Source organism: Paenibacillus sp. EB106-05-06-XG162, assembly GCF_058791655.1.
Window position 1 is genome coordinate 173015 of the sequence record NZ_JBYTDT010000009.1, and the last position, 57671, is coordinate 230685.

Annotated in this window: 62 protein-coding genes (2 of these 62 running past the window's edge); 49 read left to right on the top strand and 13 right to left on the bottom strand. The window is 45.0% G+C overall.

Annotated elements, in window-relative coordinates; all coding sequences use genetic code 11:
• The 8 genes from AC3WU2_RS19370 to AC3WU2_RS19405 all read left to right on the top strand — a co-directional run.
• A protein-coding gene (locus AC3WU2_RS19370) for a glycosyltransferase family 4 protein (protein WP_492456711.1) crosses the window boundary here: on the top strand, positions 1-957 show its 3' portion. Its footprint begins 75 nt before the window's first position; the window shows 957 of its 1032 coding nt (coding positions 76-1032); the start codon falls outside the window, past its left edge; it ends in the stop codon at positions 955-957.
• 3 nt (positions 958-960) lie between these two features.
• Complete coding sequence (locus AC3WU2_RS19375) at positions 961-1866, top strand: glycosyltransferase (protein WP_492456712.1); 906 nt, start codon at positions 961-963, stop codon at positions 1864-1866.
• A 9-nt stretch (positions 1867-1875) separates the two neighbouring features.
• Positions 1876-3228 carry an oligosaccharide flippase family protein gene (locus tag AC3WU2_RS19380; protein WP_492456780.1) on the top strand — a complete coding sequence of 451 codons (1353 nt, stop codon included), beginning with the start codon at positions 1876-1878 and terminating at the stop codon, positions 3226-3228.
• Between the two features lies 1 nt (position 3229).
• A complete protein-coding gene (locus AC3WU2_RS19385) occupies positions 3230-4240 on the top strand; it encodes a polysaccharide pyruvyl transferase family protein (protein ID WP_492456713.1) in 1011 nt (336 codons plus the stop codon).
• 75 nt (positions 4241-4315) lie between these two features.
• Positions 4316-5683, top strand: a complete 1368-nt coding sequence (locus AC3WU2_RS19390) for a sugar phosphate nucleotidyltransferase (RefSeq protein WP_492456781.1) — start codon at positions 4316-4318, stop codon at positions 5681-5683.
• Between the two features lie 34 nt (positions 5684-5717).
• Complete coding sequence (locus tag AC3WU2_RS19395) at positions 5718-7052, top strand: UDP-glucose dehydrogenase family protein (RefSeq protein ID WP_492456714.1); 1335 nt, start codon at positions 5718-5720, stop codon at positions 7050-7052.
• A gap of 29 nt (positions 7053-7081) precedes the next feature.
• The gene (locus AC3WU2_RS19400; protein ID WP_492456715.1) at positions 7082-9376 is read left to right on the top strand and encodes a hypothetical protein; all 2295 of its coding nucleotides are present in this window, start codon (positions 7082-7084) and stop codon (positions 9374-9376) included.
• 243 nt (positions 9377-9619) lie between these two features.
• Entirely contained in the window at positions 9620-10291 is a 672-nt protein-coding gene (locus AC3WU2_RS19405) for a hypothetical protein (protein WP_492456716.1), read from the top strand.
• Here AC3WU2_RS19405 and AC3WU2_RS19410 read toward each other — a convergent pair.
• Complete coding sequence (locus AC3WU2_RS19410; protein WP_492456717.1) at positions 10288-10647, bottom strand: helix-turn-helix domain-containing protein; 360 nt, start codon at positions 10645-10647, stop codon at positions 10288-10290. The genes AC3WU2_RS19405 and AC3WU2_RS19410 overlap by 4 nt on opposite strands.
• Before the next feature lie 247 nt (positions 10648-10894).
• Between AC3WU2_RS19410 and AC3WU2_RS19415 the strand changes: the two genes are divergently transcribed.
• Positions 10895-11896, top strand: coding sequence for an LLM class flavin-dependent oxidoreductase (locus AC3WU2_RS19415; RefSeq protein WP_492456718.1), 1002 nt, complete (start codon positions 10895-10897; stop codon positions 11894-11896).
• Between the two features lie 23 nt (positions 11897-11919).
• A complete protein-coding gene (locus AC3WU2_RS19420; RefSeq protein WP_492456719.1) occupies positions 11920-12939 on the top strand; it encodes a phosphotransferase in 1020 nt (339 codons plus the stop codon).
• Positions 12940-12994: 55 nt separating this feature from the next.
• Here AC3WU2_RS19420 and AC3WU2_RS19425 read toward each other — a convergent pair whose 3' ends face one another.
• Both AC3WU2_RS19425 and AC3WU2_RS19430 read right to left on the bottom strand, forming a co-directional pair.
• The gene (locus AC3WU2_RS19425; protein WP_492456720.1) at positions 12995-13540 is read right to left on the bottom strand and encodes a glutathione peroxidase; all 546 of its coding nucleotides are present in this window, start codon (positions 13538-13540) and stop codon (positions 12995-12997) included.
• A 33-nt stretch (positions 13541-13573) separates the two neighbouring features.
• Positions 13574-14059: a PCYCGC motif-containing (lipo)protein gene (locus tag AC3WU2_RS19430; RefSeq protein WP_492456721.1), complete on the bottom strand. Its 486-nt coding sequence runs from the start codon at positions 14057-14059 to the stop codon at positions 13574-13576.
• Positions 14060-14236: 177 nt separating this feature from the next.
• Here AC3WU2_RS19430 and AC3WU2_RS19435 point away from each other — a divergent pair, with 177 nt between their 5' ends.
• The 11 genes from AC3WU2_RS19435 to AC3WU2_RS19485 all read left to right on the top strand — a co-directional run bounded on the left by AC3WU2_RS19435 (position 14237) and on the right by AC3WU2_RS19485 (position 33386).
• Positions 14237-15997 carry an ABC transporter ATP-binding protein gene (locus AC3WU2_RS19435; RefSeq protein ID WP_492456722.1) on the top strand — a complete coding sequence of 587 codons (1761 nt, stop codon included), beginning with the start codon at positions 14237-14239 and terminating at the stop codon, positions 15995-15997.
• A 134-nt stretch (positions 15998-16131) separates the two neighbouring features.
• Positions 16132-17682 carry a response regulator transcription factor gene (locus tag AC3WU2_RS19440; protein ID WP_492456723.1) on the top strand — a complete coding sequence of 517 codons (1551 nt, stop codon included), beginning with the start codon at positions 16132-16134 and terminating at the stop codon, positions 17680-17682.
• On the top strand, positions 17679-19346 hold the full coding sequence (locus AC3WU2_RS19445; protein WP_492456724.1) for a sensor histidine kinase: 1668 nt from the start codon (positions 17679-17681) through the stop codon (positions 19344-19346). Before AC3WU2_RS19440 ends, AC3WU2_RS19445 begins: the two co-directional genes overlap by 4 nt.
• A 99-nt stretch (positions 19347-19445) precedes the next feature.
• Entirely contained in the window at positions 19446-20417 is a 972-nt protein-coding gene (locus AC3WU2_RS19450) for an ABC transporter permease (RefSeq protein WP_492456725.1), read from the top strand.
• Positions 20411-21283: a carbohydrate ABC transporter permease gene (locus AC3WU2_RS19455; RefSeq protein WP_492456726.1), complete on the top strand. Its 873-nt coding sequence runs from the start codon at positions 20411-20413 to the stop codon at positions 21281-21283. Before AC3WU2_RS19450 ends, AC3WU2_RS19455 begins: the two co-directional genes overlap by 7 nt.
• A gap of 57 nt (positions 21284-21340) precedes the next feature.
• Positions 21341-22963, top strand: coding sequence for an extracellular solute-binding protein (locus tag AC3WU2_RS19460; RefSeq protein WP_492456727.1), 1623 nt, complete (start codon positions 21341-21343; stop codon positions 22961-22963).
• Between the two features lie 152 nt (positions 22964-23115).
• Complete coding sequence (locus AC3WU2_RS19465) at positions 23116-25047, top strand: alpha-galactosidase (RefSeq protein WP_492456728.1); 1932 nt, start codon at positions 23116-23118, stop codon at positions 25045-25047.
• A gap of 36 nt (positions 25048-25083) precedes the next feature.
• Complete coding sequence (locus AC3WU2_RS19470; protein ID WP_492456729.1) at positions 25084-27507, top strand: hypothetical protein; 2424 nt, start codon at positions 25084-25086, stop codon at positions 27505-27507.
• A complete protein-coding gene (locus tag AC3WU2_RS19475) occupies positions 27504-29759 on the top strand; it encodes a hypothetical protein (RefSeq protein WP_492456730.1) in 2256 nt (751 codons plus the stop codon). Before AC3WU2_RS19470 ends, AC3WU2_RS19475 begins: the two co-directional genes overlap by 4 nt.
• 51 nt (positions 29760-29810) lie before the next feature.
• The gene (gene galA / locus AC3WU2_RS19480) at positions 29811-32216 is read left to right on the top strand and encodes a beta-galactosidase GalA (protein WP_492456731.1); all 2406 of its coding nucleotides are present in this window, start codon (positions 29811-29813) and stop codon (positions 32214-32216) included.
• Between the two features lie 423 nt (positions 32217-32639).
• The gene (locus tag AC3WU2_RS19485) at positions 32640-33386 is read left to right on the top strand and encodes a class I SAM-dependent DNA methyltransferase (protein ID WP_492456732.1); all 747 of its coding nucleotides are present in this window, start codon (positions 32640-32642) and stop codon (positions 33384-33386) included.
• A gap of 70 nt (positions 33387-33456) precedes the next feature.
• Here the strand turns inward: AC3WU2_RS19485 and AC3WU2_RS19490 are convergent, their stop codons facing one another.
• The 3 genes from AC3WU2_RS19490 to AC3WU2_RS19500 all read right to left on the bottom strand — a co-directional run bounded on the left by AC3WU2_RS19490 (position 33457) and on the right by AC3WU2_RS19500 (position 35783).
• Positions 33457-33972: a DUF2179 domain-containing protein gene (locus tag AC3WU2_RS19490; protein ID WP_018755718.1), complete on the bottom strand. Its 516-nt coding sequence runs from the start codon at positions 33970-33972 to the stop codon at positions 33457-33459.
• Between the two features lie 126 nt (positions 33973-34098).
• Positions 34099-34827: a DUF6081 family protein gene (locus AC3WU2_RS19495; RefSeq protein ID WP_492456733.1), complete on the bottom strand. Its 729-nt coding sequence runs from the start codon at positions 34825-34827 to the stop codon at positions 34099-34101.
• A gap of 26 nt (positions 34828-34853) precedes the next feature.
• A complete protein-coding gene (locus tag AC3WU2_RS19500; protein WP_492456734.1) occupies positions 34854-35783 on the bottom strand; it encodes a prenyltransferase in 930 nt (309 codons plus the stop codon).
• 215 nt (positions 35784-35998) lie between these two features.
• On the opposite strand from AC3WU2_RS19500, the gene AC3WU2_RS19505 reads away from it, so the two are divergent.
• From AC3WU2_RS19505 to AC3WU2_RS19630, 26 genes are all read left to right on the top strand, one after another.
• A complete protein-coding gene (locus AC3WU2_RS19505; RefSeq protein ID WP_018755723.1) occupies positions 35999-36340 on the top strand; it encodes a metal-sensitive transcriptional regulator in 342 nt (113 codons plus the stop codon).
• Between the two features lie 154 nt (positions 36341-36494).
• The gene (locus AC3WU2_RS19510; RefSeq protein ID WP_018755725.1) at positions 36495-36695 is read left to right on the top strand and encodes a copper ion binding protein; all 201 of its coding nucleotides are present in this window, start codon (positions 36495-36497) and stop codon (positions 36693-36695) included.
• 191 nt (positions 36696-36886) lie between these two features.
• Positions 36887-37012: a hypothetical protein gene (locus tag AC3WU2_RS19515; RefSeq protein WP_492456735.1), complete on the top strand. Its 126-nt coding sequence runs from the start codon at positions 36887-36889 to the stop codon at positions 37010-37012.
• A 47-nt stretch (positions 37013-37059) separates the two neighbouring features.
• Entirely contained in the window at positions 37060-37338 is a 279-nt protein-coding gene (locus AC3WU2_RS19520) for a hypothetical protein (RefSeq protein WP_492456736.1), read from the top strand.
• A gap of 173 nt (positions 37339-37511) precedes the next feature.
• Entirely contained in the window at positions 37512-38228 is a 717-nt protein-coding gene (locus AC3WU2_RS19525) for a YebC/PmpR family DNA-binding transcriptional regulator (protein WP_018755726.1), read from the top strand.
• A 134-nt stretch (positions 38229-38362) separates the two neighbouring features.
• The gene (locus AC3WU2_RS19530; protein ID WP_492456737.1) at positions 38363-38560 is read left to right on the top strand and encodes a hypothetical protein; all 198 of its coding nucleotides are present in this window, start codon (positions 38363-38365) and stop codon (positions 38558-38560) included.
• Between the two features lie 41 nt (positions 38561-38601).
• Positions 38602-39096: a GNAT family N-acetyltransferase gene (locus AC3WU2_RS19535; protein WP_492456738.1), complete on the top strand. Its 495-nt coding sequence runs from the start codon at positions 38602-38604 to the stop codon at positions 39094-39096.
• Between the two features lie 111 nt (positions 39097-39207).
• The gene (locus AC3WU2_RS19540; RefSeq protein WP_492456739.1) at positions 39208-39582 is read left to right on the top strand and encodes an NUDIX hydrolase; all 375 of its coding nucleotides are present in this window, start codon (positions 39208-39210) and stop codon (positions 39580-39582) included.
• A gap of 55 nt (positions 39583-39637) precedes the next feature.
• Positions 39638-40132, top strand: coding sequence for an HIT family protein (locus AC3WU2_RS19545; protein WP_492456740.1), 495 nt, complete (start codon positions 39638-39640; stop codon positions 40130-40132).
• Between the two features lie 78 nt (positions 40133-40210).
• Positions 40211-40684, top strand: coding sequence for an NUDIX hydrolase (locus AC3WU2_RS19550; protein WP_492456741.1), 474 nt, complete (start codon positions 40211-40213; stop codon positions 40682-40684).
• Between the two features lie 23 nt (positions 40685-40707).
• Positions 40708-41133 (top strand): NUDIX hydrolase, encoded by a 426-nt coding sequence (locus tag AC3WU2_RS19555; protein ID WP_492456742.1) that lies wholly within the window; start codon positions 40708-40710, stop codon positions 41131-41133.
• Positions 41134-41159: 26 nt separating this feature from the next.
• Positions 41160-41705 (top strand): HAD-IIIA family hydrolase, encoded by a 546-nt coding sequence (locus tag AC3WU2_RS19560; RefSeq protein WP_492456743.1) that lies wholly within the window; start codon positions 41160-41162, stop codon positions 41703-41705.
• A gap of 142 nt (positions 41706-41847) precedes the next feature.
• The gene (locus tag AC3WU2_RS19565; protein ID WP_492456744.1) at positions 41848-42210 is read left to right on the top strand and encodes a VOC family protein; all 363 of its coding nucleotides are present in this window, start codon (positions 41848-41850) and stop codon (positions 42208-42210) included.
• A 125-nt stretch (positions 42211-42335) separates the two neighbouring features.
• Positions 42336-42806: a GNAT family N-acetyltransferase gene (locus tag AC3WU2_RS19570; RefSeq protein ID WP_492456745.1), complete on the top strand. Its 471-nt coding sequence runs from the start codon at positions 42336-42338 to the stop codon at positions 42804-42806.
• A 25-nt stretch (positions 42807-42831) separates the two neighbouring features.
• The gene (locus tag AC3WU2_RS19575) at positions 42832-43257 is read left to right on the top strand and encodes a VOC family protein (protein WP_492456746.1); all 426 of its coding nucleotides are present in this window, start codon (positions 42832-42834) and stop codon (positions 43255-43257) included.
• The gene (locus tag AC3WU2_RS19580) at positions 43254-43781 is read left to right on the top strand and encodes a DinB family protein (RefSeq protein ID WP_492456747.1); all 528 of its coding nucleotides are present in this window, start codon (positions 43254-43256) and stop codon (positions 43779-43781) included. The genes AC3WU2_RS19575 and AC3WU2_RS19580 overlap by 4 nt, the downstream gene beginning before the upstream one ends.
• A gap of 27 nt (positions 43782-43808) precedes the next feature.
• Entirely contained in the window at positions 43809-44225 is a 417-nt protein-coding gene (locus AC3WU2_RS19585) for a GNAT family N-acetyltransferase (RefSeq protein WP_492456748.1), read from the top strand.
• 47 nt (positions 44226-44272) lie between these two features.
• On the top strand, positions 44273-44755 hold the full coding sequence (locus AC3WU2_RS19590) for an NUDIX hydrolase (RefSeq protein WP_492456782.1): 483 nt from the start codon (positions 44273-44275) through the stop codon (positions 44753-44755).
• A 23-nt stretch (positions 44756-44778) separates the two neighbouring features.
• Entirely contained in the window at positions 44779-45240 is a 462-nt protein-coding gene (locus tag AC3WU2_RS19595; RefSeq protein ID WP_492456749.1) for an NUDIX hydrolase, read from the top strand.
• Positions 45241-45270: 30 nt separating this feature from the next.
• Positions 45271-46227, top strand: coding sequence for a hypothetical protein (locus tag AC3WU2_RS19600; protein ID WP_492456750.1), 957 nt, complete (start codon positions 45271-45273; stop codon positions 46225-46227).
• A gap of 37 nt (positions 46228-46264) precedes the next feature.
• Positions 46265-47068, top strand: a complete 804-nt coding sequence (locus tag AC3WU2_RS19605; RefSeq protein ID WP_492456751.1) for a phosphotransferase family protein — start codon at positions 46265-46267, stop codon at positions 47066-47068.
• 159 nt (positions 47069-47227) lie between these two features.
• A complete protein-coding gene (locus tag AC3WU2_RS19610) occupies positions 47228-47671 on the top strand; it encodes a GNAT family N-acetyltransferase (protein WP_492456752.1) in 444 nt (147 codons plus the stop codon).
• A gap of 103 nt (positions 47672-47774) precedes the next feature.
• Positions 47775-48209 carry an NUDIX hydrolase gene (locus AC3WU2_RS19615; RefSeq protein WP_492456753.1) on the top strand — a complete coding sequence of 145 codons (435 nt, stop codon included), beginning with the start codon at positions 47775-47777 and terminating at the stop codon, positions 48207-48209.
• A 19-nt stretch (positions 48210-48228) separates the two neighbouring features.
• Complete coding sequence (locus AC3WU2_RS19620; RefSeq protein ID WP_492456754.1) at positions 48229-49059, top strand: class I SAM-dependent methyltransferase; 831 nt, start codon at positions 48229-48231, stop codon at positions 49057-49059.
• Positions 49056-49580 (top strand): P-loop NTPase family protein, encoded by a 525-nt coding sequence (locus tag AC3WU2_RS19625; RefSeq protein WP_492456755.1) that lies wholly within the window; start codon positions 49056-49058, stop codon positions 49578-49580. Before AC3WU2_RS19620 ends, AC3WU2_RS19625 begins: the two co-directional genes overlap by 4 nt.
• A gap of 176 nt (positions 49581-49756) precedes the next feature.
• Positions 49757-50554 (top strand): stalk domain-containing protein, encoded by a 798-nt coding sequence (locus AC3WU2_RS19630; RefSeq protein ID WP_492456756.1) that lies wholly within the window; start codon positions 49757-49759, stop codon positions 50552-50554.
• A gap of 91 nt (positions 50555-50645) precedes the next feature.
• On the opposite strand, the gene AC3WU2_RS19635 is transcribed toward AC3WU2_RS19630, so the two are convergent.
• From AC3WU2_RS19635 to AC3WU2_RS19660, 6 genes are all read right to left on the bottom strand, one after another.
• Positions 50646-51790, bottom strand: a protein-coding gene (locus tag AC3WU2_RS19635; RefSeq protein ID WP_492456757.1) for an IS3 family transposase whose coding sequence is annotated in 2 segments (ribosomal slippage) — positions 50646-51526 and positions 51526-51790 — 1146 coding nt in all. Because the reading frame shifts where the segments join, the coding sequence is not laid out codon by codon here.
• A 137-nt stretch (positions 51791-51927) separates the two neighbouring features.
• On the bottom strand, positions 51928-52293 hold the full coding sequence (locus tag AC3WU2_RS19640) for an antibiotic biosynthesis monooxygenase (protein WP_492456758.1): 366 nt from the start codon (positions 52291-52293) through the stop codon (positions 51928-51930).
• 26 nt (positions 52294-52319) lie between these two features.
• Positions 52320-52733: an ankyrin repeat domain-containing protein gene (locus AC3WU2_RS19645; protein ID WP_379347492.1), complete on the bottom strand. Its 414-nt coding sequence runs from the start codon at positions 52731-52733 to the stop codon at positions 52320-52322.
• Between the two features lie 35 nt (positions 52734-52768).
• Entirely contained in the window at positions 52769-53569 is an 801-nt protein-coding gene (locus AC3WU2_RS19650; RefSeq protein WP_492456759.1) for an ABC transporter ATP-binding protein, read from the bottom strand.
• Complete coding sequence (locus AC3WU2_RS19655) at positions 53556-54542, bottom strand: FecCD family ABC transporter permease (RefSeq protein ID WP_492456783.1); 987 nt, start codon at positions 54540-54542, stop codon at positions 53556-53558. The genes AC3WU2_RS19650 and AC3WU2_RS19655 overlap by 14 nt, the downstream gene beginning before the upstream one ends.
• An 80-nt stretch (positions 54543-54622) precedes the next feature.
• Positions 54623-55600 (bottom strand): ABC transporter substrate-binding protein, encoded by a 978-nt coding sequence (locus tag AC3WU2_RS19660; protein WP_492456760.1) that lies wholly within the window; start codon positions 55598-55600, stop codon positions 54623-54625.
• A 306-nt stretch (positions 55601-55906) separates the two neighbouring features.
• On the opposite strand from AC3WU2_RS19660, the gene AC3WU2_RS19665 reads away from it, so the two are divergent.
• A complete protein-coding gene (locus AC3WU2_RS19665; RefSeq protein WP_492456761.1) occupies positions 55907-56845 on the top strand; it encodes a phosphotransferase in 939 nt (312 codons plus the stop codon).
• Between the two features lie 81 nt (positions 56846-56926).
• Positions 56927-57397 carry a GNAT family N-acetyltransferase gene (locus AC3WU2_RS19670; RefSeq protein ID WP_492456762.1) on the top strand — a complete coding sequence of 157 codons (471 nt, stop codon included), beginning with the start codon at positions 56927-56929 and terminating at the stop codon, positions 57395-57397.
• Here AC3WU2_RS19670 and AC3WU2_RS19675 read toward each other — a convergent pair.
• Positions 57354-57671, bottom strand: the final stretch of a protein-coding gene (locus tag AC3WU2_RS19675) for a LysR family transcriptional regulator (protein WP_492456763.1). 573 nt of this gene lie beyond the right edge of the window; the window shows 318 of its 891 coding nt (coding positions 574-891); the start codon falls outside the window, past its right edge — the gene reads right to left on this strand; the stop codon is at positions 57354-57356. The genes AC3WU2_RS19670 and AC3WU2_RS19675 overlap by 44 nt on opposite strands.

Below are 57671 nucleotides of genomic sequence, written 5' to 3' on the forward strand. Positions count from 1 at the left end.
GCAGGAGTAGACATTAGGGATTTGAAGCATGGCAAGCTGTTCTTAAAGGTTGGCCAGGCGAAACCAGGTGACATTGTCCATATTCACTGGATGCACCATGCTTACCAAAATCGAAATCCGCTGTTGTTTATTGTGAAATCGTTCCTATTTATGATGACGTTGATTTATTTGAAGCTGCGAAATATACAGTTGATCTGGACGATTCATAATCTGTACCCACATAACGCGAAGCATCACAGAATGGAGCGTTTCATGCGCGGATTGATCTGCCGTTTCTGCAGCAAATTGATTGTAGCTTCGGAGTCGATCAAGCGAAAAGTGATTGCCGAATTTGATGTTCCAGCGAAGAAGCTGTTCGTGGTGAAACATGGCCATTATTTGGGCGTATATAAGCGGAATGGCCTGGACTTCAGGGAAAAATACGATATTCCTGAGGTTGCCGATGTCTACTTATTTCTCGGTGCCATTCAAGCCTATAAGGGTGTCGAGGATCTCATTGAAGCTTTTAATGCCGTGAAGTCGAAGAACAGTTACCTTATCATCGCAGGCAAAGCTGATCAAGAAATGAAAACGTATCTGAAGCGTGTTCAAGATATGGATCATATCATTTTGGATTTACGTTTCATTCCAAATGAATCCATCGCTGATCTGATCAGTGCGGTTGATGTGATGGTCATGCCTTACAAAGAGATTACGACTTCGGGCTCCGCCATCCTTGGTCTGTCGTTTAAGAAGCTGATCGTCATGCCTAACAATGACTTCATTGATGAATATTTCAAGGAAGACATGGTTGTTCGATATGACCCAGCAGAGGATAACGGGCTGAAAAACGCGATGAAAGTGGCTTTGAATGTGAAAAATAAGGACATATCACCAAATTACGATGAAGTACTAGAGGAATTAGAATGGAGCACCATTGCGAAGCAGATCAAAAACGTGTATCAAGGAAGTGGATGATCGATGAAGATCACAGTAACGGTAGCCATTTGCACGCATAATCGAGCAAAGGATACTGGAGAAGCGATTGAGAGTGTCTTGCGTCAAAATTATGCTAGCGAGGAAATTGAAATTGTCGTGGTCGATAATCGATCGACAGATGATACGGCCAAGGTGGTTAATGATTTAAGGAAACAGCACGGTTCAAGGATACGATATATATTTGAAGATAAACTTGGATTATCGGTTGCGCGGAATCGAGCTATTCGTGAGGCAAGGGGTAAATACATACTCTTTCTGGATGATGATGCGCTGGCTTCGAGTGACTGGGTACGAAACATCGTCGAAGTATTTGAAAGTGATCCGACGATTGGATGTGTCGGAGGTAGAATCGATCCGATCTGGGAAGCTAAGGAGCCAGACTGGATTCCGGAGGAACATCGATCGGTATTCACGATTCTCGATTATTCGAGTGAAGTGAAGGAGATGCCGGCTCCGTCCATCCCATATGGTGCGAATGTTGCTTTTCGATTGAGCGTCTTCCTTCATTTCAAGCTATTTCGTGAGGACTTGGGACGTGTCGGAACCAATCTCTTATCCAGCGAAGAAAGCGAGCTGATTGCTAGATTACGTACGGGGTACAAGGTGTACTATACACCATTCGCACCGGTACAACACAAAATCGCTAAAGAACGAACGACGAAGAAATGGTTCTTGAAACGGATTTTCTGGCAGGGTGTCAGTGATGCGGTGAAACGAAACGATACAAGCTTCATCGCTGTCCTGAAGCATACGGTTCGTATGTTCCAAGCGATTCTATCCTCGCTATTCTCGATCTTTCATTTCAAGACTTTTATAAGGCAAGTAGTTAAAATATGTTACCGCAACGGATCACTCGTAGGTATTTTGCGATATAACGGTAGGGGTTGAAGTTAAGTGATGTCAGAGCTCACCATGCATAAAACATCGAAGGGTAGCGGACTCTTTCAAACGATACTTCGTACGAGTGCAACGAATCTTCTGGTGATGATCATCAGTACGCTGACGTCCATTGTAACGGCTCGTATGTTCGGGGTCGTGGGCAAAGGAGAGTTTTCGGCTATTCTGTTCTGGCCGACGCTGCTCGCAGGACTTGTCGGATTTGGTCTTCCAACGTCTCTCATCTATAACCTGAAGCAAAATAAAGGTAACGGTGCTGATTTCGTAAGGGCTGGATTCCTGTTTCAGATCCCAGTCAGCATCATTGTTGGTATCGTCGCTTGGATCTGGCTGCCGGCATGGCTTGGAAATTATCCGGAGGCTGTTATTCAGACGGCCAGGTGGTACACGGTACTCATGCTTCCTATATTGCTAGCGGTCAATTTGATTTCTGCACTAGCACAGAGCACAGGGAAATTTAACGTATACAACGGTATTCGATTATTTTTCCCATTAATGAATCTGGCAGGACTTATGGCGCTCTGGTCGATGAATAATTTAAGCCTACATTCCGCTGCACTGGTATTTCTTGTAACCAGTGTTTTTGTTATATTGTGGGCTTTATACAGTGTACGAGACGAGCTTCGAATTAAGTGGTTTAAGGGATTAGGAAATTTGCAGGCTGCTAAGACATTGTTCGGCTACGGTAGCAAAGTATTTGGCGTAGAGCTGCTGGGGACGCTGTATTCTCAATTTGATAAAATTATCATTCTTTCCTTGTTAACAGCAAGAGACTTAGGACTATACACCGTTGTCTATGCGCTATCACGTGTATTCAACGTTGTTCAGACAGCTATCACGAACGTGATTTTCCCGAAGGTAACTGGTATGGATAAGGATGCGATTATTGCGACGGTTGGCCGGGCGTTCCGGCTTTCGATGCTCTTGATGACGATTGTGGTTGTTCCATGTATGTTCATCGGTCGATATCTCATGGGTGTATTGTTCGGTGCACCTTTTCTAGAGGCTAGTGGGGCCTTTTACATTCTATCTATTGAATGTATTCTCGGAGGTGGTTCATGGATTCTAGCCTCCTCATTTAATGCGATGGGAAGACCAGGGCTGGTATTAGTCCGTCAGCTTATTGCCCTGGCCGTAACGATCGGGTTGTTCTTCGTGTTTACGCCATTATACGGATTGAACGGCATTGCGATTGCTTTACTGATTGGTGCTATCATTCGTTTGGCGGTGACAATGGCATCGATGCGGATCGTCTTTCAAGTGAAGATAAGCGGTATGCTTTTCGACAAGAACGATTTTCGTTTTCTAATGGACCGAATCAAAGAAAAAACAAAAGGTAAAGGAGCGCGCTGATATGCAAATGAAACCGACTTTCCATCCGATGGACGCATTGAAAAAACGGCTTAGACTCATTTTGAGTGTCATCCCATCAAGATCAAGCATTTATTATATTGATTATCCTGTCTATAACAATGGCGGGGATTTGTTGATCATGAAGGGCACGGAGACGTTTTTTAGAGATCATAAGATTCACGTTCAAGCGCGCTACAGTGTGCTTGATTTTCCCGAGAAGCTAACGATTCCGAAGGATCAGATCATCGTTCTTCAGGGCGGTGGAAACTTTGGAGATTTGTATCCCGTACATCAGAAATTGCGTGAGAAAATCGTTGCTGAATATGCGGACAATCGGATTGTATTGCTGCCGCAGACGATCTTTTTTAAAGAAGAATCGGAATACGATCGGACGGCGGAGTTGTTTAATCAACATGGAGATGTACATCTCTTCGTAAGGGATACACTGACCTATGAGAAGGCAGTTCAGAAATTTCACGGGTGCAGAGTCTATTTATCCCCTGATATGGCACATCAACTGTGGCCTATTCGCCCAACAAGCAGCCCGAGTAAAGAACAACTATGCTTCTTCCGTACCGATATCGAGAAAACGAAGGATCAGTTGCAGTTCGAATCGGATGGCAAGGGAGATTTCTTAGACTGGGCTTCCTTATACAACCGCGTGGAGAGAAAATCGATCAAAATGATCGCGAGCGCAATGAAAAAAGGTAGCGGACCGTTACCGATGTATGCAATCTGGGACAAGTATAGCGATTACTTGGTGAACAAAGCTGTTAAGCGCTTTAGTGATTATCAGAACATACAGACATCAAGGCTCCATGGTCATATCCTAGCTTGCTTGATGGACAAGCCCAATATGCTGCTCGATAACTCATACGGTAAAAACTCTAACTACTATCATACGTGGACCAGCGAAATCGAAACCGCACAACTTGCCGTGCAAACCCACAAAATTGCGAGACTGCATGAGGAAGCAATGCTTAATAAAACGAAGCTGAGTCTTTCAAAGTGAATTTTTGTTCCACAAAAATAGGCATATGCTTACGAAGTGAATTTTTGTTACACAAAAATTTTAGGAGGAATCATGATGAAAATTGTTCTTCTATCCGGGGGATCAGGTAAACGCCTTTGGCCGTTATCGAATGAATCACGCTCCAAGCAATTTTTGAAGGTCCTGGGAAATGAGGATGGTGAGCGAGAATCGATGGTGCAGCGCGTATGGGGGCAGATTTCTAGAGCTGGACTTCGCGATCATGCCTATATCGCCACGAGTAAATCTCAAGTTGAAATGATTCACTGCCAACTTGGCAATGAGATCGAAGTCATCGTTGAGCCGGAGAGAAGGGATACCTTTCCTGCGATCGCTTTGGCAGCTACATATCTATACTCAGTGCAAGGCGTTAGTCTAAATGAGACCATCGTTGTTATGCCTGTTGATCCGTATGTGGAGGAGTCGTTCTTCCATAAGACGAAGGAGCTCGATCAGGTTCTTAACGAATCGGGTGCGGATTTGGCGCTCATGGGCGTGACACCAACATATCCATCAGAGAAATATGGCTATATCGTCCCAAATATCGGTACGCATGCTGAAGAGCCATACATAACCGTTCAAAGTTTTCGAGAGAAACCCCGCGAGGAAGAAGCGATAGCCATGATTGAGCAGGCTGCGCTTTGGAACTGCGGTGTTTTTGCTTTTAAGCTGGATTTCCTCATTAATATACTGATCGAGAATGGCTATCCGATCCAATACGAAGAGATGACGAAGCAGTACGGAAGGCTTCCGAAGAATAGCTTTGACTACGAAATCGTAGAGAAAGCGAATCATATCGTCGCGCTACCTTATCAGGGAGAGTGGAAGGATCTAGGTACGTGGAACACGCTGACGGAAGAGATTGAGAGCTCTCTTATCGGTAAAGGAATCCTTAGTGGAGAAATTCATAATACCCATGTCATCAATGAACTTGACATACCAATTACGCTGCTTAACGTATCCAACGTTGTCGTAGCAGCAAGTCCGGATGGCATTCTAGTCTCGGACAAGGCCGCAAGTCCAATGATTAAAGAAGTCATGAAACATTCAGATCAGCGGCCGATGTATGAAGAGCGGCGCTGGGGGCGTTACCGCGTACTTGATTATTTGAAGTATCCCGATGGAAAAGAGGTGCTGACCAAACGCATCTGTGTCTCAGCGGGCCAGAATTTAAGTTATCAATACCACTTGCTTCGGGACGAGGTATGGACGGTCATTGCAGGTTCGGGCGAGATGGTTCTCGATGGCAAGCATTTCTTGGTGAAGTCTGGCGATGTCTTAGTCATTTCCAAAGACAGTAGACATAGTCTGCGAGCAGAATCGGAAATGGAAATCATCGAGGTACAGACCGGGACGGAGCTTATCGAAGAGGATATTGTGAGGCTCGCCTTTGATTGGAATGAAATTAAACAACTGTGCACCTAGTGCGTGATACGAATCCAATGAAGGAGTGTTAAGAATGAACATTACGGTGATCGGAACCGGGTATGTAGGGCTTGTCTCAGGCGTTTGTTATGCGGAGATCGGCAATCAGGTCATCTGCGTGGATAAGGATCCACGCAAGATTGAGATGTTGAACGCAGGGGATATCCCGATTTATGAGCCGGGATTGAAGGAGTTGGCTGCAGCCAATCGCGCAGCAGAGAAGTTATCTTTTACGGGAGATTTAGCACATGCGGTTAGGCAATCGGACGTGATCATCATCGCGGTTGGAACGCCTCCGCTGCCAAGCGGCGAAGCGAACCTTGCTTTTATTGATCAAGTCGCACTTGAAATCGCAGAAGCGATGAATGGTTATAAAATCATCGCTGTGAAAAGCACGGTGCCTGTCGGAACGAATGAGAGGGTTGCAGAGTTAATACGGTCACGCTCGAGTTGCGATTTTGATAGCATCTCGCTACCAGAATTCTTGCGAGAGGGATCTGCGATTGAGGATACGCTGCACCCAGACCGGATCGTGGTAGGAGCTGATTGCCAGAGCGCTGCCGATATGATGACGCAGCTTCACAAGCCGTTGACGGAGCAAATCGTTGTAACGGATATTCGTAGTGCCGAAATGATAAAATACGCGTCCAATGCATTTCTAGCTACGAAAATATCGTTTATTAACGAAATTGCGAACATATGTGAGAAGGTCGGTGCGGACGTGACCAAGGTTGCGGAAGGGATGGGCCATGATAAACGGATCGGACCGTCGTTCTTGAAGGCAGGAATTGGGTATGGAGGATCCTGTTTCCCGAAAGATACCAGCGCGCTCATTCAAATTGCGGGTCATGTTGATTACGAGTTCAAATTGCTGCGCTCTGTTGTCGAAGTGAATCAGGATCAGCGATTTAATGTCATTCGTAAGCTTGAGACCATATTTCATGGCGAGTTGAGAGGGAAGACGGTTGCTGTATGGGGGTTAGCCTTTAAACCAAACACAGACGACGTACGCGATTCACCGGCTTTAGAAATCATTCAGCACTTGGTTGATCATGGTGTGAAGGTAAAAGCCTACGATCCAATTGCGATGGATAGCTTCCAAGCTCTATTCGGTAAGTATGGCGTTGAATGGGGGTCGCAAGCGCTAGAAACGGCTCAAGATGCGGATGCGCTGTGCTTATTAACGGAGTGGGATGAATTCGCATCGGTTGATCTGGTTCAATTGCAGAACGTATTGAAACAGCCGATTCTCATCGATGGCCGCAATGTGTTTAATGAGGAGGATTTGTTAGGGACGGATTTCATCTATTACTCCGTAGGTCGTCCTAATCTCAACCAAGGTGTTAAAGAACCAATGCCTGCATTGTAATTTCAAATATCTAGTAAGGGGTTGAAATCTTGAATAAGTTGACGTTGACGAAGAAAGTGACCGTGTCTACCATTGCTCTATCTATGCTTGCTGCTACGCTCGGAGGAATACCACTTAGTCAGAAAGGTTTCGCAGAAAAATTGAACTTGATTCAAACGGTGAATGCTGCGGATGTATCGCCTTTGTCGGCGTCCCTGTATGAGCAAATAAGAAAGTGGCAAGCTGCCCTTGCAGCTGGAGGTCCACAAGAAGTACAGGCTGTCATGAGCTTGCGGGATGAGCTGGTCCAGTTTGATTGGATAGCGAATAAGCAACTGGTAGATCCGATCTGGAAAAAAGTGATTGCTAAGCTGCCTGCTCATATCGATCAGAAGGAACTGAAAGAAAGTCTATTCCGTCTTATCCAGGCGGTCGGTTCGATACAATCGATATCAGATATCGAGGCACTTCGGACCAATCCTGAGTTTCGGGAGACGCTGAAGCTGATCGCATCCGCTGCTCATGCCGAGAACCTCAGAATGGATGATATTCTCGTTTTCCTATTCGGGGACGGTGGAAGTCGCGAGGGCTTGGAAGGAAAAGTTAGTAACACACTTGGAAAAATGTCAATAATTCAATTGATCCAATTAATAGGCAATAGTAAAGGGATAACGGAGATTGTGCTACAAGCGATGGATAGACAGCTCAATCAACCAGATGACTATAAAGTCAGTTCAGTTCTCAAGAAATTGGATATTTCATCGCAAGATATTAGAACGTTGGTAATGAACCTTCAGGCCCAACTTAAGAATGATGAAGCCGCACTGCAAGCGTTAAGCTTTGCTTATATCCGTTCATCCACACAGGCATCAGCAGAGATTAGTGAGAATGGTCGTCAGCATGTATATCGTTTGAAATTGTTTGGCGTGGATATTCCTTCTTTTGTATTGAAATGGACGAAGGTATCAGGTAGCGAGCATGTGTCGGTGTTATCTAGCGGGATCGTCAGGATACCTGAAGGGGTTCCGAGCGGATCCGCCGTAATCCAAGCGAAGCTTGTCAGTCCAAATGGAGGACCTGCCAAAGTGATCTTCGAGAAAGAAGTGACACTGACAGATACTTCCGTTTCGGAAGAAAATGTGTTCCCGGTGGAGGAATACCTGAAACGACTGGAAAAGATTCGAAATGCGCTAATCGCAGGTGGCTCTGCGGATGTGAAGAGCGTTCAGAAGCTGCTAGATGAGATGATGGGACTTGATTTAGCGAAGAACCAAGCCTTGATTGATCCGATCTGGAAACCGATAGCGAAAAAACTTCCAAATTCCGTCGATCAAGCAGCGCTGAAGAGAACTTTGCTCAAAATGATTCAAGAAGTCGGAGCACTTCCATTTGATGTCGAAGCGTCTCAGCTGGCGTCGATTCGAGCGAACCCAGAGTATCGGTCAGCGCTGAAGACGATCGGGAAAGTTGCTGGAGTTCCGACGATTAACGTCGACGATATCCTCATCATGATGTTCGGTGATGGCAAAGGTAATGGTGGCGTAGAAGCAATCGTACGTAACACGCTAGCTTCGATGAGTTCAAAAGAGTTAGCCAAGGTATTAAGCAGCAAAAATACGCTAGCCATCATTCAAAGTACAGCATTGGCCAAAGTACTCAATGATACGAAGGGGTATGCGCTAAGCAAGGCATTGACTAATCTGGGTGTCAGACCGACAGATACAGCTTCCATGATACTTGGGTGGAAGGACAAGCTTAAACATGATGAGGCAGCCATTAAAGCAATGAGTGCAGCCTTTATTCGTTCCGAGACGGAATCGACGGTTAAGATTTCTGATCGCGGACGTCAGCATCAATATGGTTTGACTGTCCAAGGCGTAGAACTGCCTTCCTCTAGTCTGAAGTGGAAGAAAGTATCAGGAAGCAAGGATGTTAAGGTAGACTCGAATGGTAAAGTAACCATTTCCAAGAAAGTTGCGACAGAAACAGCGGTTATTCAAGCATCGCTAGATAATTTCTTAGGGGGTAGCTCGCAGGTTATCTTTGAGAAAGAGATCACACTTATCAACGAAGATGCGGCGAATGATCCAAAAGTGTTGATCCAAAATATTCTGAAGTCATTCGAAAGTAAGTTAGCGGATATTAAAAAGAGATTCGACGCCGCCGCAACAGATTCGGAAAAGGTGCAATTCATTCTAGAAGTGATTCAAGCTGGAAATGATAGCTTCGAGCAGATTAACAAAGTAGAAGGTCCTAAAGGGATAAAGAACGAGGCCATCAATAAGGTGAAAAAACAGGTTAATCAGATGATTGATTTGATCATCGATCGTTTAATGAAATTCTAATTATGAGCCAACCCTCCTTGAAGAAGGAGGGTTGGCCTATTCCATATTTCATAAGAAAGTGGTGTTAACATAACGATGGGACAACAACGGATACGAAAAAAAAGACGCCGTCGCATTCAAAAACAGAATATTCCTATAGTTATTCTATCCTCTATAACGATCATATTGATATTCGTATGGGGAGGACTGTACTGGAAGGAGTCTACAAAGATAGCGCTTAATGATCCGAAGGAAGAGTACGTGATGAATTGGGATGAGCTTGACGCATTACCACCAATCGGTTCAGAGGATGGAAAGACCACACCGGTTGCGAATGGCCAAGCAGGTGAACAACAAGTATCAGACGGTGTTAAGCAGCCGGAAGCGGCCAAGCAGGAAATAAAGACGGAGCAGTCAAAAGCGGTCAAGAATGTAATCGAAACGGAGCAGCCGGGAGCAGCCAAGCTGACAAAAGGACCTGTGACGAAATCGAATGAGCCAAGTAAAGCGAAGTCAGATACACCTAAGCAGCCGTCTAACAAATCTAACAGCACGGACAAGAACTCCAATTCAAGTTCTCAGTCGGAGACAATAGCGTCTAAGGAATCTAAATATGAACAAGAATTGCTAAAGCTGAAGGCGAAATGTATGAAAGATATGGATGTCATCTTAGAAGGAGCGGAAACGAGTTTCTCGAAGCTGGATAAGACAAATCCCACCGAGGTTCAAGCATGGCAAGACAAGATAACGGTAGAAGTGTCTAATGCCCAATCTGCATGTGAAAGGAACTATCTAGATCTAATCCAATCAGCAGAAAAGGACTCTGTGTCTGCGAGTATTATTGATGAGTGGACACTAACGTATAACGCGTTAATCGTGAAACTTCAAGATGAATCGAGAGAGAAGTTGCAAAAATTAATGGTGGGGGTAAGTTAATTGTCGTCCTTTGGTAAGTTGCGATCGCGGATCACACGTTCGAGCAATATCCGAATGAGATCCAGATCGTCCTTTTCCAAAGGAATCCCATCCCAATGAAGTTGTTTGTAATTTAAATATTCTTTTGCATTATGATTTAGTTCTTCCGGTGGCTCTGGATAATCCGTAAGCCCAAGAAGGTAATCCGAAGTAGTTCGAAGTTTCCGGGATAATGTATGGATGGATTCTAACGTTGGCTGGCGATATCCCGATTCATACCCTGCATAGGTACTCTTTGCAACGCCTACGAAATCGGCTACTTCTTGCATGGTCAATTTTCTTTGTTTACGCAATTGTTTAAGTCGTTTCGCGAACATCCCCAGGCCCCCTCTTATTCATACGAATCCACTTTCGTTAAGTGAGATACTTATGTATCCCCATCAATTAGACGCAACCTCTATTATAGCATGTTCCCTAGTCGTGTGCACAATGAAGCTCGTAAAATATTTAAGTTTTTGCGAATAACGCAGCTCTCCTTGTAGTCAGGGGGAGCTGTTATGCTGCTTCCTTCATGATTTGAATCGGGTATAGAGATGAGATACACTAGATTGAGAGGTGAACATAATGATTACATTAGGGGTACTTGATCATTCACATATTGGTGAAAATCAAACAGCCGCAGATACTTTGCGAGATACAACGAGATTATCGCAAGAGGCTGAGAAATTAGGATATTCCAGGTATTGGGTATCAGAGCACCATGGTACAAGAGCGCTAGCGTCCTCCAGTCCTGAGGTACTCATTGCACATATCGCATCGGCAACTTCCAAGATTCGTGTTGGGTCTGGCGGTGTGATGTTATCACACTATAGTGCCTATAAAGTTGCTGAAAATTTTCGGTTGCTGGAAGCCCTCTATCCAGGACGGATCGATCTAGGTCTTGGAAGAGCCCCAGGCGGAATGCCTCTTGCGACACGAGCGCTGCAGAATGGCGCGTATTCTGGGATTGACGGCTATCCACAGCAGATTGCAGATTTGAACGGGTATCTTCATGATGCGATGCCGTCTGGTCATTCGTTTGAGAAGCTTATTGCCGCTCCGATCCTATCAACTGCCCCAGAACTGTGGCTCCTCGGCTCAAGTGATGGTAGTGCGAGAATTGCAGCCCAGCAAGGGTTGCCGTTCGCATACGCGCAATTCTTCGGTGTGCCAGGTGGCGAGATGGCGATGAAATTGTATCGAGACCATTTCACGCCATCCACGCTGTATGCAGAACCGAAACCGCTTGTCTGTGTTCTAGCAATTTGTGCGGAAGATGAGATGGAGGCCCAGAAACTGGCGGCAAGTACGAATTTGTTCTTCTTGCAATTGGAGAAAGGGATGGAGCTACCCGCATTCCCGTCGGTACAGACAGCGTTGAATTTCCCTTATTCAGACTATGATGTTGCACGAATTCATCAAGGGCGTCAGCGTCGAATTGTAGGGACGCCGAAACAAGTGAAGGAAGAGATTCTAGCGATTAGTGAACGATTTCAGACGCAAGATATTATGATAGCTTCACCAATTCACGATTTTGACGCGCGAGTGCGTTCTTATCAATTGATTGCGGAAGCATTCAATCTATAAACGGTTCATGGAGGAGAATGGAAATGCCATTCAACCATATTATATCGAAATATATGCCTTATGCATCGTGGCAATTGGTATCCGGGGAGAGCGGCTGGAATAATACGACACGCTTTGTCGTTACAGCAGAGGGAACCACGGTCCTACGTATTTATGAGACGCATCGAGACCTCGGTAAAATCCAATTCGAGCATGAAGTCTTATTAGCGCTTGCTGAACAGCAATTGCCCTGTGGAGTTCCACATCCGCTGCGGACAGTTGATGGTCATACCTATACCATGTTAGCAGATGGCACGGATCGATATGCATGCATGTTCCGTTACATCGACGGAGTAAGGCCAAGTCGGAAGCACCCAAAGATAGCTCATTCTATTGGCGTGGCAACGGGGATGTTGTCCCGTGCATTAGCTCGTGTTCAGGTCTCGCGTGCAACGGCATATCCGCCTTATTATGAGCTTGAAGCTGCACATCCTACGTGTACAGAGGAACGGATCGCAGCGTTCTGCTTGTCTCCGCCGGAAGCGTTTTGGCATCAATCCTGCGAGTTGGTCTTGATCTACGGAGAATTCACGATGTTCCATGCGAACCTGACGCATCTACGTAAGCTACCACATCAACTCGTGCATGGAGATATCAATCATTCTAACCTGTTAGTATCCAAGACGGATCCTGAACAAGTGGTTGCGGTGCTTGATTTCGAATTCTGCACATGGGATTTGAGAGCGATTGAACCTGCCGTAGTCTTGTCTGGTTATTTGTCAGAGTCGCCTGATTGGCCGCTCGTAGAAGATTTTATACGTGGTTATGACTCGATCGTCTCACTTACCGACGAAGAGATTGAAGCGATTCCGTTATTGATCCGTCTTCGTAAGCTGGATGTATTTATCCATTTTCTAGGAAGGTATCTGGATGGTGTTGATTCGTCTGAGATATTAAGCGAACAGATCCGAGACGTATCGAACGGTCTACGGACGCTTAGGCAGGAGGAAGAGCAGATTCTTCAAATCTACAGACAGGTGAGCAACAATCGTGTGGTTATATAATAGGAAAAAGAAGACGCATTCGAGTAAGATCGAGCGCGTCTTTTTTTTTTTTTAATTATAGTAATTTTTCAATATCTTCCTTCATACTTTGCGGCGTTTCATAAGATTCATACCGCTTGATGACATAGCCTTCACGGTCGATTAAAAATTTCGTGAAGTTCCATTTGATATCATTGGATTTTAACTCTTCAGGCATATTATTCTCGAACATCGAATGGAAGCGGGCGCCAGCCGGTTCGTCCAGATTAAATCCAGCGAACGGTGCCTCTTCCGTCAATTGTTGGAACAGCGGATGTGCGTTAGCGCCTTTCACATCGATTTTGGCAAAGAGGGGGAAGTTCACGCCGTAATTGATCTGGCAGAATGAATCCACTTCATTGTTATCTCCTGGCTCTTGTCCACCGAATTGATTGCACGGGAAACCGAGAACTTCAAGTCCTTGTGATTGGTATGCTGCATACAGGTTCTGAAGCCCTTCATATTGCGAGGTGAACCCACATTTACTCGCTGTGTTAACGATGACAAGGACTTTACCTTGGTAATCAGATAGGTTAGCTTCCTCACCTTTAATGGTCTCTAATGCATAGTTATTGATGGTCATGTACGTTAATCCTCCTTATATTTTGTGGATCGCTTAGGATGGCATCGGTGTTGGTGTTGGTGCTGCGTAACCTTCGGCATAAGTCTGATCGATGTATGCACGAATGTCCTGGTCGGAGATTCCTTTTTCCTTCAATTTAGCTGTTGTTGTCGCGATTTCAATACACACGCCGCATCTTGTGCCATGATCGTCCCAGACGACGGAACCGTCTTCCTTGACTTCGTGAATGAAGCAGTTTAGATTGCTCTTGTGATCTGCGCTGTCCGCACACCCACAGTAGCAAGGCATATATGGAAGTGTATCCTTTACTGTTGAAGCCGTTATGTATGCCGACCGGATGGTGTCTGATGCTTGATCGAGAAAGGTTGGCAGCGTGGTAAGGGAGGAAGTCGTTTCCTGCAAATCTCCATTTGCTAGTTGGTGCTGTTCATGTTCTGCGGTCTTGCTGGAGCATCCCGCGAGTAGAATCATAAGTGCAAGTGTGAGACCGGCTGTCATTCGTGTTAAGGCGGATATCAATCATTTCACTCCTTTATAAGAATCAATTCACATGGATTATATCACGATTCGCACCGAAATTTCGATCTTCATAAGACAAATATCGGTAGATGATCACTGTTTAAATTCTGTTTACATTCGTCATGTATTGTTATCACCATAGAACATAGAGGATTAGAAATGAAGGAGCTGGAACATATGGAGGACGTACGAGGGACACAGAAAAATGGGGACTGGCGGCAATTTCTCGCTTTGATTCGGCAGACTAAACCATCGGTATGGATGCTTACGGTCGCCTTGGGACTTAGTGTTATTTCAACACTCGTCGGGTTAGTCATCCCGATGTTCACGAAGACGCTGGTGGATAGCTTCTCCGTATCTTCGCTGAGCACATGGCAAATTGTGGGACTTGTTGTTGCGTTCATCGCACAGACGATCGCAGGGGGCGTATCGATTTATATGCTCAACTATGTGGGGCAACGTATTGTCGCGAATTTGCGAGATCGATTATGGAAGAAGCTGCTTGTTCTTCCGGTCTCCTATTATGATAACAACCGCACGGGCGAGACGATTAGTCGGATGACGAATGACACGGGCGTTGTCAAAGGCTTGATCGCAGAGCATCTGACAGGCTTCTTCGGCGGGATCATCTCGGTGATTGGTTCACTTGCTGTATTGATCTATCTTGATTGGCAAATGACGCTCATTATGCTGTTAATCATTCCATTATGCGTCTTGATACTCGTGCCGCTCGGCAAGCAAATGGTGAAGATCTCTCGCGGATTACAAGATGAGACAGCATCATTCACCTCGGTGCTGAGTCAGGTCTTGTCGGAGATTCGACTTGTGAAATCCTCCAATTCGGAGGCGCGTGAATATGAGACGGGAAGCCAAGGGATTACGAACCTGTTCCGTTATGGATTGAAAGAAGGCAAGGTGCAAGCCTTAATCTCACCGCTTGTCTCTTTCGTTATGATGTTATTGCTTGTCGTTATTATAGGATATGGCGGGATGCGTGTCTCATCGGGTGCCTTAACAGCAGGGGAGCTCGTTGCATTCATTCTCTATCTATTCCAAATCGTTATTCCGATGACGCAGTTGACACAATTTTTTACGCAATTCCAGAAGGCGATTGGTGCGACGGAACGTATCGTTGCTACACTTGAAGCGGATGAGGAAGACCATGCAACGGGTGAACGGCTCACGAACCCGAACCAGCCGATCACATTGAAGGATGTTGCATTTGGCTATAGTGAAGAAGAAGCGGTGCTGCGCAAAGTGAATTTCACGATCGAACCGGGTCAAGTGACAGCGATCGTGGGACCTAGTGGCGGTGGGAAGACGACCTTATTCTCACTCGTCGAACGATTCTACAAGCCATTATCGGGATCGATTACATTAGGCAATCGTGCGATTGAGAATTTTTCGCTTCAATCTTGGCGGAGGCAAATTGGTTATGTCTCGCAAGAGAGTCCGCTCATTGCAGGCACGATCCGGGATAATATCTGCTATGGGGTAGATCGCGACGTGACGGAGCAAGAGCTGAAGCATGCTGCTGCGATGGCTTACGCAGATCAGTTCATCGATGGCCTGCCGAATGGTTACGATACGGAAGTCGGCGAACGCGGCGTGAAGCTCTCCGGCGGGCAACGACAGCGGATTGCGATTGCAAGAGCCTTGCTCCGGGATCCTCAGATTTTGATGTTGGATGAAGCCACCTCAAGTTTAGACAGCAAGTCCGAGATCGTCGTACAAGAAGCGCTGAATAACTTGATGCAAGGCCGTACGACACTTGTTATCGCGCATCGTCTCTCCACCGTCGTGGATGCAGATCAGATCGTATTTATTGAGAAAGGCGCAGTCACCGGCATTGGAACACACGAGTCGTTGCTGGTGTCTCATCCGATGTACAATGAGTTTGCCACCCAGCAGCTGCGGCTTCAAGATCAAGCTGTGTAAATAGCGGGCACGCTGAAGAAGATGGTTTCTGTACTATACAGGAGTCATCTTCTTTATGTATAAAATTATAATTGATGGGTGCTGGAAATATATGCTACGATCGAACTTGATGATGCAGGAAAGGGTGGATGCCGATGTATAAAATATTAGTTGTCGACGACGACCGTTCCGAGAGGGAAGGGGTCAAATTTTTGACGAAGCAGTTTAATTGGGATCTTGAAATCTCTGAAGCGGATTGCGGGGAAGCGGCACTTGCGTACATCCGTGACGGCAACCCTATCGATATTTTGCTTACAGATATACGAATGAGAGAGCTCGACGGGCTGCAGCTTGCGCATCAAGTCAAGGCGTTGTCTCCGCACACCAAAATCATTTTTATGAGCGCCTACGGGGAGTTCGAATATGCCCAGAAAGCAATCGATTTGAAAGCGATTCATTATATACTAAAGCCCGTGGAGATCGGCGAGTTTATGCGCGTTGTGTCGAACGTGATACAGATGTGTGACGAAGATCAGCAAGAAAAAATGAAGAATGAAAGAATCCAGGAAGTTTATTGGAAAGGAATCCGCTACGAGAAACAAAAATTTCTATACGATCTCATTCAAGGAAGGGGCATGACCGCGGAAGAAGATAACGAGACTACGGGTACGGTTATCCACTTTAGTGGGTACCGTTATTTACGGATGGTGATGATACATACCGGAAGTCGTTTTTTTGACATGATCGATCTGGATGCGGAAGTTGTGCTGACGGAGTTAACCGCTGGGAAAGCCGATTTCGTGAACTTGAATGAAGTACAGAGCGTTCTATTGTACGAAGGCAAACCGGAAGAAACCGAAGCAGATATTATACAGATGGGAACGTTACTGGTTGGATTGTTCAAGGAAAATTACAGCATAGACGTCACCATTGTCACTAGTGGACTTATCGAAAATCTCGGGCAAATCAGCAGCGAATATAATCTAATGGAAACCATACTCGCAAATAAGTTTTTTATGAAACAAGGGGCGGTGCTCTACACGGGGGAAGTCATTGCGGGAGACCGGGATGTTTCACTATATACGCGTAACGTTCTTATTGAAATGATGTCATGGTTAAAGGAAATCGAGGTGGATAGCAGTAAAATCGCTTTTTTGATCGAGCTGCTTCAAGGCGGGAAAACCGTCTCGGAAAATTACGTAAAATTTGTGTGTACCGATCTATTGAAGTCGATACTTGGTCGTCAGACACCGAAAAATGTAAGCGGATACATGATGGGTCTGGAAAGGATATATCATGCTGCTTCGCTTCTTGAACTGTTGAAGGTGATGCAGTCGATCGCTCAAGATTTGGTAATGAGCGTTGAAAAGCCCCAAGAATTGCTTAGCCGAGTGATTGAAGACATCGTACAACTCATCGACCGGGAGTACAGCAGTGAAATCACGGTGGAGAGCATTGCAAGACAAGTGTATTTGAGTCCGGGTTATTTGAGTCGGTTATTCAAGAAGTATAAGGGGAAAAGCATCATAAAACATATCACATCGATCCGACTGGAAAAGGCGGGTGAACTTCTCCTGACGACGAACAAGAAAATAACGGATATTGGCAAGGAGGTCGGATATCCCAACTTTGCTTATTTCTCCTCTTTATTCAAAAATAGTTACGGGAAAACGCCATCCCAGTACAGAGAAGAACATGGCCTATGATGAAAAAACCGAATAGGATCTTCGCACGGTTCAGATTTAAGCAAAAGCTGTTTATATCGTATCTCATCGTAACGATCATTCCGATGATGGTTCTTGGCGTATATTCATACGGTCAATCGAGGGAGTTGCTTAATGATCAAGCGAAGCAGGGGATCGAGCGAAACATTAGTACGGCCGTGAACAGCATCGCGTATAAAATGGATTTATACGACAATTTGATTCACCTGATTGTCGCCAATCGCACGATACAAAAAATCGTGTCGGCTTCGAATGGCGAGGCGGCCGATTTATCCACGTTGGCCAATCAATTAAAAGAGTTTTTGGACCCCTATTTCAGTATGATGCTATCAACCTATCATGGAATCGATAAGTTAACCATATATACCGAGAGTCAGCTTCCGGAGTATGGTGATTACTTGCGTTCAGCTACAAGGGTAGCCGATCAAAGCTGGTATAACGCTGCGGTGAGCAAATTCGGCATCCGTTGGTATTATGACGAATCACTAAATGCCGCTTATGCGGTATGCAAATTTCCGGAAACCTTCACATCGGGCCACCATGTATTATTCATTCGCATGAGTATGGAAAGCTTGTTGATGGATTCTGTAAATCTGCTGAGCGATTACGGCCTTATCATTTCGGATTCCAATGGCACTCCGCTATTCACGAATGCACACGAGACCAACGGGACCCATCTGATGGGTATCCAGAAGAAAATTCCGAATACGAACTGGACGATCCATTATTATGTACCGATGAATCAAGTATCGGGAAACCCTGCGCCTATATTGTATGCAACCTTTATCGTGATCGGCATTTGTATCGGTATTATGCTGATCATCATTTCGCTGTTCGCCAATGGGATGCTGCGGCGCATCTACCAATTGAACTATTGGATGAAACGGGTGGAGAACGGCGGGCTTGAACTGAACATTCAACATTCGTCCAATGACGAAATCGGCGAGCTGATAAACCGTTTTGCCAATATGTTATCTCGCATCAAAGAGCTGATCCAGGAAGTGCGCCGGAAGGAACTGCACAGACTGCAAGCGCAGATGAACCCGCATTTTTTATACAATACCCTTTCATCCGTCAATTGGAAAGCGCTGCAGACCAGATCCTATGAAATAAGCCATATTGTAACGTCGCTGTCTAAATACTATCGTACGGCGCTCAACAAAGGAGATAACAATACGACCGTCAGGAATGAATTGGAGAATGTGAAATCGTATTTGGACATTATGCTTATTACCAATGATTATCTTTTCGATGTCATCTATGAGATCGACGACGATGTCTATCCATTGTACACGATCAACATGATTCTTCAGCCGCTTGTGGAAAATGCGATCAAACATGGCGTACATAAGAAGGCAGAAGGGAGAGGGACCATCACGATTTCGGCTTCGCTTGGACAAGGTACCGTACAGTTTTCCATCATGGATAACGGACCGGGTATGGATGAGGAGCAGGTCCGCAAAATGATGGCATTTCGCTCTGGAGGCTATGGTCTCAGAAATGTGCAAGAAAGAATCGAGCTGTTTTTCGGGACAGGTTACGGTCTAACCGTTCAGAGTCTATCGGGGATAGGAACAACGATGACGATCACCATCCCGCAAACCGAACAAGACTCAACACAGTTGGATTGGTCAGAAAATCGATAAGGAAGTCAAATAACTGATAATGATGCCAATAAACCCCAATGTTATACTTTCCATAAGAAATGAATGCGCATTCATAAAATGAAGGAAGGTGACAGAAGGGTGAGCAAAACGACAGTGTTGGGCGGGCAACCTGAATGGAATATACGGTCAAAAACCAGGGACGCCAAATCCAAACGTTATGCGTTCAAAAAATACCGGGTATTGTTAATCATGATGATTCCTGCCGTATTGTACGTTATCATTTTCAATTACGTACCGATTTACGGTCTATTGATTGCTTTTGAGGATTTTCAAATTACGAAAGGCTTCTTCGGGAGTCCATGGGTGGGCTTCGCGAACTTTGAGAAAGCGTTTCAAGATCCGTACTTCTATCAGGTGCTTAAAAACACGGTGCTGATCAGCTTGTACCGCATGCTGTGGGGATTCCCCATTCCGATCATTTTCGCGCTGCTGCTCAGCGAAATCAAAAACATGAAATTTAAGAAGTTTGTCCAGACAGCTTCATACCTGCCTCATTTTATTTCATGGATTATTTTGGGCGGCATTTTCATGAGTATCTTATCAATGGAAGGGCCGATCAACGCAATTCTTGGCCTTTTCGGCGTCGATCCTATTTTGTTTATGGCGGATACCGGATATTTTCGATCTATTCTTGTTATATCGTCAATCTTAGCAAGTTTCGGCTGGAGCTCGATCATTTATTTTGCCGCAATTTCGGGCATCGACCCACATTTGCACGAGGCTGCTGTCGTTGACGGCGCAGGTCGAATGAAGCGAATGATGTATATTACGATTCCGCTGCTCATGCCGGTCATCAGCATTATGCTCGTCTTGTCGATGTCAGGAATTCTTGATGCCGGCTTCGACCAAATATTCAACATGTACAACCCGCAAGTATATGATGTCGCCGATATTATCGACACGTATGTGTACAGAAAAGGTTTGGTCGATATGGACTATGGTTATGCCACAGCGGTAGGCTTGTTCAAATCGGCGATAGGTCTCATCTTGATGTTGACGGCGAATGGACTGGCGAGAAGGATGGGAGGCGGTGATTATACATTATGGTAAGGTATGGGGATAAAATCGCAGATATATTGCTGTATGCGTTCATGACAGGCGTAATGATCATCACGTTGTATCCGTTCTGGACGCAAGTGATCATCTCGTTGGATGGTGGAGATGCCGCCCACAGTACATTTAAACTCTTTCCAAGTTCGATTTCCTTTGACAGCTACAAGCTTGCATTTGATTTTGATGCCTTATGGGTCGGTTATAAAAATACGATCCTTCGGACCTGCCTCGGCGTGTTGATTAGCATTCTGGCAACTGCGATCACCGCTTATCCATTGTCCAAAAAAGATTTGCCGCTTAATAAATGGGTTACGCGATTTATGCTGATCCAATTTATAATCGGAGGCGGCTTAATTCCTAACTATCTATTAATCAAATATCTTGGGATGTATAACACCATATGGGCGCTTGTCGTTCCAGGTATGATCAGCACGTTCAACGTGATTATTATGCGCAACTTCTTCCGGTCGCTACCAGAAAGCTTAGAAGAATCGGCGATGGTGGATGGTGCTGGATTTTTGAGAATTTTTGTGAGAATCATTCTTCCGTTGTCCATGCCTATTATTGCCACGGAAGCGCTGTGGGTGGGAGTCGGGCATTGGAATGCCTGGTTCGACGCCTTGATCTATACGAACGATACGAATAAAGAGATGCTGCAACTAGTGCTTCGAAGAATTATTATCCAGAACAACCCCACTCAATTTACTGACATTTTAGCGAAACTGCAAGAAAAAAATCCATATTCGGGAATGCAGCTTCAGGCCACCGTCATCATGTTATCGATCCTTCCGATGCTTGTTGTCTATCCTTTTATTCAGAAATACTTCGTAAAAGGCATTATGGTGGGTGCTATTAAAGGTTGACCGAACATGTGAACCTTGTAATAGATTATAAAATGTTAAAAGGGAGAGGGTTTACAAATGACCAAAAAGAAGTTTGGGTTAACCGCACTCATCTGCTTCATGATGTTGGCTACGATGATGAGCGGATGTGGCACAAGTTCAGATTCGGATAAACCGAAGGATCAACCAACCGCCCAGTCGGCAGACGGACAAAAAGCAAGTACAGAGAAAACGAAGTTGAAATTCTGGACATATTACCCCGAACAAACCAAAATAGACGGTTATTTCATGAACTTTCTTAAGAAAAAATTCGATTTTGACGCCGAGTTTTATGTTGCTTCTTCCGATACATCCAAAGAAAAGCTGAACCTAGCGATCGCATCCGGCGACATCCCTGATTGGTGGAAGAGCCTTAGCTTCCAGGAATACGACAAGCTGATCAAACAAGACGTCGTTGCTGAAATTAAAATGGAGGATCTGGAAAAGTATGCACCTAAATACTTGGCATTCTTGCATAAAGTACTAGGAGATGATCCGTTCAAATATTTACGCAGAGACGGTAAAATTTACGGATTGCCTGGGATATGGGATTTGGCTCCTCATGGTGGCGTTGTAGGGTTCCGCGAAGATTGGCTTAAGAAAGTCGGGATCACCAAAACGCCGGAGACACTGGATGAGATGGAGGAAGCGTTGAAGAAATTCAGGAATGACGATCCGGATGGAAACAGCAAACAGGATACGTACGGAATTACGGGAACAGCCGGCACTATCGGAGATTTGTTCAGCTTCCTATTTGGGGCGTACGGCGTTTACCCTGGAGCCTTTACGGAAGATAACGGCAAGGTCGTACGCGGCGAGATTTTGCCTGGGGCGAAAGAAGCCTTAACGGTATTAAATCGTTGGTATAAAGAAGGATTGATTGATCCTGAATTTATCGTGAATAAAGGAAATAACGTACAGGATAAATTGGTTCAAGAAAAATCCGGAGCAGTCGCGACTTATTGGTTCGGGCTCGCTCAGGATGGCGTATTCTGCTGCAATGACATCTATGCGGGACTGCACAAGGTGAACCCGAATGCAAGCTTTGCCATGATTCCGGGACCGAAAGGACCGAATGGTGATTACGGTATGCAGCAGGGAAATGCGCTGTTCGGCGTCGATATCATGTTCGGCAAACAATTGGAGAAAGACCACGACAAGATGATCAAATACCTTCAGGTGTTCGAATTCACTTCCTTTGAAGTGGAATCCAAAATCGCGCTAACCTATGGCGAAGAAGGGAAAACATTCAAGAAAACAGCGGATGGGGGATTCGAATACATTAAGCCGTATGACGATCAAAAAGAACAGTGGAAATACGGCTTCGGCGGCGCTTATTCTGTTCCGGGTGGATGGAATGATGATTACAACGAGGAGTTGGCTTCATTTAATACAAAGGATAAATCCATGCTGCCGCTGCGGAGTAAGTTGATGGAATTAGGCACAGGGAAATTCGATATTCTTGGGCCGATTGATAGACCTATCTACAATGATTATAAGGAAAGACTGGATAAACTGACGATGCAAACGTTCCTCGATATGATTATTGGCAAAAAACCGATCAGCGAGTTTGACAACTACGTGGCGGAGTGGAACAAAATGGGCGGCGATAAGGTCATGGAAGAAGCCCAGCAGGCTTTTGAAAAGTTAAACCAACAATAAGGCGAACATGGATTTTAGTGAGCTCTCGAACTTGCAGAGAAAAGATCGGGCGGCCTTCATTCGAAGGCCGCAAGAGTACAGCCGATCTTTTTCTGTTTTTTGTGTTGATGTAAAAATACGGTTTAGTATCCATTTGAGAGGAGCAGCGAATTGTGAGCATATCCATTCAAGACCATAAAATTGTTATCCGGAATGATTTCATTCATCGAGAAATCGATATTTCCGCAGGTTTGGCGACAACCCTCTATCATATTCGTCCGAACGGCGAACAGAGGGGTGATTTTTGGTACCCTGTCTTTTCCTTTGAGTCGAATCTCCCTTATGAAGCGGCTGTGAGCATTGGTGGCCAAACCTATGAAGCCGGACCGTGGAAGCACCGGTTGAATTGGGACAGAGAAGGGGCTTTTTCCGTTACCAAAGTCGAGCAGGATAGAGGCAGTTTTGGTGATACGCTGCGTTTGACCTGCGCGGGGCGTCATGAGGGAATACCGCACGTTGAACTTGTTATCGAGTATGAAATTGCCGACGATCTGCCTTTGCTAACCAAAACTGTACACGTGCATAATACGTCATCGTCACCTATTGTCGTTGATAATGTAACCGTTGATATTGTTAGATTGTTCGAAGGGAAAATCGAACTGTCCGTATTCAGCGATTATTACTGGAACATTCAGAAGGAGGACGATTATTACGTTCCGTTCTCCCGATTCGAATTTCCGAAGCCGATCGGTATGGAGCTATTACCAGGACAGCACTTTGAAACGTTCAAGTGCTACGAAGCGGTTACATCGGGCAATAAAGACGAAGCTTCCATCATCCTGCATCGACTGTACAAAAAAATTGCGCCTTGGATTACAACGCCGCAAATCAAGCGGATCGTGAATTCGTGCAATTCGTACGAAGAACTGCTAGCAATGGCCGACAAGTCGGCCGAGGACGGTTTCGAATCGGTCGAGTTATTCGTAGGACAGCTGTTCACCAATACGGGAGACTACATCCCGCGGCCGGATCTATTCCCGAATGGGTATGAAGATATGAAGAAGTTGGTCGATTATTACCACAGCAAGCAATTAACAGTTCTCCCGTACTGCTCGACGACGATCGCCTGGCATTCTACCGAGGTTTGCAAGACACATCCGGATTGGCAGTATTTAGGACCCGACGGCCTTCGCTATTCACCGGAAGGGCTGGGCAATATGTGCTATCAGTCGCCATGGGGCGGGTATATTCGAGAAAAGCTGCTCCATCTGCTGGATCACATCGGATTTGATGGTCTTGCCATTGATGGTCCTTATCATGGACTTCCGTGTCTGGCGACCGATCATCATCATGCCAATCCAGAAAGTGTTGAGTTTATGAACTGGATGTGGGAAAAGCGCTTTTTCAAGGAAGTTACGGAACGCAATAAAATGATCACCGCACCGCAGGAAATGCAGTCCATGTTCCTTGGCTTGTGCCAACGGCCAGGCGGCTATCGCGAAGAAGATCAGAATGTGATGGGCGGCATGCGTCTTGTCACACAAACGCGGGCATTCGTATATGATTCGCGATACAAAGATCCGGCCTGTGCGACCTGGACGTCTTGTAATCTGGAATTGTACCACGGTCACAGCATCGAGCCGTCAGAAGAAAACCCGGCTACTTACGACCATGCGATTGGCGGGATGTTCGGGTATGGGCATAGCGGTGTATTGTACGGAAGAAATACGTATTTTGGGGGAAATACGAAGCAAATATTCGATAAATGGATTTCATTCTATAAAAAGTATCGACAAACACTGGCGGGAGAAATGGTCCATTTGGCACGGCCGAACGGTTATGAACCGGATGCGGTCATGCATGTATCGACAGAAGCGGAAATTCCCGCTGTTATAGTTGTCTTTAATCCAGTTGATGCAGAGAAAAGCATCATGCTGGAGTTGCCGCTGAAATATGCAGGATTTGCTGGCAGCGAGTCGGCACACATCGATACCATCGGAGCGATACAACTGGATTCGCGCGGCCATGGCACCGTCACGTTGACACTTCAACCCTATGAGATTGCCATTCTGGAAGTGAAAAGGGAAGATTCTTTGAGACTTTAATATTTCAAATTATAAAGTGATGGAGATGAGACTCAAATGGTAAACATTTCGGCGGGAAATCTGATGATTCAAATGAACGAACAAGGTAATCTAGTTGGTCTGACCGATACGACAACCGGCAATCGATATGAATCAGCAATGCATCTGTCAACGCTGATTCGGGTTGTCGCGCATGGTCGAACGGAGATGCCGTCGCAAGTTGAATTTGATTCGGCATCTGGTATGGTCAAGTTTAAGTTTGCTCAATGTGGTGCGACAGTAGATGTTGTGATCGAAGAAAAAGGGCTTTATGCGACATTCGAAGTGCAACGTGTTGATGGCGATATCGATACCGTCATTTGGGGTCCTTATGCCACGACGGTTGCTGGATCGATTGGAGAGTCGGTAGGTGTCGTACATAACGGAACATATGCTATCGGCATTCAGGTGTTGAATATGAAGACCATTGGCGGATGGCCTGTCGAGCTCGACAGAATGGAATACGTCCAGCCAAAGTATTCGAATGAGGGAAATCCGGATCCTGACAGCCAGCAGCCATCCGATAACAAGTTCGAATATGACGTCTGTGGGGCGTGGCCGACAATCGATGGGAGCATGCTGCAAGCTTATGCAAGAAATCGCACCCATGCAGCTAGGCGGCCGGTATGGAACTTGCCAGACGTTGATGTCGAACCGCTTACCGGCGACGACGCGCAAATCGTCGGAACCAAGATCGCCTTATTCGGCTGCGCGGTCGACCGGGTGCTTACGACGATTGAAGCGATCGAACTTGGCGAAGGACTCCCGCATCCGATGATTGAAGGGGTGTGGGGCAAAATGTCCCCGGCGGCGAATCAATCGTATTTGATCACCGACTTTACGGAAGAGACGATAACGGATGCGGTGCGGTATACGAAGATGGCCGGTTTGAGCTATGTGTACCACCCAGACCCGTTCGGACAGTGGGGTCATTTTACGCTGAAGCCGAACAGCTTTCCGAACGGCGACGAAGGGTTGAAAGCGTGCGTTGAGTTGGCAGAACGCGATGGCGTACATGTCGGCGTACATACTCTTTCCAACTTTACGACGCTGAACGATCCATATGTGATGCCGGTACCGGACGAGCGGCTGCAAATGGCCGGAAAGGCTCAATTGGTCGCGGCGATCGATATGGAGGAGCAGGAGATTGAGGTGAGCGACCCTGCGCCGTTCACGGCGAATTTGTTCCGGCGTTCGGCGAAAATGGGCAGCGAGCTGATTGAATACGAAGCTGTGACCGAAAGAGCGCCTTGGAAACTGCTCGGCGTACGGCGCGGCGCGAACGGTACGAATGTCGCTGAACATCAGGCGGGCGCGGCAATCGGCCGGTTATGGGATCACCCGTACGACGTCTTTTTCCCGAATATCGAGCTGCAGGATGACTATAGCAGACGGATCGCTGAACTGTTCCGAACGACCGGTATGAAGCAGATTTCGTTCGATGGATTGGAAGGCTTGTATGCTACAGGGCATGAGGCTTACGGTGTCAACCGGTTCGTCAAGATGTGCTACGACGGTTGGGGCGAAGAAGTGATCAATGATGCGAGCATCGTCGTCTCGAACTATTCGTGGCATGTCTTCACACGCTTCAATTGGGGAGAGCCTTGGGGCGCGGCAACGCGTGAAGGCCAACTCGAGTGGCGGCTCAGCAACCAGCGTTATTTTGCCCGCAACTTCATTCCGCCGATGCTAGGATGGTTTCTCATCCGTTCTGCTTCCGACCGGTTCGAAGCGACGGCACCGGACGAAATCGAATGGGTGCTGTCGAAGGCGGCCGGATTCGGCGCGGGCTTTGCGCTGGTCGCCGATACGGCGGTACTTAGGCGTAACGGCAATATCGAGGCGCTGCTGGCGACGGTGCGCGAATGGGAGAAGGCGCGGCGGGCCGGAGCGTTTACACCTGAGCAGCGCGAACGGCTGCGTGAACCGAAGGGCGATTGGCACTTGGAACCGGTTGACGACGGTCGTTGGAACCTGCATCCGGTTCACGTCTCGAAGCCGCTTGTCTGCAATCCAGCTGAGCTGCAGCCAGGCCAACCCGGAGGGGCCGACTGGACTTATTTCAATAAATATGCCGATCAACCGCTGAAGTTTGTCTTGCGCGTGATGCCGTCGTACGGCAACGAAGATGCTTCCGTGAAACGGCCTACAGTGTATACAAGCGGCGTCTATATGACATTCGATACGGAAATCAAGTCGAATCAATATCTTGTGTGCGATGGCGGGCGAACCGGAAAAATATATGATCAAAACTGGAATTTACTACAGACGGTGCAAGCGTCGGCGGATGCGCCTATCATCCGTAACGGAGGGCAAACGGTCTCCTTCAGTTGCAAATTTGAAGGAGATCCAAAACCGTCTGTTAGCGTGAAAATATTGGCTTGGGGAGAGCCGGAGACGGTAGAAGCAAAAAATGAAGTGGTGGGGGTTACACCTGAATGATAAACGGAATCGGCTACCCAATCGCTTTCAAGTTGACCCAATATGATGGAGCCAATCCGATCCGATCGGCGACATGTGCATGGGACGAATCCAACGATGAACAACAGCTTATGCTGGATGATTCGTTGTTGAATGTCGTTTATTCGTGGAACAGAGTTAAATCCAATGAAGATGCGATCGATTGCGAAGTAACGTTTAAGGTGATACAGGGGAGTGTAAACGAAGCGAGTGTATCGGTTGGTTTGATGCTGGACCATTGGTCGCAGGACAACTACCTGCTGATGCCTGCGGCCGCTTACAACGGCAACCGTTTTCGGGTAAGTGAGCAAGAATACCCACCCATGCTGGAGCTTGAAGATGAGATAGGTGTTGACATTCCGACCATAATCACAGATGTGCCGAGACTTAACTTGAATGAAGGACCATCGAAAATCGAATTACGAACGGGAGACTTAGCTACACCGGCTGTCGGCTGTTTTCTACATCAACAGAATAAAGGTTTACTGTTGTTGACACATCAAGGAACGGCTGTCGGTGATTCCGGCTTGACCGTAGAAGAGAGTGGCGACCGCTCGGAAGCGATGATTTCGATTTGTGCTCCTGCGGTTCGAAGCAGTAAATACAGTATGTGTAATACGAAAGAGCCATCCGATGACCGCGGATACAATTTTCATGAACAAGACGAGGTAACAATCAAGTTCAGACTTTATGTTTTCGACTGTCCTGATATTCCGTCGTTGTTCGATTATTTCTCGAAGATTCGGAAAGATTTGACCGGTCCAGCAGAGCTAAGGCATGAAATTCCATTCTCAGCCTCTTGGGATATATTAGAGGAGAAATATAACCGAGACAATTGGCAGCGTGACTTCGAGTTTTACCGGTCATCGACTTCGCCGGATCCTGTGTTTGGCGAATGGCAAACCGGATGGGTCGGAGGCGCGATCAACACGTACCCGATGCTTGGCATCGGAAACGGATTATCCAAGGAACGATCGATTAAAACTTTGAATTTCTTATTCGATACGATTCAGGCGCCTTCAGGATTTTTTTACGGTATTTTTTGCAAGGGAAATCGACTGGGCGACGCTTTCCGTCGTCATGATGAAAATTCGATTGTGCTGCTGCGCAAAAATGCGGATGTCCTGTACTTCATGGCAAAACAGCTGATGCTGTTGAATAAATTAGGCGAACCGATCACGGACAGTTGGAAAGAAGGGTTGATCCGGGCCTGCGACGCGTTTGTTCGGCTGTGGAACGAATACGGTCAATTCGGCCAGTTCGTGGATCTGGACAAGGAAGAAATTATCATCGGCGGCAGCGCTAGTGCGGGGATCGCAACTGCGGGTCTGGCATTGGCAGGACAATATTTTAACCGTCCGGATTACGCTGCTATAGCGGAGCTTGCAGGGCAATATTATTATGATCATTTCATGAAGCAAGGCGTTACGACGGGCGCGCCGGGGGAAATATGCCAATGCCCGGACAGTGAATCGGCGTTTGCGCTGTTGGAGTCTTATGTTGTGTTGTTTGAAGTAACTGGCGACCGCAAGTGGCTGGGTATGGCGGAAGAAACGGCCAAACTATGCGCGACATGGGTTGTATCGTACGATTACGAATATGCTGAAGAAACGGAATTTCGTAAGCTCGATTTGCGTTCAACTGGTGCGGTCTGGGCAAGTGTGCAGAATAAGCATGCGGCGCCGGGAATATGCACATTTTCGGGAGCATCCTTATTTAAGCTGTACCGTGCTACAGCGAATGAATTCTACCTGGAATTGCTCCAGGATATCGCGCATAACCTGCCGCAATATATGTCCAGAGAGGATCGGCCGCTCCGTATATCCTGGGGTGGCAATCGCAATGGAACGGCGTACTCGCCTCCGGGCTGGATGGGAGAACGGGTCAATCTGAGCGATTGGGAAGGAAAAGAAAATATTGGTGAGGTGGCAGGCGGTTCATGCTGGTGCGAAGTTTCCTGCATGCTTACGTATTTTGAAGTTCCAGGTGTGTACATCCAATCGGATACGGGGTACATTTGCGCGATCGATCACGTCGAAGCTGAAGTCGTTGACAACAATCCTGCAACGATGACGGTGAAGCTGATGAACCCCACAGGATTTACGGCAAAGGTCAACGTTTTCGTCGAGAGCTCATCGGATATGGAGCGGATCTTAGGTGAAAATGCAATGCTTGATCATCAAACGATTGTGATCCAGCCAGGCACGGAGTATTTGTTAACGATCAATAAATGATATAACACAGTTGGGTAGAGGATCTGGTGATAAAAAGGAGAGTTATGCTCTATGAATCAAGAGGTAAACCAGCCGCTACGAGAGCGGTTGTTGATGGATTCCGGTTGGAGATTTGCCTTGGGACACGCTTCAGACATCAAGCGCGACTTCGATTATTGGAAAGGCAAACCGTTTGCCAAACAAGCTGAAGGAAGGGGCGCTATTCATCCCGACTTTGATGATAGCGATTGGAGGGAGGTCTGTCTGCCGCATGATTGGGCGGTGGAGCTGGATTTTGAGCATTCGTCCGATAATGACATCGATTATCATGGATATAAACCGATCGGGAGACCCAACCCGGCGACTTCAATCGGATGGTACCGCAAGCGGTTTTCGGTTGCTGAAGATGATAAAGGCAAACGGCTGTCCATCGAGTTCGATGGCATATTTCGAGACAGTCAGATCTGGTTGAACGGCTATTATTTAGGACGCCATGAAAGCGGATATACCAGCTTCCGCTGCGATATTACCGATTGCGTCAGGTTCGACGGACCGAATGTGCTTGTCGTGCGTGCCGACGCAAGCCAAGTGGAGGGATGGTTTTATGAAGGGGCCGGCATTTACCGGCATGTTTGGCTGGTCAAATCAAACCCGATGCATGTCGCGCACTTGGGAACGTATGTCGTTTCGGAAGTTGCCGACGGATTCGCGGAGCTGACGCTTCACACGACAGTTGTCAATGAAGGCGATCATGATTCAGCAGGCACGTTCGAGTCTGCGATCTATGATGCTGAAGGCCGCTGCGTTGCAAAAGTGCAGTCGGAGTCAAGCCTGATCGGGGCGTGGAAGGAACATGAATTCACCCAGCATGTTCGTGTGCAGCAGCCGCAGCTATGGGACTTGAATTCGCCCCACCTCTATCGTCTTGTTACGACAGTCAAGGTGGGCGAGGCTCCAACGGATGTATATGAAACATCGTTTGGTATTCGCAGCATTCGCTTCGATCCGGATCATGGCTTTTTCCTGAACGGACGAAGGGTTGCAATCCAAGGTGTCTGCTGCCATCAGGATCATGCCGGCGTAGGGACGGCGCTGCCTGACCGCCTGCAATATTACAGGATCGAGAAGCTTAAGGAGCTCGGTGTCAACGCTTACCGGACATCGCATCATCCGCCGACGCCGGAGTTGCTCGAAGCGTGTGACCGATTGGGGATGCTGGTCATGGACGAACATCGGCAAGTGGGCTGCAGCGAGGATATTCACAATCAATTACGTAGCTTGGTTAGACGCGACCGCAACCATCCAAGCATTATTTTGTGGTCGATTGGCAACGAAGAGGGCGGGATTCAGGATACGGATGCTGGCGCCCGCACTGCAAGGACGATGAAACGAATCGTAAACGATCTTGATCCGACACGACTTGTCAGCTATGGAGGGAATAACGGTGGACAAAGCGGAGGGATTAACGGCGTAGTAGATGTGCGAGGCTGGAACTATTGGAGAATCGGCGCGAATTTGGATGAATACCATAAGGATCATCCGCAACAGCCCATGATCGGCAGCGAAGAAGCAAGTACGCTGTGTACCCGTGGCATTTACGCGAACGATGCGGAGAAAGGCTATGTCTCGTCTTATGACGAGAATTTCCCCGACTGGGGATCCGGTGCCGAGGAATGGATGAACTATTATGCGGAGCGACCGTATTTGGCCGGCGCTTTTGTATGGACCGGATTTGATTATCGAGGTGAGCCACTTCCATACCGTTGGCCGTGTATCAGCTCGCAATTCGGCATCATGGATACATGCGGTTTTCCGAAAGACAACTACTATTATTATCAGTCTTGGTGGACAGATCGGACGGTACTGCATCTCTTTCCGCATTGGAATTGGTCGGGCAAGGAAGGACAGGACATCGACGTGCGCTGTTTCAGCAATTGCGAGGAAGTGGAGCTGTTTCTTAACGGTCGCAGCATCGGCCGACAACGAATGCCGCATTTGGGACATTTGAGCTGGATGGTAACGTACGAGCCGGGTGTTCTTCAGGCCAAAGGATACCGAAATGGGCAGGAGATCTCTAGCGTGACTAGAGAAACGACAGGCGCTCCATCGGCGCTGCAGCTTATCCCTGATCGCTCGTCTATCGATGCCGACGGTGAGGATGTGTCGTGCATCACGGTACAAATGGTCGATGATTTTGGCAGAGTTGTCCCTATTGCCGACAATGAAGTGATATTTACCGTGACCGGACCAGGCGTGTTGATCGGTGTCGGCAATGGCAACCCGAGCAGCCACGAACCGGATAAATATATCGAAAGCGATGCGGTTTGGAAGCGGAAAGCATTCAACGGGCTTTGCATGGCTATCGTCCAATCGACGAAACAAACAGGAGAGCTGTGTCTAACTGCGGAATCGAGCGGATTAGCTGCTGCCAAAGTAATAATTCAAACGAAAGCTTGCATAGTACGTCCTTCAATTTAGCAGGTTCCAACCACGTGTAAAGAACAAGTTAATAAGGCTAGGTTGAAGAAGATGGCTTCTGTACTGTACAGGAGCCATCTTCTTTACGTTCCATTGTATCGATAGTGGTTGTAATACATCATATCGTTTTTATGATGTACTTTTTAAAAACTGCATGTTTTTTTGCTGGTTGTCAGAACGACATAAATATTTCATGTATTGAAACATTTTCCAATCCTGTTGCGTTGGTATCATTAGAGATGTCCGAAAGGTAGTCTTTATGACCTCAAAGTACGGTTCAATGGAGGTGAACAGTGTGTAAAATGGAGCGCATGTGACCAGAGCAACCAAGGGAGGCAGATGACGCAATTGGCAGAGCATATCGTACACATCATCATTCAGTCAAAAGAAGCAACAACATAACAACTACTAGGAGAGGGTTAAATGGTTCAGTGTACTTATGAAAGCGCTTATGATTATGATGTGAAATATTCGAACTACATGCTCGACTACTCCCTTGTACATGAATGGGCGGAGCGCGTCCAAGGTACCATTTTGGATTTAGGCTGCGGGACGGGTAGACTCGCGATTCCGCTGGCGATAGAAGGGTTCCGAGTGGAAGGGGTAGATCTATGTACAAAGATGCTGGAATTGGCGAGATCGAAGACGGACGAGCACAAGCTAGACATCCCATTCTACGAAATGAATTTGACAGCGCTCAAGTTAAATAAGCCATACGCGATGATGTTCATGGTCGGGAATACTTTCCAGCATGTGCTCACGAACGTTGAGCAGGATCTAATGTTCCGTGCCATTCATGATCATTTGGAGAAAGACGGGGTCTTTATTTTCGGGACCCGCGTGCCGAATCTCGAAGAACTTGGTTCGATTCAGAACTATGAGGAACGTTATCGGGATGCGATGAATCAAGTAGTCGTGGAAGAGCACGAAGAAATTTATAATCCGATGACGCAGGTGTTAACATGTAGAATCGTGAAGAACATCTATGGAAGAGCCAATCACCTCGAACAAACGGAGGCGTCTTTACATATCCGGTACACGTTCCCGCTTGAATTGGAACGGTTGATTCAGCAGCATGCTTTTCAAATCGAACATTGTTATGGCTCATGGAGTAAGGAGGAGGTGACAGAAGGTAGCCAAGAATTGATCTATGTTTGTCGCAAGATCTAATGGAAATGAGGTTGATAAGATGATAAAGAAGCAGCCGATTTATCGGCTGCTTCTTGCTGTCTTGCTATAGCTATCTCCGTGTTGTGCGTGTCCAAAACCCGCCGTGCAATCGGGTTGGCTCCATCGTTACGATAAAGGCTTTTGGATCGCTTGCCAGAATGGAGGTGTATAGTTGGGTTTGATTTTTACGCTTCGCGAGTACCTCTAGAATGAGACGATGACCATCTCGACCATCACCAATCCAAGAAGTTACCCCGTAACCAAGATCTCGTAGCTGGTTGGGAAGTCCTGTATGGACATCCGTTACTATGACCTTCAGTGTGACGTATCCGAGAGCGATTTTCTCTTCAATCCATGAACCGACGAGAACACCTAGTCCATAGCCAAGGGCGTAGACGATTAGGCTAATCGGCTGATTCACGTATTGCAGCACCATGTTAAGGCCTAGCACATAAATGGTAATTTCCAGTGTACTGAGACCAGCAGCCCAATACCGTTGACCTTTTAACGTCAAGATCATCCGGAGTGTAAAAAATGAAACATATACGATTTGAATAGCAAAAATACTCACAAGTACAGATAACATAAATCCGTCTCTCCCGTTCTTATGAATGATCTAAGTTGTCTTTGTTCGAATGTGACTACATCATCATAAGACGGGAGCATGTCTGTGTATAGTAGAACTATTTTACAAGTGGGGAATTCTTCGCTGTTATTCCGTAATCGTTACAGTCACTGGTGAGTATTCCGCAATAACGGTCTGACCATGAATGGAGACACTGCCTTCCGGCGTTAAATCTTTCTCTGTCATAATGCCTAGTGCAATCGTGAACTGATTGAATTTAATCGGCACATCGTTCTCACGGCGTACTTCTTCACCATTCAGGTAGAAGACGACCTCGTCTTTGGCACGGTTATACGTAATTTTGTACGTATTGAATTCTCTAGGCTTGAAGTTAGTATCTTCCTTGAAAATACAGAAGTAACGCGTCTTATCCATCTTAGGTACTTCAACGCCAGGGAAAGGAAGTACGGCATAGACACTGGCATATTTATCATTACCTGCAAAGAAATCGAGGGCTGCACCCGTCGTAAAATCAAGCAGATTCAGCGATACATAACCGTCGTATAGATCTCCTGGTACCGTGTTCTGCGTACGCGCACGAATTTGAAGCTCGAAGCTGACTTCACCTTGCTCTGGTACGACAACTTGTTCTACGGAATAGTACATATGCTTCGCATTGTCCAGAATTTGAATTTTATCATTTTGCTTGCTAAGCGGTGCGCGAACGTAGAGAATGCCGTTGCGAACAATCACGACCGCATCCGGCTCGCGATATTCCCAGAAGGAACCGTCGGGAAGCGGGAAACCACCGATTTTCCAGACCTTCCCTTCAGATAGAATCGTATCAAAATCACCAAAAATAAGTTGTTTCTCCATTCGTAGTTCCTCATTTCTGACAGTATTTATATGGATTGAATTAACCCTTGAATCATTAAGCAGATCACCATGATCCCGCCGCAGCGAATGGCTGCTTTGGAGGATGCGCCCATCAGTGGAAGATAAGTATGGGACTGATTCGTACTACCCAGTCGTCCGTATACAGTATAGATGGGCAAGGCGGTAATGAGCGCCACTAGTCCATAGACCGGGAGGATATCCAGGATCACACACAAGACTAAGGACCCGTATGACATGAACATCAGGAATCTTGAGAACTTGAGTGAACGTTCCTCCCCCCATATGACGACGAGTGTATTTTTCCCCGAAGCCTTATCTGCTTGCCAATGCAAGAAATGGTGATTGAATAACAGCAAGGTTGTTAATAGACCAACCGGCAACGAGAGCAACACCGCGCGGTAATCGAAATGTCCGGTCTGTACATAATAGGCTCCAGCAATGGGAAGAATCCCAAAAGACAATAAGATAGCAATTTCGCTAAAGCCTTTGCCACGATATCCGAATTTAAGTGGAGGCGCAACGTAGAAATAAGCGATGAGACCGCCGAATAATCCGAGTACGAATACCCACCAACCACTCAGGAAGCTGAGTATAACACCACATAGTACGGCGATTCCGAATAACCCCCATGTTAATGAAGCAAAAATACGTTCGGAGATGATGTTGTTCGTGAGAAAGCCAGAGTTCGTCGTGATCAAGCCTTCGGTTTGCTTAGCTGCTTCATCCACCCCGTTGCGATAATCCCACAGATCATTGATCATATTCGAAAATAAATGCGCTGCACCAGAGCCGAGCAACGTGATAAGCAGTAGAATGGGATGGAATATGCCCTCCCAGACATAAGCACCTAGAGCCCCAAGAAGTACGGGAATAAGCATGACCGGAATCACGCGAATCCGAGTAGCTTTCATGAGAACTCGTAACTTGTTGTCCATGCATATTCTCCTTTCTATGAAAAATATCCTATGATAATAAACATAACAATTATAAAGCAATCTAATTAATTAATCTATCTAAATTTCTCTTCCTAATGTTCTCAAACCTACCAATGGAGCGGTGCGATAAGGTACATACGTTGGAATTGCATAGGTAGGGGGGCTATGCTAAAATGAAATTATGAGGATGTACGTCAGAGAGGAAGTGATTCATTATGGAGAATGAGCACATGGAGCAACAAGGTACGACAACACATGATTCTTGTGCAGAGGGACACCATCGGAAGAGTCATCATTCCGACAAAACCAAGAGTAATCTCATCAGTCGATTGAATCGTATTGAAGGTCAAGTGCGCGGTGTGAAGGGCTTGATTGAGAAAGATACGTATTGTGATGATGTGCTGAATCAGATCGCATCCATTCAATCCGCATTGAACGGTGTTGGGAAATTGCTGCTTGAGCATCATATGAAGAGTTGCATCGTCGAGCGTATACAAGAGGGCGATCATGATGTGCTCGATGAATTGTTGACGACGATGAATAAGTTAATGAAGTAATGCAGTTAGGAAGAGGAGAGCCCCGAATCGATGGAAGTGAAGAGGGATAAAGGGCAATCCTATTTTTCACTTGACAGTTATAGGGTAGAGGGGTATGCTAAATTTATAAAAACGATGCAGATGCATCAAATGATTCTAAAGGAGCTGCTGCGACATGGAAAATAAAACTTTTAACGTTGAAGGTATGTCTTGTAATCATTGTGTAAATTCGATTGAGGGCGCTTTGAAACAAATCGGTGCGAATGGCAAGGTTGATCTAAATGCAGGTACGGTATCTGTTGAGTTCGACGGAAGCAAATTATCCGCTGCTCAAATTAAAGAAGCGATCGAAGATCAAGGTTACGACGTCAAATAATAGGATTATAGATGAAGTGAGACCGTATCTCCTAGTAAATTGAGGAGTGCGGTTTTTTTATTGGATCATGTTCAAAAAAGTAGTGAAAGTGTGAGGGGAGTTAGATATAATCATTTTAGTATATTATGGAAATATTTCCAGATAAGGATTGTGGTTTGATGGAAAAATTATTGATAATAGGGTGCATGTTCATGGGATTGATGATAACATTCGCGTTATTGTTCGTTGGTGTAGCCCCGGGAATTAATGATCGAACCGTCATTGCAGAGGTAAATGGACAGACGACCCATACGATCCGATCGTTCATATGGATGTGACATTAACGGGATCTCGAACAGAAGAGCTGGAGAACGGTGATTTTAGATTGAGTATAGATATCGCTAATGAGACCAAATCGGATCTTCCACAGACGAAAGCCGATATTGATTTCTATGACAAGCAAGGCCTCACAATTGGCAGAATGACATTCAGTAGTGATGAGGGAACGAAATCGGGACAAGCTCATCATATGAGCAAAATAATGCCGCAGCAATGGATGAACTCGACGATTACGTCATATCGTATTGTCACGGTGTATTCGCCGTTTGAAGATGAGGCGGATTTAAGGGAGCACTATTTGAGAAATATTGCAAAAGACATTTAAGGTTTATTTGAATAAGCAAGCAAGCGTTCTTAGACGTGATTCATTGCATAAAGGTGATTTTTGTATTATGATTCGACAGGGAAGTGTACTGTTCGAAGAGGGATGCGAAAGTTGCTTTTTTTCGCTATAATAGATGGTAAGTACATATTAGATATTGAGAAAGTAGGTACAGCATGGGTCGTAAGTGGAATAACATCAAGGATAAGAAAGCGTCGAAAGATGCAAACGTGAGTCGAGTATATGCGAAGTTTGGGGTCGAGATTTATGTAGCGGCCAAAAAAGGGGAACCAGATCCTGAATCGAACCGCGCCTTAAAAGTTGTTCTTGAGCGCGCAAAGACATACAACGTTCCTAAAGCGATCATCGATCGTGCACTGGATAAAGCAAAGGGTAGTGCGGAAGAGACTTATGAAGAGCTGCGCTATGAAGGCTTCGGTCCGAACGGATCGATGGTTATTGTCGATGCCTTAACGAATAACGTGAATCGTACAGCTTCTGCAGTACGCTCTGCATTTAACAAAAACGGCGGTAACATGGGGGTCAATGGCTCCGTTGCTTACATGTTCGATGCGTCTGCCGTTATCGGGCTTGAAGGGAAATCCGTCGACGAAGTGATCGAGATCTTGTTAGAAGCAGATGTCGATGTACGTGATGTCGTCGAAGAGGACGAGACAGTCATGGTATATGCTGATCCCGATCAGTTCCATGCCGTTCAAGAAGCGTTCAAGCAAGTTGGCATTACGGAGTTTGCCGTTGCTGAGCTAACGATGTTGGCGCAGTCCGATGTGACATTGCCTGAAGATTCTCAAGCACAATTCGAGAAAATGATCGATGCGCTGGAAGATCTTGAGGATGTTCAACAAGTGTATCACAACGTAGAGCTAGAATAGGATAAGTAACGGAGAGAGCCGCAGATGATGCGGCTTTTTTTGTGTTGGGTGATTAATATACATTTTTATTGGGGGAATGCATGATTAATGTTAAACTGGGATTATATGGATTCGATTGAAACGTGGGAGGCTTAATGATGACGATTGTATCCGATACGCTGAAAGTAACTAAACATAACAAAGAAGTTATGATCCGGTCCGCGATTCAAGAAGATGCAAATACTCAAAAGATGGGTTTTATAGAGGAAGGTAGACGTGTGAAACAAATAATAATGCAAGAAAACGACTATTGCGATTTAGTGCCTATGAGTAAATTTGTGAAGAGTAACTAGATATAACACAGTAGAGCGTGCGAATAAGGGGGATTACGATCATGATCTATCTATTTCAACCGATGACGAGAAAACATGCGGAAAGTATGATGAATTGGCGATATCAGGAGCCTTATGATTTTTATGATTTTGACAATAGCGAAGAAATGATGAGTGAACTCATGAATGGCGATTATTATAGCGTATTTAACGATAAGGATATTGAATCGCTAATAGGTTTCTTCTGTATCGGCAACTCAGCCAGGGTTCCAGGAGGGTACACCGCTGGGATCTATGACAGGTCTGATCTCATGGACGTTGGGTTAGGACTTGAACCATCCCAGACAGGAAAGGGATTGGGAAGGATTTTTGTTAAGGAAGGAATGGATTACCTTAGACAACTCTTGAATCAAGAGATGTTTCGCCTGGTTGTGGCAAGCTTTAATGAAAGAGCGATACGTGTCTATCGGGAAAATGGTTTCGTAGAACATTGCAAGATCACAAGTAAAGTTCATGATCGAGAAATAGAGTTTATATGCATGATCAGAGAAAACTAAGCAAGTGGAAAAAAACGAAAAAGAAGCATTATTGAAGCGAATCATCAGTCATACGGTCAGAATAAAAGATATCAAGTAGATTTTGATTATAGGAAGAAGTTGATTCTCAGGATGATTTCTCAAGCAATAATTACTAGAAATGATGAAGTGTTAATGGTCAGACAATTCGTTGCCCGAGGGGATATCGTATGGAACTACCCTGGTGGTGGAATTGAAGAAGGAGAAACGCCTGAGAGCGCATGTATAAGAGAAGTTCAAGAAGAGACAGGGTATGTAACCAAAATTGTTAAGTTATTATTATATTCGAATGGAAAATATACATATGAGGCCGAAATTGTAGGCGGAGACTTAGCATTAGACAAGTCAAATACGGATAATGACGATATAGTAGAAGTCGCTTGGGTTTCATTAGAGGATGAAGAAAAATTCGATTCCTATACTAGACCTATATTGGATTTGCATCGTGGCAAGGAATTTTCGCTATGATACATAATTCTTACTAAAGGTCTATTGATTCGGAACTTGTACGATGAGGTGAATAATGTCGAGAATCATTACTTTAGCAGATGGGAGATCAATCGAAGTCGATTGTCTTAGCTGCGCTTTGACAAGTGGTCTCATACAACCAACAGGTGGAGTTATATACGAATCAAGCCGTTTTCATATCCACCAAGATGTTGCTTATCCAATAAGAGGATTAGTGATATTAGCATCGAAGAGACATTTTTATGGCATGGATGAACTATCAGATGAGGAGCAAGTTGAGTACATATCATTAATTTATCGGATTCGAAGTGCACAACGAACGAAGTTGGGGATCGAGAAAGTTTATTATTTTTATAATGAGGATACAACACATCATTTTCATTTATGGATGGTCCCTAGGTATGAGTGGATGAGCCAGTTCGGAAAATCTGTTGAATCTCTACGGCCTGTATTGTTGCACGCACGGAATAACCTGAATGATGAGGAGAATATGAAAAGCGTCATTGAAGGGATCAACATATTAAAGGATTTTTTCAAGAATGAAACATAAGGAAATTATTAACGAGAACACTTGTGCGCATTGTGATAGAAAGGTAAAATATAGATATTGAGAGGGCGTTAGGAAACGATGGAAATGATATGGCATCGTCATCTTGGCATCTACGGTATTTGTATTGAGCATGAAAAATTGCTAGTCATCCACAAGAATGGTGGACCTTATACTGGAAGATTTGATTTGCCAGGCGGGAGTATTGAACCGAATGAATCGATACTTAAGACCATTGTTCGAGAATTTTTAGAAGAAACGGGTATATCAATACGTGTATTAATTAATATTGGAACGAAAGATTTTATTGTACCTTGGAGAAGAAGCAATTTCGATCATACGCATTGTCATCATATCGCTGTATTTTATGAAGTGACGAGAATGAGTGGGAGCATTGAAGAGTCTCCTAACATAGGTGATTCATTAGGAGCAGCCTGGGTCTCTATCAATGATTTGAATGAACATAATTCTTCACCATTAGTGATCGAAGCGATGCAATGGATTCAATATAAGCAGTTTAAGATCGAGACGAAAGAATACTTAGCAGAGCTATAACCATATACGAGGAGACAGCTACGATGAGAAGGATTAATATTGTATACTCACTAATTACGGATCCGTCAAAATCCAAAATACTTATGGTTAAGAATGGCGATAATGGGAGCTGGACGCTTCCAGGTGGACAGGTAGAAGAGGAAGAGTATCTTGAAGCAGCTGCAATTCGAGAAGCGAAAGAAGAAACAGGATTGGACATTAAAGTCTTTGGAATCGTTGCCGTCAATGAAGCAATCCTCGAGAAACAGGGAGAACATGCTGTATTTATTACTTTTAGAGCTGAAATTATTGGAGGAAAACAAGAAATTGTAAGACCCGACGAGATTAATGATATTCAATGGATTGCTGTAGAACAAGCTGATCAATTGATGCCTTACTACCTAGAAGGGCTTTGCGAGATTGTTCGTAAAGATGTTGAAGTCACATATTTTAATGAAGGAAGAGTGTAGATACTTTCAAGGATGGTGGAATCCACGTGAAACGAAATATTGAAGCTGTATTTATCGATCGAGACGGCACGATTGGTGGGAACGGTCATTTCATTCATCCGAATTATTTTGAGTTGTTCCCTTATGCACAACTGGCCATTGATATGTTGAAGTTGAATCACATCAAAGTATTCTCCTTTACGAATCAACATCGGATTTCACGCGGAGAGGCAACATTAGAAGAATTTAAAGCGCAATTTAAAGCATATGGATTTGACGATTCTTATGTTTGTCCGCACGGGGTGAGTGATCATTGTAATTGTCGAAAACCCCAAGCGGGTATGTTAATTCAAGCTGCTCAGGATCATCAATTGAATTTATCTCGATGCGTGGTTATTGGTGATGTAGGCGATACGGATATGCTGGCTGCTCATCAAGTTGGTGCGATGAAGATCCTGGTGAGAACAGGCTGGGGCGAAGGATCTCTAGGTCCATTTCGAGACAAATGGAAAGAAACCGAACCAGACTATATAGCGAAGGATCTCTTAGAAGCAGTGGTATGGTTATTGAATACAGGATCTTCTATAGAATAAGCTAAAATAGGAGGGGTTTATGGTAAATATTTTGGCATATGAGAACTAAAAGTTAAGCTTCATAAAAAAAATGAACTTCTTAGATACAGGAAAGGAAAAACGTTATCTCTGTTGTTCCTATAAAAGTAAAGAGAGGGATCATATGAAACCATTCATTGGGGCCAAATTAATCGGAGTGATGCTGTATGCTAAAGATTTGAGAAGAGCAAGTGAATGGTATTGCGACAACCTAGGGTTTCAACTAGCAGATTTTGATTTTGATGATTTTGTAGAACTAACGATTGACGGACAATATGTTATGCATCTATTCAAAGATCAAGATCATATTCCAGTATCACGAGCGGTATTCTCATTCCAAACAGATCGGATTGAAGAAGCGTATCAATCCTTGGTGGACAAAAAAACAGAGATATATCCTATAGAAACCTATGGGGATCATCGAAGTTTTCGGGTTAAGGATAGTGAGGGAAATATGTTAATGATTACGCAATATCATATGGACTGATTCGCCCGAGATGAGGAGATTAGGCATGAAATCTGGATTTTGAGAGGGTCCCATCTTTTATTGGATTATAACTCGAATTAAAGGATCTATAAATCTTTACCGCGGAGGTTCAAAATGATTAGACGATGTCGAATATCGATATCGATGCGATGTTTCAAATTATCAATGATGCAGCATTGGCCTACAAAGGTGTGATTCCTAATGATCGATATCATGAGCCTTATATGGCGTATGAAGAGTTGAACAATGAAATATCTGATGGGGTCGTATTCTGGGGGTATGAAGAGGAAAATCAATTAATAGGTGTTATGGGCATCCAAGATAAAGGTGATGTTTCTTTAATTCGGCATGCTTATGTACGAACCAATCAGCGAAAAGGTGGTATTGGTACGAAGCTTCTGGCTCATCTGATATCATTAACAAATAAACCCATATTAATAGGAACGTGGGATTCAGCCACATGGGCGATAAGCTTTTATGAGAAGAACGGGTTCGATCTTGTATCTCCCTGTGAGAAGGAAGTGCTTCTTAAGAAGTATTGGAATGTTCCGGAAAGACAGATTGAGACATCAGTTGTGTTGCGCAATAGAATTTAATAAATCGAACAATGGAGGAGATAAGATGCAATTAGCTGGCAGTTATTTGTATATACCGGTCAGCCATTTGAATAATGCTGCAGCGTGGTATACGAAGCATTTTGGCTTTAGAGTCTATAAAGAAGACGCACTGTTCATCGAACTTCGTTCAGAGTCGGGTGTAAGAATCATGCTCATCCCTTACGAAGAGGGTATTAATTCGCACATGCATTATTCTACAGGTACACAGGCCGTCTATGGGTTCGTTGTTATGAATATCCATGAAGTCTATCAAGAATTAAAGGACGCAGGGATTCAAGTGACAGCCATAACGGACTATGAGGGTCTATCTTTTAAATTCTATGATCCTGACCAGAATATGATTGAACTATGGGGCGACTATCCCCAGGTGGGATGGACTGTATTCGAACCTCTAAATAAAAATAACTCAAACAGGAGAAGTATCCAATGAACAATTTAGATAATATTTATCTGATTACCGACATACCGGGGTTTACACCACAAATTAGCCGTTTGATCTCAATGATGAATTATGCAAGATATACAACGTTAGAAGCGACCAAAGGCTTATCGATCGAACAATTGGATTTTCTACTAGATTCAGAGAGCAATTCAATTGGGGCATTATTATTGCATTTTGCAGCGGTGGAGTATGCCTATCAAGTTCAGACATTCGAGGGCAGAGAATTATCGGAAGAAGAATGGATTGAATGGGGGCCAGCATTACGATTAGGTGAAGAAGGCCGTCAAGCAATTAAGGGGCAAGAGTTGAGCTTCTACATAGAACGCATGAATCAAGTCAGAATGAGAACATTGGAATTATTCGGAACGGTAGATGATGACTGGTTGAATACCGAAGAGTCGTTCTGGTATAACAAGCAGGCGAATTATTACTTTATGTGGTTTCACGTCTTTGAAGATGAGATCAACCATCGAGGCCAGATCAGAATGATTCGTAAGAGACAGAGCGTCTAAGTACGAGTCGATTATTGGGAGGAACAAATGAATAACGATAGAATCATCACAAGTACGAGCGAAGAATCGAATGATGTTCGCAATAAACTGATAGAATTTAATTCATCCCACGTACCGAATGGGCGATATGAAGTAGTGAATTTATGCGTTAAAAATGATCAGGGAGAAATCATAGCTGGTCTTAATAGTGCAATAAAATGGAACTGGATGGAGATCGATATTTTATGGGTTCATCATGATTACCGCGGAAAAGGGCATGGAAGAAGATTGTTAGAGGAAGCCGAGCGTATTGCTAGAGATCAACAATGTACATTTATAAAATTACACACATTTAGTTTCCAAGCACCTGATTTTTACCCGAAATATGGGTTCCAGGTCATGGCAACAATCGAGAATGCACCAACAGGTCATAGCCATTATTACTTCATGAAGGAGCTTTCTTAGTGTCGAACAACAGAGTGGAGAGTATCAGAGCGACAGAGGTGAATACCATGATGATGCCAACCCATATTGTAGCTGTCGGTGGTATTGTAGAGAGTGAACAAGGCGAGATTCTTCTTGTGAAGACGCGAGATGGAGGCTGGGTATTTCCTGGGGGCCAAGTAGAAGCTGGCGAAAATCTCATGGACGGTCTGACTCGAGAGGTCAAAGAAGAGAGCGGCATCGACATTGCCATATCACATATGATCGGCGTGTATTCGAATACTAGCACGTATAAGTGGCATGATGGGATAACTGATGTTCCAACGAAAGTTATGTTAGATTTTTACTGCACTCCAGTCGGCGGAGAGTTGACTACTTCAGAAGAAACGTCTGAGAGCAAGTGGGTAAGGAAGAGCGAAGTTCTGGACCTGATTACGGCTCCTGCGATTCGTACGCGTTACCAGGCTTATCTGGATTTCGATGGAAAAGTGAACTATATGGCGTATGTGACGAAGCCGGATTTCGAATTAAAGCTTACAAAGGAATTATAAAATAGAAAAGAAAGGGACGCATCATGTCCATCGCGATAGATCATTTCTTATTCCGAGTTGCCGGCGTACTCATCAAGGAGCGGAAGGTCCTATTACATATGACGAAGAATGGGAGAGGCTGGGTATTGCCTGGTGGTAAAGCCGAAGTGAACGAACTAACAACGGATACCATCATTAGAGAATTTGAGGAAGAACTCGGAAATACGGTGAAAGTTGATCGATTATTATGGATTATTGAGAATTTTAACGCTTATGGTGTGTCGGAATTGCATGAACATGGGATGTATTATGCCGTTGAAGCTCCAGGTGTTATTGTTCAAGATGATGCATTTACCGGTAAAGAAGAATTGGGAATCCGTTACCCATGGGTAAATATCGATGAATTAGATCATGTGAATATCTATCCCAAAGCGTTAGTAACCCTGATCCGTGAAATGGCGCAGACGGACGGCATTATACATGTGATGAACAATGACCTTGAATAGTTGGGTACTACAGCTAAGGGGGGAGCATCGTTGCAAGAAGAGCAGCTATTAGTAGAAGGATTAGAGATCGTAGCGACGTGTAAGGGAACGACCGGTGATCTATGGCATGCACATTACGGTGTTGCGGCCATTGCGAGTTATTTCTTTCTCCAAGACAATCTGCTGCCTGGCGACATTCGCAGTACGATACTGAATCAAACCACAACGATGCTGAACACGCGTACCTTAGGGGAAAAGGAGGAAAGTGAATCTCGGAGTGCAGCCTATCCATGCGCAGAAGAGAGAATATTAGATGCATTGGAAGGGACGATCGATGAGCTGCACTGGGTGGGGCATCATGTGATCTACTCTGCTTTGTCTCTTTTGGCTATAAAAGAACTAGGCTCTTGGGGGACGGAGAAACACATAGATGGCATTGTACAATTGATTCGTTCCTTTGAGAAGACGATTCCTGGTCGATCTTGGCTGGGCTTATCTACGCCAGAAGTGAAACGTCTAGCAATCCCGGCAGACGATCCATTACTACGAATTCAACACCCGAGTGACTTGTCAGTGCTAATCTTATCAGAGTTATCTGCGTTCAATGCAATCTATAGGGCCGAAGCACATCACGATTTGATCGGTCATTTGCTTACCTTTTCACATGCACTGAATATTTTGTATGATTTAGGACATGAATCGTTGTTCCACAGAGGACTGCGACCTCTACTCAAAATGGTCAAAGTACTTCGATTGAGTCATGATCTGCAACCAGAATCCGATATCCCATTGTATTCTCCCGTTGATCGACTGCCGTTAGAGAAGAAGCAACCGGTGGTACATTTGCCGCTCGAGAAGGCATTCTGGTTATATGATCATCATGGATCGGATTGGGATTTTGGTCATGTGTTTAAGTTTACGTTCAGCTATTACAATCATCTAAAGCGAGTGCCTCAACATATCGGAGAAACTTCACTGCATAATTTTCGGTATGTGTTAAGTTTATAACAAGGTGAGTTTTTATTAAAAATCGGAGATATAGCGGATGATAGATTTGCATGAAGCCATAGCATTTGGACGAACGGCTGAAATATTCACTTATGGAGAAGAGCATGTTTTAAAGTTATTCAGATCGGGGATACCTGACGACATCGTTGATACTGAATTTGTTATCAGTCAATATGTGTATAATGCAGGTGTATCTATTCCGAGGCCGATCAAGATGATAGAAATTCAGGAACGCAAAGGAATTGTATATCAGCGTATATCTGGTGATACCTTGTTAGAGCGGATCAGGAAGAGACCTTGGTCGATGATCAATGAATCTAAAAGACTGGCTAAACTTCACTCAGAGATTCATAAAATTAGCGTCCTAGAACTGCCATCTCAGTATGATGTTTTATATGAAAAGATTGTTCAGGCTCCGCTTCTTACTATCGATGAAAAGGAACACATTCTTCGACACTTGTCTATGTTGGATAGGGACACTAAATTATGTCACGGGGATTTACATCCAGATAATATCATCCTGACAGACCGTGAATGGGTAATAGATTGGATGACAGGTACGAAAGGTAATCCAGCAGCTGATGTAGCCCGAACCGTATTGCTCCTAAAGTTTGGTACGATGCCATTTGGTACGCCTACATGGATTTCTTACTTATTTTCACGGATCAGAGAGTTTATGCTTCAGGTATATCTAAGGCATTACCTTACGAACTCATCAGTAACCGTCAAAGCAATTGATGATTGGTTCTTGCCTATTGCAGCAGCAAGACTTGTGGAATGTGTTCCGAATAACGAAAAACATGCTATCGTGAAAAGCATTCGGAAGAAACTTTACGAGTAGATATACGATCATTATTATTAGATTTTCATTATTTGAGAGGAGTGATGTGGTATGAACAATATGAATTGTCATCATGTTATCGAACAAAGTAGGTATTTATCAACGTAGAGAACTCCTTTGAATTCGGATTTCTCTACAACATTTTAGGAGGAGTTCGGAATGATCACATTTCAAGCCATTGATAAGACGAATTGGCAAGAATGCATTAATCTCAAGCTAAAGAAAGAACAAGAGCAATTTATTGCATCGAATTTGTATTCTATTGCGCAGGTTCAATTTCTAGAGCGCTTCGAGGCGAAGGCCATATATGATGAGCAGCAAATGATCGGATTCACATTATTTGGTCTAGATTCAGATGACGGCAACTATTGGATCTACCGTCTTATGATCGATGAACGATTCCAAGGGCGTGGATATGGAACGACAGCATTTCAGTCGATCATCGATCATATCAGAGAGCTAGAGGATCGGACCGAAGTTCTTATGATTAGCTATGCGCCTACGAACGAGCAGGCGAGAAGACTCTATGTCAAAGCAGGTTTTACCGAATTAGGCATCATGCCTTGGTCTAATGGTGAAGTCGTTGCGAAATATACATTTTAAGTGAAATAATGAATAGACTAAGACCCTGCAGTTGCAGGGTCTTTCAGCACTACAAATAAACGAAAGTAATAACAACTTTGATCACAGAAATGAGGCTATACGTATGAAACGAGTTGATGTCGCATCCGTGTTAATCTACGATGAGCAAGGACGTATTTTAGTCGTGAAGAATGGCGGTCCCTCTGCCTATTGGGGTCTGCCTGGAGGAGCCGTGGAACAGGGAGAGACGTTGGAACAAGGTGCCATCCGCGAGGCAAAAGAAGAAACGGGATACGATATTGCCATTACGGGGCTGAGTTCGCTGCGGGAGATGTACTTTACGGAGCGGGAGTCTCATGCGCTAATCATCACATTTACCGCGAAAATTATAGGTGGATCGATCCAAGTACAGGACCCGGATAACGATATTGTAGACGTGCGTTGGATCGATATGGATACAGCCATGGAACTTATGCCATCATTGACCGAAATGCTTCGATTGAACTCTGATCACGATAAATCTTTAGCATTTTATGCATTTGAAGGGGTCAAACCATAGACGGGCAGGAGGAACAGCAATGGAGAATGTTATCCGATTTTATGAAACGGTTGATGAAGAACAGCGGTTTAAGCGAAATTCGAGACGTGTTGAATTTATTACAAGTATTCATACGTTAGAGCCTCTCATTCACAAGTCGTCTAAACTACTGGAGCTTGGAGCAGGCACGGGAAGTTATTCCTTTCATTATGCCGAGAAAGGGCTGGAGGTTACGGCGATCGATGTTACACCAGGTAATATTGAGAAGATCAATGCGAAGAAAGCAGACTTTCCCCACATTCAACTGGACGCGGTTCTTGGTGATGCTACGGATTTGAGTGCTTACACCTCGGAATCATTCGATGCTATACTCTGCCTCGGCCCATACTATCATATCGTGGATGTAAGCGCTCGGAATTCTCTAATTCAAGAGTCGCTGCGCGTTCCGCGTCCCGGCGGTATCCTTGCCATTGCCTACATTAACAAATTTTCCGTCGTCCCGATGCTCGTCAAGAAGCTCCCAGGATTCATACAAGATGGAACGATTCGCAAAGTGATGCAGGATGGCTGTATTCATGGCGGTGATCCGGAAGCCTTCTGGACGGATTCTTATTATACAACGCCGGATGAGCTTGAAGCTTATATGTGTCAATTCCAGATCAATACCGTAGATCATTTAGGGACAGATGGATTAAGCCATACTATTAGTGATGAAGTGGATGAACTGTCAGATGACCAGTTTCAGACATATATGAAATATCACCTAGAAACCTGTCGGGAGCCAAGTATCCTTGGGATAAGTACGCATGGACTTTATATTTGTCGTAAGAGAGCAGGAGAATTGCCTGAGTCAAGGAGCGACAACTTGTGAAAATTAGAATTATAGGTGCCTGTGGAAGCGGGAAATCGACAGCTGCAAGAATGCTAACGAAGCATTTCACCATTCCTTATTTCGAAATTGATAACATCGTCTGGGATCGAAGTGAAGAGAGCTTAAGATTCCCGGTGGAGGTACGAGACCGGACATTTCGCGAGATACTAGCCAGAGAGGACTGGGTGCTTGAAGGCGTACAGCACCATTGGACGGGAGAGAGTTTCGAGCGAGCAGACGTTATCTTTATTCTTAATCCGCATGTGTTCGTGAGAGACTACCGTATCGTAAAGCGATTCATTCGCTCCCGAAGCGGCATCGAGCCATGGAATTACGAGCAATCAGTCAGCAACCTGTGGAAGATGATCACGAAATGGAATCACGGATATGATATGGACGAGGTTCTAACGGTGACGAATCAATTCATACATAAGAGATTTATCGTTAAAAACGTATCCGAGATGATTCAGCATCTCGAAGCATATGAGATCGAAGGTACAACGTACAAAGCAATAATGTAGCTATTCGGATAGCTATAGGGCTGTGTGCCCATATTAACTTACATGCAATTTCCAATCTGTGAAAGTATCCCTATGACAAATTATTCAAATTTGTCGAAATGATTGACCGTCACCGACCTGTCTACTAGACTTAGTTATGTTTTCCAGCAGTTGTAACTACAGGAGGTAAGACAGAAATGAACAAAAAATGGATGCTAACCGCAGGACTTACATTGACACTGGTAACGGGATTTTCACTGGGCGCTTATGCCGATGGACTCGTGAAGAAAATCTCCGCTTATCAGAATGGCAACATCAAAATTAAAGTAGACGGGAGTAGCGTGAACCTTGTTGATGGCGGCGACAGACTGATCCCAATTGTATATGATGGGCATACCTATGTACCTGCAAAGCCAGTAGCAGAAGCGCTAGGCGCGAAGATCAAATGGAACGGATCCACATCAACAATAGATGTCTTAACGGGTGCGAATGGAACAGATACAGGCGCGAATCCGAATAAGGATAACACAGCAACGACAGTCAAAGGAGCGACGAATACATACCCATCGACAACGAAATCCGCGGATCTGTTCGAGAGCTTCAAGCCAACGGCCAAAGACGCGCTCAAGCTCTATATGGATGCGATCAAGTCTGGCGATAAAACCAAGATGAATGCGTTTATTGAGAAGAGCGATCTATCGGTCGATGGATATGAGAACGAAGCAGCGAATGATGTGAAGAAGGCGGGAAAGAACGTTGACGGAATTCGTCTTAGCGATCAAGAGGTCATTGATGGGCTATATACTGGCATTATGGATCAGTTGAATAATGATCGTTGGTACAAGTACTCGCAGCACTCGCAAACCAATGGTAGAATGTATCTCGAATATGTTGTCAAAGCAGATGATTATTCCAAACTTATCTCCGCGACATTTACGTTCGTCGTTGACAGCAAGAGCAATAAATACCACTTAAAATCGATTTATTTCTATTAAACGTAACGTTTAGAACGATTTGAAAACCCCTGCACGTCAGTGTTGGGACTGACCCCCGATAGTGAGACAGGGATCAAAACACCTTGCAAGTTCAAGCAGCCAGTTGTCGATATTGTATCGGCGACTGGTTATTTAATTTCGTTTGAATGCGAATTAAGTTATAATAGCTAATGTAATCTCGAACGGTCTGTTCAACGATTGCCGTCGTTGTGCAGGTTAACCCTTCGAGATAGAACGTTTCAGACTTTAGTGTGGAATGGAACGATTCGATAGGGGCATTATCAGCGGGCGTTCCCTTGCGGGACATGCTCATGGTAATGCCTTTTCCTTTTGCTGCCTCTTGATAAGCTTGAGACGTATACACGCTGCCCTGATCACTGTGTAACATCATACCTTGCTGATCTGGAAGTTGATTTAGCGTATCTAAAACAAAGGATGTATCCTGTGTATCTGCAATATTGTACGCGACAATTTCTCCGTTGTACAAATCTAAAATGCTCGATAAGTACAACATTTTATTACCAAATGGCAAATACGTAATATCCGTCACTAGCTTTTGCATGGGTCCTGTTGCTTGAAATTGACGCTTGAGCAGATGTTTCGCGACCTGTGCAGGTTGACCCGTTGGTTTACGTTTCTTTACTTTTACTCGGCATTGCAATTGCTCTTGTTGCATAATTCGCTGAACCCGTTTGTGATTAATTTGATGCTCTAAGCGGAGCAGTGCTGTAATTTTTCGATATCCATACCTAAATTTATGTTGATTGCATAGCTCACGTATTCTCTCCACGATGTTAGATTCATTCATGTCCTTGTTTCTAGCTTTCCAGCGGTAGTATGTCGAACGTGGGACTCCTAGCCATACACAAGCCTGTGTAATGCTCAATTCACCTCGAAAGGACTCTATACAGGCTACTACGAGTTCTGCTTCCACCTCCTTTCCAACTCCTTGTACTTTTTTAGCACGTTCAACTGCTGCTTAAGATAACGGTTTTCTAGTTTCAGCTTCTCTAATTCCGACGTAATTTCAGCACTTTTACCGTAGCTATATTGTTTGCCAACAGGCTGCCCCAGTCTATGCAGTTCACCATTACGATACCATCTCATCCAAGTTTTTAATTGCGTCTTATTTCGTATATTAAGCTGCTCCATAACCTCTTTCACTGGAACACCAGCCAATCTCATCTCAATTGCTTTCAGCTTTATCTCTTTTGGATAACTCACTCTTGTTGCCACTACAAAAACACCCCCAAGATTGTCCCTATATCTTACGACATAGTAGATTTCACTTGAAGGTGTTTTGATTTGTCTCACGCTATGGGGTCAGTCCCGTTCTTGAGAACAGCTGTGGTATAGGGGTTTTTTATGACTAATTAGGTATTAACGGGTTCAGCATCGACCGTGAACAGAACCGTATGTATCGAGATTTTATTGCCTAGAATGATGGGCCCCTCTTCGGATCCATCCGCCGTATTTTCGCTCCGCTCCGCTTGCGCTTTCTTCCGTTCACCATGGGATTGCTTGAAGGAATCACTTTTCACCCAGCCATCAAAAGCTTCGCGATTTTCCCACGTGGTGTTTACTTTGATCTCATCACATTCTTCTAAGTTTTGTGTGAGCCACAGCTCCATGGAGATGAATCCTGGCATGTGATGAACACCTTTCGGGTTCTGAAAACGCTCCGCGATGGATTCGCCATGGCCTTTTCTAATTCGAATCGTATTCGTAACGACGATCATGGATGATTGCTCCTTTATATTCTCTTTTATTCTTGTTCCAGAAAAGCAACCACATCTCGCGCTGCTTCCCCGCCCATATAGGCGTGCCGCAGGAGTGGAATGCCATGTGGACCTTTGGCATGTTTCGCTTGAGGGTTGACCTGTACGATACTCTTCACGACATCCACATATCCGAGCATGGCTGCAGCGAATAGATCAAGATGTGCTCCCTGCTCGAGCAGATAGCGCGCGATGTCTTGTCTGCCCACATGTGCGGCTGCACCTAAGGCTGTCTCCCAATCGCCGCCGCCCCAGTTCATAGCTGCATGGAGCAAACCTGGCTCTACATCGAGCATCGATTGAACCGTATCGAGATCATGATGCGCACTTGCTACAAATTGCCGAACGAGCTCGCTCGGTAGGGCAGAGGGAATAGATTGTGGATCTAATTTTTGTTCCATGGACAACGCCTTCTTTCACTAGAAAAACGGGTCGATCATAGACAAGATGGCTTATCGCATCGCAAGCATTGCATTAATCTCACATAAGGATAAGGGTCATCATAGTGAATACGAACGGTAATCTCAAAGACTTGCTCGAACATTTCGTGCGTAAGCACTTCAGAAGGCGTGCCTTGCGCGACCATGCGACCTTCTTTCATGACGATTAACCGGTCACTGTATTGGGCGGCTTGATTAATATCATGGAGGACGGATACGATCGTCATATTCATTTCTTTGTTTAATTGCGAGATGAGCTCAAGAATTTCGAACTGATGTGAGATATCTAGAAAAGTAGTTGGCTCATCTAATAGGAGAACCTTCGGCAGTTGAGCCAGTGACATGGCGATCCATGCACGCTGACGCTCGCCGCCAGATAAGGACTGAAGCTGTTGGTCCGCGAGGTGATCCATTCGTGTCGCATGAATCGCCCACTCCACGATTTCGCGATCTTCCTTGCTCATACCCGAGAACCAATGCTGATATGGATGTCGTCCATAGCGAACTAGATCTCTAACCGTTAGATCATGTTGAACCGTTTGCATTTGTGGCAGCATCGCTAAGATTTTGGCAATCTCGTTGCCTTTCATCGCTCGAATATCATGTCCGTCGAGAACAACGGTACCTGTATTCGGTTGCAGCAATCTTGTGATTAGGCGCAGCATGGTCGACTTGCCCGATCCATTAGGACCAATGATTGCAATCCGTTCGCCTTGATCTGCAGAAATATTCACATCATGGATGGAGAATCGTGGGGTAGGAGCATAGGATATTCGCTCCGCATTAAGAATTGCCAATACGACCACCTCCACGTCTTAATAAATACAGGAAGAACGGCCCGCCAAGTGCAGCTAACAATATCCCGACAGGTAACTCGATCGGATCGAACCAGCAGCGCGCTGCCGTATCTGCGAATACAACCAGTGCAGCACCGCAGATGGCTGACATCGGCAGCAAAAATTTATAATCGCTACCCACGAACATTCTTACAATATGCGGAACGACGAGTCCGACAAAGCCGATTAAACCGGATACACTGACTGCAATACCCGCGAGCAGTGTGCTTACGATGATGAGGAAGAAGCGACTTTTCTCTGTCGGATGACCTAATAATTTGGCAGCTTCATCCCCAAGTAACAGAATGTTCGCATGTCGGATCGCGAAGATCGAGAGTATGAGTGCGACGGCTACATAAGGTAAAATCACATCGAGATGATACCAGCTTACACCCGATAATCCTCCGGCCAGCCAAGGGAGAACCGCTTGCACCCGATCACTATAGAGCTGCATGATCCCCGAAGTAATCGCACCGACAAGTGAATTGACAGCCACACCCGCAAGAATTATCCGTACAGGCACAGCCCCTTGCTTCCAAGAAAGCGCGTAAGTGATCATCACAGCAATCCATGCCCCGACAAAAGCCGCGACAGGAATAAGATAATAGTACTCTGGGAAAATGATCATGATGAGTACAGCCATCAACCCAGCACCTGCGGAAACGCCGATGATGCCAGGATCTGCTAGCGGATTGTGCATCACACCTTGCATGAATGCTCCGGACATTGCTAGTACCATGCCAACACATGCCCCAATGAGAACACGTGGAAGCCGGAAATTCCAGATGATTTGCTCTTCTGTGGAAGGTTCATGATGTACGAGGACGTTCCATATTGTCTGTAGAGGGACATGAACGGATCCGACGATTAGACCGTATAGCATCGAGGCGATCAAAATAAACAAGGATACGACAAGGGCAATTTGCCTGGTCATCAATCGCCGATCAACAGGAACTTCTGGCTTTATGATCGCCGATTTCGCCAATGAAGACTGGGATGGGCGAGCCAAGCTCATTATTTATCCTCATCCTGAAGCTTTTTCGTTAAATATTGCAAAGAATCCGTTACTTTTGAACCTGGATTAACACCGAAGAGGTTGGAAGGCAGGACAATCACTTTTTTGTTCTTCACAGCTTTTAAGTTCTTCCATGCGGCATTTTTCTGGATTTCAGCCATAAAGGTTTTCTCAACCTCAGCAGGATCGCCATGTGTTATGAGCATCACATAATCAGGATCAGATGTAATAATGCGCTCCGTGCTTAATTGGGCATAACCGCTGTATTCTTTCATGGACGGGTAATCTTCGGCTACGTTCTTACCGCCAGCTTTTGCGAGTAGATCACCCGATAGAGAAGTGGGAAGCGCAGCGAGCAGAGCACCAGGAGCACCGTAGACGAGTAATACTTTTTTAGGGTTTTCTTTGTCGACTTTAACGCCTTTGAGAAGTTTGTTCATGGTTGTATTGATTTCTGCAGCGCGTTTGTCTTTGCCGGTCATTAGACCATATAACGTAATACTTTTTTGAATGTCGCTGATCGAACTCGCGTTGCCTAAGAACACTTTGGCACCCGTAGCTTCTAGCGATTTGACATCTTTGAGATTTGCGACATTCGCAATGATGAGATCAGGCTTCAAGGCTGTAACTTTTTCATAATCAACTTTATGCGTCGAGCCTACTTCAATCGCTTTCATCACGGCTTGTGGGAAGGATGGGTCTTGGATCGCTGGTCTACCAACAACGGTAGCACCCAAATCAGACATGATTCGAGCATCTCCGGAACTCAGAACGACGACGCGGCTGACGGGTTTTGTGAATTTGATTTCTCGATTCGCAAAGTCTTTCACGGTAAAAGCTTTAGTCACCGCTGCCTTCGCAGTCGGTGCTGATTTCGTTGGTGCAGCGTAGGTGGTAGAGCCAGCAGCGAGTGGGGTTGCGACTATGAGTGCAAGGGATAGAATGGCAATATTGAGTTTTGACATTGACCGTTTCATGCGAAAGTTCCTCCTAGAATCTTGTTCATTATGATGGAGTATCATCAACACACCGGGCCCTTGGTTATGAGAATGATATTCATTATCAGTAATACTAATTGATAATCTTTCTCAGTGTCAATATGTATTTTGAAAAAGGTGGAAATATTCTTAAGATGCGAATGATAGGGAGAGGGAAGCAGGGGAAATAGAAAAACCTTATCATCTGTGGTAAAGTGTTAGGGTTGTTAATTATTACCACAATCGGTTCATGAACGCCTGGAGAATCAGATGAATGCGTTTGGGATGGAATAATGAGGTGAGAGAATGATAGATTCTATTGAGAGGTTGCTTCGCGAGACATTAACTAGGGAAGTATCTCCCACAATGATCCTTCATAATTTTGAAGAGCGGATAATTAGACCAGGGATGTCTGGCGCAGCACTTCGTAAATTTGAGTTGTTTGTATCGGATGCTTCAATATCTGAACGATTAAATTTGTTTTTAGTAGTAAAGGAAAGTTCATGGATTGAACGACGTGTACTAAATGTTCTCCGTCATCAGAAGATGAATGTTCCGTTTAATTTTACATTTAACTTGACCGCAGACGTTCCCGAATTCATATGCCTTCAGGATCTAGGGAGCAATCATCTTCCGGATCCTTTGTCTATTACGGATGACATGCTGAGAAAAGAAGCCTATGAGCTCGCACGCATCCATGCAACTAATTTACATCAGGATACACAGGTTACTTGGCTACCTAGAATTGACCGTTGTTTTATTGAAACTTGGTTACAGGTCGGCTGGAAGGGCCCTTGGCAGGAAGTGTTACAAAACGAAGAGTTTGTAGATGTATTTCGTTCGTACATTAGTCAAATCGAGCAATCAGCACAACATATTGTCGAGGATATGAATTTGGTTATTCGGGATTCGGATTTTTTCAGTCTAATTCATACAGATCTTCATGGTGGTAACGTACTCGTTGATAACGATGATGTTTATTTTATCGATTGGGCCGACGCACACTTTGGTTCGATCATACTTGATTTACCGCATAATTTTTGCACGAGGAGGCATGTTCAACATTATGTTGAAGCCTTGAATGATTTGGGAGTGAGATTTCCAGAGACGACATTCTATGAACATTATCAGATTTGCAGGCGTTACATCGGGCTTCGCTACATGGGATGGTTGCTGCATATTTGGAAACATGACAAGGGTGCGACGAACTGGATTATTCATCAAATGAACATGGCTATTGAATAACAGACTATGAATATAGCTGTCGTGTGGAGTGGATCCCGCTATAGGATTGATCAATTCATCGAATAGGAGACTTCTATAAACATGACCCATCGTATCACACTTATACCTATCACACCCGATAATGAACTCGAATGCATTAAGCTCAGTCCTAGGGAAGATCAAATGAACCTGGTAGCGAGCAATGCAGACTCATTAATTCATGCAACCAAAGAACTTACTTCTAAGCCTTTTGGTATCTACGATGATCAATCGATGGTTGGATTTATACTTTTCGACCAGGAAATCTATCGCGACGGATACTATTGGATCCTCCGATTCATGATCGACGCACGATATCAAGGGAAAGGCTATGGTCAATTAGCGATTCTGGAAGTAATTAACCAGTTAAGAAATAGAGAAGATTGCCGACAGATTCGTGTGTCTCATATTCCTTGTAACACTGCAGCGAATCGATTGTATAAAAAATGTGGGTTCGTAGAAACCGGCGAATACGAAGACAATGGCGATATCATTCTTCGATACGACGCTCCAATTCCTTCATCAATGCGATAAAATGCTCAGCTGGCTTGGTCAAATAGCGATCCTTCAACCAGACCAAGCCTGTCGCGAAGGCGTTCTTGCTGTCTGTAATGGAGACTGCCTGTATATCATAACCTCGATATAATTGCAGGATCGATGCAGGAACGATGGTCGTTCCATTGCCAGTGGATACCCATTCGAGCAGTGTGACAATATCGGAGCATTCCCCAATAACATTCGCACGTAGTCCCCTCATTGTAAATTGTTCGAGTATATTCTGATAGAGTCCAAGCCCTTCCGTACTTGG

Excerpts from the sequence above, each read along its gene's own strand:
- AC3WU2_RS19595 (WP_492456749.1), top strand. The coding sequence starts at position 44,779 with ATGTCCATCGCGATAGATCATTTCTTATTCCGAGTTGCCGGCGTACTC.
- AC3WU2_RS19530 (WP_492456737.1), top strand. The coding sequence starts at position 38,363 with ATGATGACGATTGTATCCGATACGCTGAAAGTAACTAAACATAACAAA.
- AC3WU2_RS19390 (WP_492456781.1), top strand. The coding sequence starts at position 4,316 with ATGAAAATTGTTCTTCTATCCGGGGGATCAGGTAAACGCCTTTGGCCG.
- AC3WU2_RS19620 (WP_492456754.1), top strand. The coding sequence starts at position 48,229 with ATGGAGAATGTTATCCGATTTTATGAAACGGTTGATGAAGAACAGCGG.
- AC3WU2_RS19555 (WP_492456742.1), top strand. The coding sequence starts at position 40,708 with ATGAGAAGGATTAATATTGTATACTCACTAATTACGGATCCGTCAAAA.
- AC3WU2_RS19665 (WP_492456761.1), top strand. The coding sequence starts at position 55,907 with ATGATAGATTCTATTGAGAGGTTGCTTCGCGAGACATTAACTAGGGAA.
- AC3WU2_RS19590 (WP_492456782.1), top strand. The coding sequence starts at position 44,273 with ATGATGATGCCAACCCATATTGTAGCTGTCGGTGGTATTGTAGAGAGT.
- galA (WP_492456731.1), top strand. The coding sequence starts at position 29,811 with ATGAATCAAGAGGTAAACCAGCCGCTACGAGAGCGGTTGTTGATGGAT.
- AC3WU2_RS19395 (WP_492456714.1), top strand. The coding sequence starts at position 5,718 with ATGAACATTACGGTGATCGGAACCGGGTATGTAGGGCTTGTCTCAGGC.
- AC3WU2_RS19535 (WP_492456738.1), top strand. The coding sequence starts at position 38,602 with ATGATCTATCTATTTCAACCGATGACGAGAAAACATGCGGAAAGTATG.
- AC3WU2_RS19540 (WP_492456739.1), top strand. The coding sequence starts at position 39,208 with ATGATTTCTCAAGCAATAATTACTAGAAATGATGAAGTGTTAATGGTC.
- AC3WU2_RS19440 (WP_492456723.1), top strand. The coding sequence starts at position 16,132 with ATGTATAAAATATTAGTTGTCGACGACGACCGTTCCGAGAGGGAAGGG.
- AC3WU2_RS19525 (WP_018755726.1), top strand. The coding sequence starts at position 37,512 with ATGGGTCGTAAGTGGAATAACATCAAGGATAAGAAAGCGTCGAAAGAT.
- AC3WU2_RS19585 (WP_492456748.1), top strand. The coding sequence starts at position 43,809 with ATGAATAACGATAGAATCATCACAAGTACGAGCGAAGAATCGAATGAT.
- AC3WU2_RS19380 (WP_492456780.1), top strand. The coding sequence starts at position 1,876 with ATGTCAGAGCTCACCATGCATAAAACATCGAAGGGTAGCGGACTCTTT.
- AC3WU2_RS19575 (WP_492456746.1), top strand. The coding sequence starts at position 42,832 with ATGCAATTAGCTGGCAGTTATTTGTATATACCGGTCAGCCATTTGAAT.
- AC3WU2_RS19425 (WP_492456720.1), bottom strand. The coding sequence starts at position 13,540 with ATGACCATCAATAACTATGCATTAGAGACCATTAAAGGTGAGGAAGCT.
- AC3WU2_RS19495 (WP_492456733.1), bottom strand. The coding sequence starts at position 34,827 with ATGGAGAAACAACTTATTTTTGGTGATTTTGATACGATTCTATCTGAA.
- AC3WU2_RS19405 (WP_492456716.1), top strand. The coding sequence starts at position 9,620 with ATGAATTGGGATGAGCTTGACGCATTACCACCAATCGGTTCAGAGGAT.
- AC3WU2_RS19660 (WP_492456760.1), bottom strand. The coding sequence starts at position 55,600 with ATGAAACGGTCAATGTCAAAACTCAATATTGCCATTCTATCCCTTGCA.
- AC3WU2_RS19475 (WP_492456730.1), top strand. The coding sequence starts at position 27,504 with ATGATAAACGGAATCGGCTACCCAATCGCTTTCAAGTTGACCCAATAT.
- AC3WU2_RS19435 (WP_492456722.1), top strand. The coding sequence starts at position 14,237 with ATGGAGGACGTACGAGGGACACAGAAAAATGGGGACTGGCGGCAATTT.
- AC3WU2_RS19580 (WP_492456747.1), top strand. The coding sequence starts at position 43,254 with ATGAACAATTTAGATAATATTTATCTGATTACCGACATACCGGGGTTT.
- AC3WU2_RS19470 (WP_492456729.1), top strand. The coding sequence starts at position 25,084 with ATGGTAAACATTTCGGCGGGAAATCTGATGATTCAAATGAACGAACAA.
- AC3WU2_RS19605 (WP_492456751.1), top strand. The coding sequence starts at position 46,265 with ATGATAGATTTGCATGAAGCCATAGCATTTGGACGAACGGCTGAAATA.
- AC3WU2_RS19645 (WP_379347492.1), bottom strand. The coding sequence starts at position 52,733 with ATGGAACAAAAATTAGATCCACAATCTATTCCCTCTGCCCTACCGAGC.
- AC3WU2_RS19500 (WP_492456734.1), bottom strand. The coding sequence starts at position 35,783 with ATGGACAACAAGTTACGAGTTCTCATGAAAGCTACTCGGATTCGCGTG.
- AC3WU2_RS19455 (WP_492456726.1), top strand. The coding sequence starts at position 20,411 with ATGGTAAGGTATGGGGATAAAATCGCAGATATATTGCTGTATGCGTTC.
- AC3WU2_RS19545 (WP_492456740.1), top strand. The coding sequence starts at position 39,638 with ATGTCGAGAATCATTACTTTAGCAGATGGGAGATCAATCGAAGTCGAT.
- AC3WU2_RS19460 (WP_492456727.1), top strand. The coding sequence starts at position 21,341 with ATGACCAAAAAGAAGTTTGGGTTAACCGCACTCATCTGCTTCATGATG.
- AC3WU2_RS19630 (WP_492456756.1), top strand. The coding sequence starts at position 49,757 with ATGAACAAAAAATGGATGCTAACCGCAGGACTTACATTGACACTGGTA.
- AC3WU2_RS19490 (WP_018755718.1), bottom strand. The coding sequence starts at position 33,972 with ATGTTATCTGTACTTGTGAGTATTTTTGCTATTCAAATCGTATATGTT.
- AC3WU2_RS19565 (WP_492456744.1), top strand. The coding sequence starts at position 41,848 with ATGAAACCATTCATTGGGGCCAAATTAATCGGAGTGATGCTGTATGCT.
- AC3WU2_RS19640 (WP_492456758.1), bottom strand. The coding sequence starts at position 52,293 with ATGATCGTCGTTACGAATACGATTCGAATTAGAAAAGGCCATGGCGAA.
- AC3WU2_RS19550 (WP_492456741.1), top strand. The coding sequence starts at position 40,211 with ATGGAAATGATATGGCATCGTCATCTTGGCATCTACGGTATTTGTATT.
- AC3WU2_RS19445 (WP_492456724.1), top strand. The coding sequence starts at position 17,679 with ATGATGAAAAAACCGAATAGGATCTTCGCACGGTTCAGATTTAAGCAA.
- AC3WU2_RS19610 (WP_492456752.1), top strand. The coding sequence starts at position 47,228 with ATGATCACATTTCAAGCCATTGATAAGACGAATTGGCAAGAATGCATT.
- AC3WU2_RS19505 (WP_018755723.1), top strand. The coding sequence starts at position 35,999 with ATGGAGAATGAGCACATGGAGCAACAAGGTACGACAACACATGATTCT.
- AC3WU2_RS19415 (WP_492456718.1), top strand. The coding sequence starts at position 10,895 with ATGATTACATTAGGGGTACTTGATCATTCACATATTGGTGAAAATCAA.
- AC3WU2_RS19410 (WP_492456717.1), bottom strand. The coding sequence starts at position 10,647 with ATGTTCGCGAAACGACTTAAACAATTGCGTAAACAAAGAAAATTGACC.
- AC3WU2_RS19570 (WP_492456745.1), top strand. The coding sequence starts at position 42,336 with ATGTCGAATATCGATATCGATGCGATGTTTCAAATTATCAATGATGCA.
- AC3WU2_RS19485 (WP_492456732.1), top strand. The coding sequence starts at position 32,640 with ATGGTTCAGTGTACTTATGAAAGCGCTTATGATTATGATGTGAAATAT.
- AC3WU2_RS19385 (WP_492456713.1), top strand. The coding sequence starts at position 3,230 with ATGCAAATGAAACCGACTTTCCATCCGATGGACGCATTGAAAAAACGG.
- AC3WU2_RS19420 (WP_492456719.1), top strand. The coding sequence starts at position 11,920 with ATGCCATTCAACCATATTATATCGAAATATATGCCTTATGCATCGTGG.
- AC3WU2_RS19375 (WP_492456712.1), top strand. The coding sequence starts at position 961 with ATGAAGATCACAGTAACGGTAGCCATTTGCACGCATAATCGAGCAAAG.
- AC3WU2_RS19510 (WP_018755725.1), top strand. The coding sequence starts at position 36,495 with ATGGAAAATAAAACTTTTAACGTTGAAGGTATGTCTTGTAATCATTGT.
- AC3WU2_RS19515 (WP_492456735.1), top strand. The coding sequence starts at position 36,887 with ATGGGATTGATGATAACATTCGCGTTATTGTTCGTTGGTGTAGCCCCG.
- AC3WU2_RS19615 (WP_492456753.1), top strand. The coding sequence starts at position 47,775 with ATGAAACGAGTTGATGTCGCATCCGTGTTAATCTACGATGAGCAAGGA.
- AC3WU2_RS19655 (WP_492456783.1), bottom strand. The coding sequence starts at position 54,542 with ATGACCAGGCAAATTGCCCTTGTCGTATCCTTGTTTATTTTGATCGCC.
- AC3WU2_RS19670 (WP_492456762.1), top strand. The coding sequence starts at position 56,927 with ATGACCCATCGTATCACACTTATACCTATCACACCCGATAATGAACTC.